The sequence below is a fragment of the Rhizobium sp. Leaf341 genome (assembly GCF_001424325.1).
In the GTDB taxonomy this organism is placed as follows: domain Bacteria; phylum Pseudomonadota; class Alphaproteobacteria; order Rhizobiales; family Rhizobiaceae; genus Ferranicluibacter.
The window spans coordinates 55,889-113,559 of record NZ_LMPE01000012.1 but is presented as its reverse complement, the minus strand read 5'-3'; the positions used below and the strand labels follow the sequence as shown (position 1 = coordinate 113,559).

General features: G+C 61.0%; 49 protein-coding genes and 2 pseudogenes (1 of these 51 cut by a window edge). 24 read left to right on the top strand and 27 right to left on the bottom strand.

Translation table 11 applies throughout. From position 1 onward, the window contains the following. The 4 genes from ASG03_RS13515 to ASG03_RS13500 all read right to left on the bottom strand — a co-directional run. Positions 1–162: the 5' portion of an ATP-binding protein gene (locus tag ASG03_RS13515; RefSeq protein ID WP_062693961.1), read on the bottom strand. The gene continues 2,055 nt to the left of window position 1, outside the view; only the first 162 of its 2,217 coding nucleotides appear in the window; the start codon lies at positions 160–162; its stop codon lies beyond the left edge, outside the window. After that, positions 159–668 (bottom strand): molybdopterin-dependent oxidoreductase, encoded by a 510-nt coding sequence (locus ASG03_RS13510; protein ID WP_244475254.1) that lies wholly within the window; start codon positions 666–668, stop codon positions 159–161. Before ASG03_RS13510 ends, ASG03_RS13515 begins: the two co-directional genes overlap by 4 nt. A 777-nt stretch (positions 669–1,445) precedes the next feature. Further along, the gene (locus ASG03_RS13505) at positions 1,446–3,038 is read right to left on the bottom strand and encodes a methyl-accepting chemotaxis protein (protein WP_082475754.1); all 1,593 of its coding nucleotides are present in this window, start codon (positions 3,036–3,038) and stop codon (positions 1,446–1,448) included. Positions 3,039–3,675: 637 nt separating this feature from the next. Then, complete coding sequence (locus ASG03_RS13500) at positions 3,676–4,662, bottom strand: LysR family transcriptional regulator (RefSeq protein ID WP_338012400.1); 987 nt, start codon at positions 4,660–4,662, stop codon at positions 3,676–3,678. Between the two features lie 64 nt (positions 4,663–4,726). Here ASG03_RS13500 and ASG03_RS13495 point away from each other — a divergent pair, with 64 nt between their 5' ends. Continuing rightward, the gene (locus tag ASG03_RS13495) at positions 4,727–5,449 is read left to right on the top strand and encodes an SDR family oxidoreductase (RefSeq protein WP_062693960.1); all 723 of its coding nucleotides are present in this window, start codon (positions 4,727–4,729) and stop codon (positions 5,447–5,449) included. A 123-nt stretch (positions 5,450–5,572) separates the two neighbouring features. Here ASG03_RS13495 and ASG03_RS13490 read toward each other — a convergent pair whose 3' ends face one another. From ASG03_RS13490 to ASG03_RS13455, 8 genes are all read right to left on the bottom strand, one after another. Further along, positions 5,573–6,520 (bottom strand): glycosyl hydrolase 53 family protein, encoded by a 948-nt coding sequence (locus ASG03_RS13490; protein ID WP_062693959.1) that lies wholly within the window; start codon positions 6,518–6,520, stop codon positions 5,573–5,575. A 305-nt stretch (positions 6,521–6,825) separates the two neighbouring features. Beyond that, on the bottom strand, positions 6,826–7,329 hold the full coding sequence (locus ASG03_RS13485; protein WP_062601278.1) for a YciE/YciF ferroxidase family protein: 504 nt from the start codon (positions 7,327–7,329) through the stop codon (positions 6,826–6,828). A gap of 435 nt (positions 7,330–7,764) precedes the next feature. Next, entirely contained in the window at positions 7,765–9,357 is a 1,593-nt protein-coding gene (locus ASG03_RS13480) for a hypothetical protein (RefSeq protein ID WP_156381830.1), read from the bottom strand. Positions 9,358–9,491: 134 nt separating this feature from the next. Beyond that, on the bottom strand, positions 9,492–11,696 hold the full coding sequence (locus tag ASG03_RS13475; RefSeq protein WP_082475753.1) for a bifunctional diguanylate cyclase/phosphodiesterase: 2,205 nt from the start codon (positions 11,694–11,696) through the stop codon (positions 9,492–9,494). Positions 11,697–11,998: 302 nt separating this feature from the next. Next, positions 11,999–12,787, bottom strand: coding sequence for a hypothetical protein (locus ASG03_RS13470; RefSeq protein WP_062693958.1), 789 nt, complete (start codon positions 12,785–12,787; stop codon positions 11,999–12,001). Between the two features lie 231 nt (positions 12,788–13,018). Beyond that, positions 13,019–13,597, bottom strand: coding sequence for a hypothetical protein (locus ASG03_RS13465; RefSeq protein ID WP_156381829.1), 579 nt, complete (start codon positions 13,595–13,597; stop codon positions 13,019–13,021). Continuing rightward, the gene (locus ASG03_RS13460; protein WP_062694046.1) at positions 13,594–14,796 is read right to left on the bottom strand and encodes a glycosyltransferase family 4 protein; all 1,203 of its coding nucleotides are present in this window, start codon (positions 14,794–14,796) and stop codon (positions 13,594–13,596) included. Before ASG03_RS13460 ends, ASG03_RS13465 begins: the two co-directional genes overlap by 4 nt. After that, a complete protein-coding gene (locus ASG03_RS13455) occupies positions 14,796–15,866 on the bottom strand; it encodes a glycosyltransferase family 4 protein (protein ID WP_062693956.1) in 1,071 nt (356 codons plus the stop codon). Before ASG03_RS13455 ends, ASG03_RS13460 begins: the two co-directional genes overlap by 1 nt. A gap of 30 nt (positions 15,867–15,896) precedes the next feature. Here ASG03_RS13455 and ASG03_RS13450 point away from each other — a divergent pair, with 30 nt between their 5' ends. Genes ASG03_RS13450 through ASG03_RS13435 form a run of 4 tightly spaced genes read left to right on the top strand, consistent with a single transcriptional unit; the run spans position 15,897 to position 20,662 of the window. Further along, complete coding sequence (locus ASG03_RS13450; protein ID WP_062693955.1) at positions 15,897–17,963, top strand: HAD-IIB family hydrolase; 2,067 nt, start codon at positions 15,897–15,899, stop codon at positions 17,961–17,963. Beyond that, positions 17,960–18,835 (top strand): glycosyltransferase family 2 protein, encoded by an 876-nt coding sequence (locus tag ASG03_RS13445; protein WP_062693954.1) that lies wholly within the window; start codon positions 17,960–17,962, stop codon positions 18,833–18,835. The genes ASG03_RS13450 and ASG03_RS13445 overlap by 4 nt, the downstream gene beginning before the upstream one ends. A gap of 13 nt (positions 18,836–18,848) precedes the next feature. Next, positions 18,849–19,982 (top strand): glycosyltransferase, encoded by a 1,134-nt coding sequence (locus tag ASG03_RS13440; protein ID WP_062693953.1) that lies wholly within the window; start codon positions 18,849–18,851, stop codon positions 19,980–19,982. Between the two features lie 5 nt (positions 19,983–19,987). Beyond that, entirely contained in the window at positions 19,988–20,662 is a 675-nt protein-coding gene (locus ASG03_RS13435; RefSeq protein ID WP_062693952.1) for a hypothetical protein, read from the top strand. Positions 20,663–20,959: 297 nt separating this feature from the next. On the opposite strand, the gene ASG03_RS13430 is transcribed toward ASG03_RS13435, so the two are convergent. Both ASG03_RS13430 and ASG03_RS13425 read right to left on the bottom strand, forming a co-directional pair. Further along, positions 20,960–21,739 carry an SDR family oxidoreductase gene (locus ASG03_RS13430; RefSeq protein ID WP_062693951.1) on the bottom strand — a complete coding sequence of 260 codons (780 nt, stop codon included), beginning with the start codon at positions 21,737–21,739 and terminating at the stop codon, positions 20,960–20,962. Continuing rightward, on the bottom strand, positions 21,736–22,059 hold the full coding sequence (locus ASG03_RS13425) for a nuclear transport factor 2 family protein (RefSeq protein WP_062693950.1): 324 nt from the start codon (positions 22,057–22,059) through the stop codon (positions 21,736–21,738). Before ASG03_RS13425 ends, ASG03_RS13430 begins: the two co-directional genes overlap by 4 nt. A gap of 102 nt (positions 22,060–22,161) precedes the next feature. Between ASG03_RS13425 and ASG03_RS13420 the strand changes: the two genes are divergently transcribed. The 6 genes and pseudogenes from ASG03_RS13420 to ASG03_RS13405 all read left to right on the top strand — a co-directional run bounded on the left by ASG03_RS13420 (position 22,162) and on the right by ASG03_RS13405 (position 27,723). After that, positions 22,162–23,061: a LysR family transcriptional regulator gene (locus ASG03_RS13420; protein WP_062693949.1), complete on the top strand. Its 900-nt coding sequence runs from the start codon at positions 22,162–22,164 to the stop codon at positions 23,059–23,061. 369 nt (positions 23,062–23,430) lie between these two features. Then, positions 23,431–23,754 (top strand): Imm53 family immunity protein, encoded by a 324-nt coding sequence (locus tag ASG03_RS21110; RefSeq protein ID WP_082475752.1) that lies wholly within the window; start codon positions 23,431–23,433, stop codon positions 23,752–23,754. A gap of 61 nt (positions 23,755–23,815) precedes the next feature. After that, a pseudogene (locus ASG03_RS21695) lies at positions 23,816–23,944 on the top strand (IS5/IS1182 family transposase); the annotation flags it as partial. Between the two features lie 237 nt (positions 23,945–24,181). Continuing rightward, the gene (locus ASG03_RS13415; RefSeq protein WP_062693948.1) at positions 24,182–25,993 is read left to right on the top strand and encodes a YbhB/YbcL family Raf kinase inhibitor-like protein; all 1,812 of its coding nucleotides are present in this window, start codon (positions 24,182–24,184) and stop codon (positions 25,991–25,993) included. A gap of 37 nt (positions 25,994–26,030) precedes the next feature. Next, entirely contained in the window at positions 26,031–27,146 is a 1,116-nt protein-coding gene (locus ASG03_RS13410; RefSeq protein WP_082475751.1) for an alpha/beta hydrolase fold domain-containing protein, read from the top strand. 19 nt (positions 27,147–27,165) lie between these two features. After that, positions 27,166–27,723, top strand: a complete 558-nt coding sequence (locus ASG03_RS13405) for a DUF4142 domain-containing protein (protein ID WP_062479394.1) — start codon at positions 27,166–27,168, stop codon at positions 27,721–27,723. 166 nt (positions 27,724–27,889) lie between these two features. Here the strand turns inward: ASG03_RS13405 and ASG03_RS13400 are convergent, their stop codons facing one another. Together ASG03_RS13400 and ASG03_RS13395 are read right to left on the bottom strand one after the other, a co-directional pair. Continuing rightward, complete coding sequence (locus tag ASG03_RS13400) at positions 27,890–29,755, bottom strand: ABC transporter ATP-binding protein (RefSeq protein ID WP_062694044.1); 1,866 nt, start codon at positions 29,753–29,755, stop codon at positions 27,890–27,892. A 47-nt stretch (positions 29,756–29,802) separates the two neighbouring features. Beyond that, complete coding sequence (locus ASG03_RS13395) at positions 29,803–30,999, bottom strand: aminotransferase class V-fold PLP-dependent enzyme (RefSeq protein WP_062693947.1); 1,197 nt, start codon at positions 30,997–30,999, stop codon at positions 29,803–29,805. A 130-nt stretch (positions 31,000–31,129) separates the two neighbouring features. On the opposite strand from ASG03_RS13395, the gene ASG03_RS13390 reads away from it, so the two are divergent. After that, positions 31,130–31,960: an IclR family transcriptional regulator gene (locus ASG03_RS13390; RefSeq protein ID WP_062694043.1), complete on the top strand. Its 831-nt coding sequence runs from the start codon at positions 31,130–31,132 to the stop codon at positions 31,958–31,960. Here the strand turns inward: ASG03_RS13390 and ASG03_RS13385 are convergent. The 5 genes from ASG03_RS13385 to ASG03_RS13365 form a co-directional block, all read right to left on the bottom strand. Beyond that, on the bottom strand, positions 31,950–32,495 hold the full coding sequence (locus tag ASG03_RS13385) for a RidA family protein (RefSeq protein ID WP_082475748.1): 546 nt from the start codon (positions 32,493–32,495) through the stop codon (positions 31,950–31,952). The two genes, ASG03_RS13390 and ASG03_RS13385, sit on opposite strands and share 11 nt — an antisense overlap. After that, positions 32,476–33,708 carry an amidohydrolase/deacetylase family metallohydrolase gene (locus tag ASG03_RS13380; protein ID WP_062693946.1) on the bottom strand — a complete coding sequence of 411 codons (1,233 nt, stop codon included), beginning with the start codon at positions 33,706–33,708 and terminating at the stop codon, positions 32,476–32,478. The genes ASG03_RS13385 and ASG03_RS13380 overlap by 20 nt, the downstream gene beginning before the upstream one ends. Position 33,709: 1 nt before the next feature. Continuing rightward, on the bottom strand, positions 33,710–34,582 hold the full coding sequence (locus ASG03_RS13375; protein WP_062693945.1) for an ABC transporter permease: 873 nt from the start codon (positions 34,580–34,582) through the stop codon (positions 33,710–33,712). Continuing rightward, positions 34,582–35,523, bottom strand: a complete 942-nt coding sequence (locus tag ASG03_RS13370) for an ABC transporter permease (protein WP_062693944.1) — start codon at positions 35,521–35,523, stop codon at positions 34,582–34,584. Before ASG03_RS13370 ends, ASG03_RS13375 begins: the two co-directional genes overlap by 1 nt. 149 nt (positions 35,524–35,672) lie before the next feature. Next, positions 35,673–37,199, bottom strand: coding sequence for an ABC transporter substrate-binding protein (locus ASG03_RS13365; protein ID WP_062693943.1), 1,527 nt, complete (start codon positions 37,197–37,199; stop codon positions 35,673–35,675). Between the two features lie 1,013 nt (positions 37,200–38,212). On the opposite strand from ASG03_RS13365, the gene ASG03_RS13355 reads away from it, so the two are divergent. The 11 genes from ASG03_RS13355 (at position 38,213) to eutC (ending at position 50,662) form a co-directional block, all read left to right on the top strand. After that, positions 38,213–39,796, top strand: a complete 1,584-nt coding sequence (locus tag ASG03_RS13355) for an ABC transporter substrate-binding protein (RefSeq protein WP_062693941.1) — start codon at positions 38,213–38,215, stop codon at positions 39,794–39,796. A gap of 73 nt (positions 39,797–39,869) precedes the next feature. After that, positions 39,870–40,850, top strand: coding sequence for an ABC transporter permease (locus ASG03_RS13350; RefSeq protein WP_062693940.1), 981 nt, complete (start codon positions 39,870–39,872; stop codon positions 40,848–40,850). Continuing rightward, positions 40,850–41,770, top strand: coding sequence for an ABC transporter permease (locus tag ASG03_RS13345; RefSeq protein ID WP_062693939.1), 921 nt, complete (start codon positions 40,850–40,852; stop codon positions 41,768–41,770). The genes ASG03_RS13350 and ASG03_RS13345 overlap by 1 nt, the downstream gene beginning before the upstream one ends. Then, positions 41,767–43,608 carry a dipeptide ABC transporter ATP-binding protein gene (locus ASG03_RS13340; RefSeq protein ID WP_062693938.1) on the top strand — a complete coding sequence of 614 codons (1,842 nt, stop codon included), beginning with the start codon at positions 41,767–41,769 and terminating at the stop codon, positions 43,606–43,608. The genes ASG03_RS13345 and ASG03_RS13340 overlap by 4 nt, the downstream gene beginning before the upstream one ends. Positions 43,609–43,662: 54 nt before the next feature. Continuing rightward, positions 43,663–44,424, top strand: a complete 762-nt coding sequence (locus ASG03_RS13335; RefSeq protein WP_062693937.1) for a DeoR/GlpR family DNA-binding transcription regulator — start codon at positions 43,663–43,665, stop codon at positions 44,422–44,424. Then, positions 44,417–45,706, top strand: a complete 1,290-nt coding sequence (locus ASG03_RS13330) for a Zn-dependent hydrolase (RefSeq protein ID WP_062693936.1) — start codon at positions 44,417–44,419, stop codon at positions 45,704–45,706. Before ASG03_RS13335 ends, ASG03_RS13330 begins: the two co-directional genes overlap by 8 nt. Beyond that, complete coding sequence (locus ASG03_RS13325; protein WP_062693935.1) at positions 45,703–46,668, top strand: phosphotransferase; 966 nt, start codon at positions 45,703–45,705, stop codon at positions 46,666–46,668. The genes ASG03_RS13330 and ASG03_RS13325 overlap by 4 nt, the downstream gene beginning before the upstream one ends. Before the next feature lie 23 nt (positions 46,669–46,691). Next, the gene (locus tag ASG03_RS13320; protein WP_062694042.1) at positions 46,692–47,627 is read left to right on the top strand and encodes a phosphotransferase; all 936 of its coding nucleotides are present in this window, start codon (positions 46,692–46,694) and stop codon (positions 47,625–47,627) included. After that, positions 47,627–48,415 carry a histidinol-phosphatase gene (gene hisN / locus ASG03_RS13315; RefSeq protein WP_062693934.1) on the top strand — a complete coding sequence of 263 codons (789 nt, stop codon included), beginning with the start codon at positions 47,627–47,629 and terminating at the stop codon, positions 48,413–48,415. The genes ASG03_RS13320 and hisN overlap by 1 nt, the downstream gene beginning before the upstream one ends. Before the next feature lie 8 nt (positions 48,416–48,423). Next, complete coding sequence (locus ASG03_RS13310; protein ID WP_062694041.1) at positions 48,424–49,833, top strand: ethanolamine ammonia-lyase subunit EutB; 1,410 nt, start codon at positions 48,424–48,426, stop codon at positions 49,831–49,833. Between the two features lie 16 nt (positions 49,834–49,849). After that, complete coding sequence (gene eutC, locus ASG03_RS13305) at positions 49,850–50,662, top strand: ethanolamine ammonia-lyase subunit EutC (RefSeq protein WP_062693933.1); 813 nt, start codon at positions 49,850–49,852, stop codon at positions 50,660–50,662. Between the two features lie 179 nt (positions 50,663–50,841). Here the strand turns inward: eutC and iolG are convergent, their stop codons facing one another. From iolG to ASG03_RS13280, 5 genes are all read right to left on the bottom strand, one after another. Further along, positions 50,842–51,840 carry an inositol 2-dehydrogenase gene (iolG, locus tag ASG03_RS13300; protein WP_062694040.1) on the bottom strand — a complete coding sequence of 333 codons (999 nt, stop codon included), beginning with the start codon at positions 51,838–51,840 and terminating at the stop codon, positions 50,842–50,844. A gap of 62 nt (positions 51,841–51,902) precedes the next feature. Beyond that, positions 51,903–52,703, bottom strand: coding sequence for a TIM barrel protein (locus tag ASG03_RS13295; RefSeq protein ID WP_062693932.1), 801 nt, complete (start codon positions 52,701–52,703; stop codon positions 51,903–51,905). Between the two features lie 28 nt (positions 52,704–52,731). Beyond that, positions 52,732–53,532, bottom strand: a complete 801-nt coding sequence (locus tag ASG03_RS13290) for an ATP-binding cassette domain-containing protein (RefSeq protein ID WP_062693931.1) — start codon at positions 53,530–53,532, stop codon at positions 52,732–52,734. 2 nt (positions 53,533–53,534) lie between these two features. Then, on the bottom strand, positions 53,535–54,656 hold the full coding sequence (locus ASG03_RS13285) for an ABC transporter permease (protein WP_062693930.1): 1,122 nt from the start codon (positions 54,654–54,656) through the stop codon (positions 53,535–53,537). Between the two features lie 113 nt (positions 54,657–54,769). Further along, complete coding sequence (locus ASG03_RS13280; protein WP_062693929.1) at positions 54,770–55,717, bottom strand: sugar ABC transporter substrate-binding protein; 948 nt, start codon at positions 55,715–55,717, stop codon at positions 54,770–54,772. Between the two features lie 212 nt (positions 55,718–55,929). On the opposite strand from ASG03_RS13280, the gene ASG03_RS13275 reads away from it, so the two are divergent. After that, positions 55,930–56,922, top strand: coding sequence for a LacI family DNA-binding transcriptional regulator (locus ASG03_RS13275; RefSeq protein WP_062693928.1), 993 nt, complete (start codon positions 55,930–55,932; stop codon positions 56,920–56,922). Positions 56,923–57,046: 124 nt separating this feature from the next. Here the strand turns inward: ASG03_RS13275 and ASG03_RS13270 are convergent. Further along, positions 57,047–57,671 (bottom strand): annotated as a pseudogene (locus ASG03_RS13270) (integrase core domain-containing protein); the annotation flags it as partial.

The window sequence follows — 57,671 nt, the reverse complement described above, 5'->3', positions numbered from 1 at the left end:
GTTCTCCCTTATGCCGTCGTGGAGTGCGGAGTACTTCTGCGACAAGTCGGTGAACAGCATGACGAGCCCCAGCAGGAGAGCGACGGCGAACGCCTGCAAGACCATCGTGGCCTTGCCGGCGCGCCGGATCACATCACCGCTCTGCTGGGACGACGGGATCACTCCGAAACCTCGATGTCCTTGATCTGCCAGACCGAGCGCGAGAAGTACTTTTCATTGAGGAGCGACGCATCCTTGTCGAAGGGGTAGACCAGGAAAAGAGGCCCCTTTTCACGGACCGACATGCGCTTGCCGTCCATCCGTGTCGCGAGCATCGTGTCGAGTTCGCTTGCGTCTTCGGCAGGCACGTCGGCTGCATAGTCGTTCAGCGCCGTGAGCTTGATCTTCTGGCCGTGCGCGCCTGCCGCATCGAGAACCGATCTCAGCAGGGGTCCGGAAAATTCGACCTTGCCCTTGGTCCAGGGTGTCTCCATCACGGCTTTCCGCCCGACGAGAGCTTCGAGCATGGGCAAGTCGAACTGGGCCGTTCCATCGACGTTGGCGTGGTCAAGCTTGGCCGCGCGAACCGTAAGCACGACTTCGCCCGTCGGATTGTCGAGCGCAAACGCAGGACACGACAAAAGAGTAGCGGCGACCGAAAGTGCCGCCACGAAACTGGACGTCTTCAACGCATTCTCCATAGATAACACATGCCGTTACGAGCGGCAGGACGGTGGGGCGGACAATGCCGCAAGCCAGTGTCCGGTGGCGTTCGGTCGCAAACGCGAGGCCGCGTAGCCTGGATCGGCATCATGCCGAATTGGTCGTTCGATACGGACACCGCAAATTATGGGGAGAGACTTTAACGAGGCCTTAATAGACTGTCCGGGGGACGCCAAAGGCGGGAACATATGTGAGCTAATGGTTACGAAGCAATTGACGAAACGATCGCAATGTCCGTCTTCTGACGGTTTACGTGCTGCCGCAAGGAGGTCGACGCTCGGTAAGCGCCGCCTGTCTTCCGTTTCAAACATGGCCATGAGGTCAAGCCGTCGGCAATGACCGGCGACGGAAAAACCCTTCCGCCCGCTGTGTGGTCTCGCCTGGTGTGGTGAAGCTCGGGGCTGGACCACGACGCCGAGACATGCGGCATCCGTCCGACAGGCTCGCCGAGGTCTCGATCGTCGACGGAATGCGGCTGGATGCGCATTTTCAAGCCGAATGCACGTTCCCGAAGGGGCGCTGCGACGCCCGTTCCCGTGCACGTGTCCACTGTTGGATCGCTCGAGCGTGACGATCCGTGCCGCGGAGAGGAAAGCGACATGGGCCATGAGGGCTAGGCACGCAGGTCAGCGCCGTCTGGCCTGACCCCGCCTCCGGTTCTGTTGGATGAGCTTCTCGATACGCCTGGGCATGGTCATGCCCATAGCCCCTCTCCAGGACTCCAGCGCGTGGCGAAGTTCCCGTCAGACGTCTTCCCAGCTTTCTTTCGTCCGCGCTCCGACGCCCGCGACACGACGTTTGATCGTGTCCTGCAACGCCCGTGCGGGAGACGCTACCGGCGTCCTGTTGGAGGAGGCCGGTCGGAGGAACCGATCCTTTTGAACCCTGAAGCTGCTGACGAGTTCGGAAAGGCTTACCGCCTCTGCCGAGAGCTTCTGCGTGGCGGCGGACGATTCTTCGGACATCGCTGCGTTCTGCTGGGTGATCTGGTCGAGACTCGTGACGGCAGCGTTGATTTCGGCAATCCCGGAAGCCTGTTCTTTCGAAGAGCTGGCGATCTGGGTCATGAAGTCATTGATCATGCGCACCTGATCTCCGATTTCCTTCAGAGCGCGCCCGGTGGAATTGACCAGGACGACGCCCCGGTTGACGTCTTCGGAAGACTTTCCGATGAGCAGCTTGATTTCCTTCGCGGCACCGGCAGACCGTTGCGCGAGTTCGCGGACTTCCTGGGCCACGACCGCGAACCCTTTGCCCTGGTCACCGGCTCTCGCGGCCTCGACGCCTGCGTTCAGCGCCAGGAGATTGGTTTGAAACGCAATCTCGTCGATCGTGCCGATGATCTGGGTCATTTGCTGCGACGAGATCTCGATTTCGCTCATCGCGTTTACCGCCTGTTCAACAACCTCGCCGGACTTTGCCGCACCGATTGCTGACTTGGCGATGATGTCCTGGATTTCCGCAGTTCGGGTCTGCGCCTGTTTCGATATCGTGCTGATCTGCTCGAGAGCCGCCGCAGTTTCCTCAAGCGCGGCCGCCTGCTGCTCGGTGCGCTTGGCCATCTCGTTCGTCGCATCGGCTATCTCGTGCGATTGCGCCGAAACGAGATTGACGGACTGACCGATCTGCCGCATCGCGCCGTTGAGGCTTGAAACCGAGGCGTTGAAGTCGGATTTCAGACCCTCGAACTCGGGCGCCAGCGTCCGTTCAAGCGCGACGGTAAGATCGCCTTCCGACAATTTGGCAAGAGATTCACCCAAGACGGACATCGCCGTGTCTTGGTCGTTCTTGATTGCGGTCCTCGCATTCTCGGCAGCTGTCCGTTGCTCGGCGAGAACCTCGAGATAAACGGAGATGGCGTAGTCCATGTCGACCAAGGCGGCTTTCACAACCACGCTGATGTCGTCTGCCAGTTTCTTCGCCTTGCCTCTTACGAAGTATCCCTTCAACTCCTCCGACACGACCGCCCGTATGATCCCCTCCAGCATCAGGGCGTAGCCCCCGATATACCAACGGGGTTCGAGGCCCAGTCGTGCATGAACGCGCCCGACCATGGTCACGCCATCGACATAGGCTTCGTCGAATTTCGCTGACGCTATCGTTTCCCAGTGCCGGACCTGCCGCCCTTTGGCATGGGCGACGTGAGCATCGCTGGAAAAGAACTTGGCGGTTTCCGGATGGGCTGTCGCCTTGGCATAGAAATCGTCCAGCGCACCGTCGAGAGAGAGGGCAATGGTCGGCGCGAGGGCCGCGAGCGAGCGCTTGTGAACCTCTTTAAGCTCGACGAAGTCGAGGCGTTCTTTCAGTTGGACTGCGGCATTTCCGTTGGCGCTCATAGCGGGTCTCTCTCAAATGGCCACCGACGCGACACGGATCGCATCGCGGATATGGGACGGTGATGCGTTCCGACCCACCCCCAATCATTGGAGACCCGTTACAACCGCAACTGAAGGATGCATAAGTTTTAGGGTTAACTTACTAATATCGCGTTAATTCTGATGCCGAGCGTCAGCGATTGCGAACTTAGCCTTTCGATGAAAGCTGAGGAGAGCACATTGCCTGGGCCAGCTTCCTCGAACAATTAAGTGCCCGACGAATCTTAATCCAACGATAATCGCGCACCCCTACACTTGGTATGAGCGTGGATGTTGGTGCTGTTCGAGGATCCTCGCAGCCATCGTGCCGGTTCGCCCCTTCAAGAAGGTGAGCGGCAAAAGCGATGAGATTGCCAAGGCGGCCGACATTTTCTGTCCGTCCGCTGGTACCAATACTGGACAGGCGCGCGTCTGCGGTCGCGCAACGCCAACGGGCAAAGATCGACCGTATCCGTGTGTCCACTGAGGAGAACGGAGAGACGTGAGTTGGGATCACGTATGCGGACCTTATCAAAGGCCCATTCATGGACGAGCTCGACCCAAGGTCTGCAAGCCTGTCTGGTTCATGCATCGCAGGTTCGACATCAACGCGACGGCGTCAGACCCTGTCGCTACGCCTCTCTTCACCCAACAGATCGACGAAGGCCCTGAGAGGAGCAGACATCAGCCTGCTGGAGAAGTAGAGCCGCGGCCCCTCGAACCGGGTCCACCATTCGGGCAAAACCGGTTTGAGAGCCCCGGCTTCAAGCGCTGGGCGAAGCCAGTTCTCGAAGGTGCAGATAATCCCGTGACCCGCGGATGCGAGCTCAATGGCAGCGGGTGCGGCATTCACGCCGATTGTCAGACGTGCAGGAGGATCGACCGTGACGGACTGCTCACCGCGTTCGAACTCCCATGCCGTCAGCGCGCCGCTTGAGAAGCGAAACCGGATGCAGTCATGGTTGAGCAAATCATTCGGATGCACAGGCGCCCCTCGCGCGTCGAGGTATCCTGGGGACGCCGCGAGGGCCAATCGCTGATATCGCGGCCCGATCGGGACAGCGATCATATCCTTGGCCAGATGTTCGCCGTAGCGGATCCCGGCGTCGCAACCAGCCGCAATGACGTCAACAAGCCTGTCCTCCACCACAAGCTCGAGCTTGACCTCCGGAAAGCGGTTGAGGAAGCGATCGATCAACGGCGGCAGGATGTCAACCATGACGGCGCCCGTGACATTCAGCTTCAGCTGGCCTCTGACCTGACCCTTCGAACTCGCAACATCCTGCAGCGCGGCCCGTGCTTCTCGCATCAATGGCGACAGCCGGGAAGCCAGCGTCTGCCCGGCCTCCGTCAGATTGACGCTGCGCGTGGTCCGGATGAGAAGCGGCACGGCCAGTCGCGTCTCCAGTGAGGCAATCCTCTCACTGACGGTCGACGGCGACAGGCCAAGCTGCTTCGCGGTTCTCCTGAACCCGCCGGTTTCGCAGACCGACAGAAAGACGGACAGGTCGTCCAAGGGCAGATCTTCATTGCTCGCCATGGCGATCACACTATGTGGATCTGGATCGCTTATCAAACATTCGCCGCGTGATAGGATCGTCCGCAACAGGAAATAGCCGGTCCGTTGGAGAACGAGACGAGAGCCGGATATGCGGAATGGGAAACATCATATGACAGGCAAGACTGTTCTGATCACCGGTGCGAACAAGAGCATCGGTTACGAGACCGCCCGCCAGCTGGGTCGGCTCGGATATCGCATCTGGCTCGGCAGCCGAGACGCCGGGCGAGGCACGCGCGCGGTGGAAACACTCTTGTCTGAGGGCATTGATGCGCGGCCGATTGCGATCGACGTGACGGATGACGACAGTATTCGGAACGCCGTCCGCACAGTCCAGGCTGCCGATGGCAAGCTCGACGTCTTGATCAACAATGCGGGCATTCCCGGCGGCTACGCCGCACCGAGCGAGCAGAGCGTGCGCGAGATAGAAACGGTCTACCAGACCAATGTTTTTGGCCCGATCCGGGTGACACAGGCGTTCCTGCCCCTGCTTCGGGCTTCCGGTCAGGCCAACGTGATCATGGTGAGTAGCGGCCTGGGCTCGCTCACATGGCTTTCCGATCCCGCGCATCCTTACCATGCCGTCAACATACTGGGGTACAACAGCTCGAAGACGGCGCTGAATGCAATCACCCTGTCCCTGGCCAAGGACCTTGAAGGAGATGGTATCAGGGTCAACGCGGCAGATCCCGGTTACACGAAGACCGACTTCAACAATCATTCCGGATATCGCACCGTCGAACAGGCCGCGGATACCATCGTCTGGCTTGCAGGGCAGGATGCTTCAGGGCCAACCGGTGGGTTCTTTTTCGAAAGAAGCCATGCTCCTTGGTAAGCGTGCAGATGTCATGCTTGATGTCCAGTAGGAGTTTGGCTTTGGTGTCGCCACATTCATTTGTCAGCCGAATGCGACTGCGCTTCCGCCGGCCGATCCGAGGCGTTGCGACGCGGGACGCACTCAATTGAGAGCGTCCTCATGCAGAGTCATCTGCCGAAGTTCCGCCGATAGCCATGGATCCACAGTTAGATCTTTCCGGATCAAACCGTGGCTCCAGCGGCTACGCGACTGAGGCGCGTGCCAGGGTGGACAATCGACGATCGGATACCAGCATACGCCAACGATATTGGCCCCGTGAAATCTGGCGACACGCACCTGCTCGATGACATGCCGCAACCATGTTCCCTTGTTCAGCCCGGGATACCGACGGTGATGCACCGGATGACCGTCGTGCCAACTGGTTTCCGAAACCATGATCGGCTTGCGATAGCGGCGCCACGTCGCCATCAGCACCTTGACGAGGGACGTTCTCGCCGTGTGCGGATAATAGTTGATCCCGATGACGTCGACATGGACGGCAGAGACGATTGCATCGGTCGCCTCGAACTGACGGTCGCCCACACCGGTAATCGGATCGTTCGTCAGGATGCCGACATCCGGATGATGATCCCGCGCGACGCGCGCCATCGTGATCGCCATTGCAACGGCCTCCTGTCGTGGCATTCCGGAAATCCTCGGATAGAGGGACGGTTCGTTGACGGGACAGAGCCACAGCCTGTCCGAACCATTGACGGCCCTGGATGCATCGGCCGCGATTTTAGCGCAGCGGACCGGGTCCTGGTTGCGGTGGAAATGCGACAGATCCCATATGGCTTGAACCGATGCCCGCTTTGCAGCGGCAAGTCGTTCGACGGCGTGGTGACCGGGCACGAGCCCGTCGCGGATGGTCGTCATCCGATGATCGCGAACGATCCGGTAATGCTCAAGCAGGCGAAACGGGGGGGTGTGCCGTGTCGTGACAAGGAGGTCGTGACGGCCACCGTGAACCAGACCGCACTCGAACCCGGCTATGGCGAAGCTCTGGAAGATCGACGTCGCCGGAAAAGGAAGGGGCTGCTGCAGTGGCATGGCGACGTTCGAGATCTCGTGTGTCGAAGGTTTGTTGATCTCGACAAAGGGCCGATCCGGAATTCCCTTCGAAAGATGCTACTGACGCCATTTCCTGCTGTCGGCAGCCTGAGGACGGCCATGCACTCCCAAGGTACATCGGCTGGCCGCCCGCATCCATCGCTTCACCCCGATGTGTTTCCGGCAGCGCGTCGCGAACACGCCTTGAAAATCAGCAATGGTGAAAACGTCTTGCAGGTCCGCACCTCAGCCGGGCGTGACAGACATGCAGAAAGCCGCCCGAAAGCGGCTTCCTGCAGGGTGGCTCAGACAGCTTTGAGCTTGGCGCCCTTGGGATTGGCCGAAGCCTCGCCGAGCTGCGTCAGCAGCTGGTCGGTTTCCAGCTCTTCCTGGAGATTGGCATCGATGAGTGCGGCGGCTTCGTCCATGCCCAGCTGGCCTGCCCAGCTCTTGAGCGTGCCGTAGCGGGCGATCTCGTAGTGCTCGACGGCCTGCGCTGAGGAAATCAATCCGGCATCGAGGGCAACGGACCCCTTGTACTCGTCCATGATCTCTTCGCCTTCGGCGATGATGCCCTGGATCGCTTCGCAGGTCTTGCCACGTGCCGGCTTGCCGATGAGTTCGAAGACCTGCTGGAGGCGTTCGATCTGACCTTCGGTCTGGTCCTTGTGCTTCAGGAACGCCTGCTTGCCTTCCTCCGAAGTGGCAGCCCGCGCCATCTTCGGCAAGGTCTTCAAAATTTGCCGTTCCGCGTAGTAAATGTCTTTCAGAGTGTCCAGAAACAGTGTCTCAAGGGTCTTCTCGGCCATGTAACGCTCCTTACAGTTGCGATTCGAGATGGCATCTAACAATGGCCTGCGGGTTATGTTCCCCATCTCAAGACGCCATTCTGACGAACTGCTGGACGACCCGTTAGCTTGCCGGCTCGTGGTGACAACAATCAGGAGGAAAACGGGATCTGGCTGACCATGCGTCGGTCGGCGGATCGCTGAGATCAAGCGCACCGACCTCTGGAGGCTGGCGTCCTACTGGAGACCCGTTTGAAGGACTGCCTGTCTGTCAGGAGAGCTGGAGCCCGCTGGACGCCAGATCCCCATGCAAGTACGCGCTCGTGGGCAACCGCTGTCGACCCTTCCAGCCTGCAGGAGGCAGCGGCATTCCCATGGCGGAAGCCGAGACGAACCCGCGCTTCCATTCCACATGGCAGCCAGGGTTCGGCAAAAGAACGCCGGGTGGTCTGCCTGTCAATTCGGCTCAGAGCCGCCGGAAGGTGCTGTCTCTCCCGATGGGCCTCCCTCGTCCGAAGGCGCGATCTGGTCCGTCGTGGGTGCGTCCGTCGTCGGTGCGTCAGGCCCCTTGATCTGTTGGCCGTTGACGCTCACCGAGCCGTCGCTGGCAACGGCCACGTCCCAGCGCTGTGCGCCGTCAGGGTCGGTTTTGGCAAAGCCCTTGATCATCATCAAGCCGAAGGACGCCTGGTTCAGCTCAGGATCGGCTTTTGCCAGCTCCTGCACGGCCGCGATTGTCTTGTCGTAGTCGCGTGCCAGGATCGAGGCGTTCACCTTGTAGCCCTTTTGCTGATCAAAAGAGCCTTCCATGTCACCGGACACGTCTATGTCGTAGACGCTGGACTTGGCGCTGATCTTCGGGAAATCCACGTTTAGGATACCGCCCGGGAAGAGTTCCTCGACAGCCTTCTGTCCTGCCATCTCGCTGTCGCCGGTCGACGTGGTGAAGTCCATCTTCATGAACGCGTCGCCAAGAGCGGCGAAATTCATGCCGCCAATGCCGAACTGTATGTCAAGCGCCTGCGGCAGAAAGGCGGTGTAAGCGGCGGGAACCATCGCGCTGTCGAGCGTCACGTCGGCAGCATTCATCGCCATGCCGATGCGCGTCGCGTTGCTCGGTCCATCCACCTTGAAGTGATAGCCGAGGGACTTGGCGCCCCCGCTGCCCACCGCGCTGGTGACGGCGACGTTGTTAAGCCCGACGGTTTCCTCGAGAGAGCTCAGGAGCGGAAAGGCCTTGCCGAGGATCTCCTTGAGCTTTCTCTCACTCTCCATCGTGAGCTGCTTCTCTTCGGAGCGATCGCGCACGAACACGACCATCTCCTTCAGTTCCCTGGCGGCAACGCCCGTGAGCTTCGCGGTGAAATCCAAGCTGTCTGCCGAGATCTGGATCGGCGGCATGTCCTTGCTGCTGACTTTCTCCACAAAGGTGCTCAACGTCCCGTTGGCCGCGAAATCCAGGCGACCGGCAGTGGCACTTTCCGCGGAGTTCAGCTTGTAGATGACGTTGCCGAAGCTGGCATCGATCACCTCGGTATCGGAGGACGATGTCAATCTCAGCCCTTTTGCGCTGAGATCACTCGAGCGGAAATAGCTGATTGCCGGGTCGAAGACAGCGTTGAACACCATGTCGGCGATGGAATAGGTGAAGTCCGTGCGCGTTTTGTCCGGCCCGAGAAAGTAGGCGGTGACATTGAGTTTGTGGTTACTTTCGAAATCCCAGAGTCCGCTGTCCAGCGGCTTGGCGAACATCGTGAATGGCGTGAGACCTTTGATATCAAAACTCTCTGTCTTGATCCGCGACATCAGTTGGGCGAAGTCATAGACGATCTTGTAGCGAGACCCTTCGGGCGTGACCGTGAAAGGTGCGCTCTTGGCGACATCCTCGGGCAGCATTCGATTGAGATTGTCGCGAATGACATGAGCGCCATCCTCGCTGATATCCGCGGCAAGTGCCCCTGTGGCCAAAGCCAAAACAATGCTGCTCGCCGCCGCCATAAGCCCGTGACGCATCTCGATAATCTCCCTCAACCGCACGAAGTCCTGCATGTGTGATTTCTGCAGCTGTCCTGTCAAGCTTGCGGAACCACCGGACTTTTATCGGCATCGGAAAACCACCCTCCGGACGTCCGTCGACGCCAGCTTACCTTGCGTAAGGGAGAACAGGTGCTTCCCCAGGATCGTCAGGAAGTACCGTTTCGATGAGCCGGACGCCGTTTTCCAACAGCGACCGCGTCATGTCCTGAACGGGTCTCGGGCCGTGTCGGGAGATGCCGGTCCAGCAGCGCGTCAATGTCCTCGCCCCGCATGGGTTTTCCATGCAGGTATCCTTGGAGTTGGTCGCAACCTGCGGCCCGCAGGATGTTTGCCTGATCCGTACTTTCGATGCCTTCTGCCGTGACAGGGATGTTGAGCGCCGTTGCCAGAAGGACGGTCGCTTCAAGGACATCCTTGCCGTTGGACTTCTCCCCGAGCGCCGTCACCAGCGACCGATCGATCTTGACGCGGTCGAAACCGAACGTTCGCAGCGCACCGATGCTTGCGTATCCGCAGCCGAAGTCATCAAGGGCAAACCTGACGCCAACGCGTTTCAACGACTCGATCGCCCGCCGTGCCTGATCAGGGTTCGCGATCAAAACACCTTCCGTGATCTCGAGCGTCAGACGGTGCGGATCAAAGCTCTCCCTTTCCACAATCGAAAGGACAGTCTTCGGGAAGTCCGGATTGCACAACTGGAGCGGCGAAACGTTGACCGAGAGATAAAGGTCCTTCCAACGCTTTGCGTGGATGATCGATGCGGAGAGCATCAGCGCTCCAAGGGCATCGATGAGGCCCGACCTTTCAGCAAGCGGAATGAAGGTCTCCGGGCTGACATTCCCCGTCGGGGCTTGCCAGCGCGCAAGTGCCTCGACGCCGCGGACCCTGCCGTCCCTCGCGGAGACCAGGGGCTGGAAGACCGGTGTGATGTCGCCGTTTGTTATCGCGAGGCGAAGGTCTGCCTCCAGCAGCGAGAGTTGTTCCCGTTCGACGTCGAGTGACGGATCATAATGCACGACCCGGCCCCGGCCATCTTCCTTGGCACGGTAGAGCGCCATATCCGCCCGTCTCAGGATCTCGAGCGGCTCGATGATCGCGGTCGCCGACGCAGTACCAAGGCTCGCTCCCACCTCGATCGTCCGACCGCCGATCACGAAGGGCGTACGGAAAATGGCGAGAACAGCCTTATCGATCACGGTCGAGAGATGACCCCTTTGAACCAATGCAAACTCGTCTCCGCCCAGCCGAGCCACGGCATCGACCGCTGGAGAAAGGTTGGAGAAGGCGTGAGCGACCTGCTTGATGAGCTCGTCCCCGACGGCGTGTCCCCACGAGTCGTTTACGGCCTTGAATCCATCCAGATCGATGAGATGAAGCGTGAGACTCCCGTCATCGACACGCAGGTTCTGGACCCGCCCCATCTCTTGGAGCAGGCCGCTGCGGTTCAACAGACCTGTCAGTCCATCGTGGGCAGCCTCATGCCGAGCCGTCTGCGCTAATGCCTTCAATCGGCGCGTCTCCGTTGCTCCGGAGACAAGGATGCCGATCAGGAACACGAGGAGAATGGCCAGAGCGACGATCAGTTTCGGCCGGACGACGTGGTAGAGCTCGCTGCCGGGATGCTTCTCCTCCCAGGCCAGGCGCCCCAGAGGATTCCCATCGATCGATAACAGGTCAATGGCGAGTTCGGTGTGCTCTGCTGCAGTGGCAACGCGCAGGCCGTTCAGGTCGTATGGGGTGGCCTGAGCGTCGAGCACCGCAGGGGTCAGTTCCTTCAGGAATGTCAGAACATGCCGCGGTTTCGGCAGGCCCACGGGTTCTGCGTAGGGCTGGATGGCATTGGACGCGATCAGAAACAGCTTTCCGCCTGCGGCAAAAAATTGAACCGTCGGTTCTCTTCCACCGAGAAGGGCCGCCTGAATCTGTTTCTGGAAAGAAGGTCCGAACACGGTGACCGGATCGAATACCAGGCCCTTCATGTAAGACGAGTAGATCCTTCCCGTCGGATCGGCGACGACCACACCGTCGTAAAGCGGATAGTCGGCGCTCGTCTTCGCCCAATTGGTGAAGGCCCATCCCACAGGATCGTCACCGACCGAGGCCGCGTATGCATCGTCCCAGACAGAATTGTCGCCCGTGACGGCCGCGAGCCGCCCCTCCAGCGCCGTGACGACCGAATGCGCCGCCCGTTCCGCACGGGCGTTATCGATGCGGTCGGCCGAGGCGACCATGGTGGTCACGACGTTCATCATCAGCCCGGTAAGAGTTACGCCGACGAGAAGGAAGAAGGCGGTTGCGCACGCGACGGTTACCGTCGAGCCGGTGCGGGGGGTGGTGTTTCGCGAGTCCATTGTGTTTCCGGGGTGCCGTGAAGCCTGCATCTGCGGATGTGCGTTCAGGCATCATGCCCCGCGTATCGGCGCGATCATACTGATCCTGTTCGGTACATCCGATGCTAACGGAAACGGTTAACGGCTCGTGACGGCATCCCTAGATCTAGCGATCCGATGATCGCCCGTCATGTTTTTCGCAGCGACGCTCGGCCGTCCCGGAGCGGCTTGTTCCCGCGCCCGGATAATTCGCCCCCCGAGGTTCCAAACGCGCCTGTCGCCCGTCCCAGACACGTAACGGCGCCGCCAATATGCGCCGAGACTTATAAAAGCGAGAAGGGGCGCTGAAGCGCATCCCTCTCGAACAGGCGTCCGCCACCGGGCTGGAGCGTCTCGTAGACGTTCGATCTCCTGGCAACATGCCGGGCCGTAAGGTTGTGCTCGATGGCGCCGGAAAGGGCAATGAAGCTGCTCTGCCAAGCGCGCTCAGGGCGCTCGTGCACGATCCCCTCATAGGAAACGTCGCATCGGTTGAGGCGATACTGGACGTCCGGGTAGAGGTCGGAGAGGTGTCCATCCACCAGATTCTTGCGCGGCAGACCGATCGAGACGACACCTTGCCGGTTGGCCAGCGTGGCGAGACGCGTGAGGCTATCTCCAAGTTCCGGCGAAACGTCCTCATCGGCATCCAGTTGGAAGATCCAGGAACTGCGACAGAGAGCTTGCAGCGCATTTCGCTGCCGTGCGAAATCGCCACTCAGCCGGCGTGAAAACACCCTCACCAAGCCGTTGTCGTCGTCCTGCCTTACCTCGGCAGGCGGTCCGACGCGATCGGCGAGGACGACGACCTCAGCCGCCCAGGAAGAGTGGCGCGCGGCCGTCTCCAGCACGGAACCCGCCTCCCGCTCGCTGCACAGGATGCCGACGGCAACAGCTGTCGGTGCGAGCGTTAGCAAGGATACGAGGTCGGCATCGGCCGCGAGCGTGCCATGCGGATTGCGCAATTGTTCGTCCTGCATCGCATTCACCGGCGTCGCCGCAAGACCGAAACGGGTTGCGATCGTCCGCATCGTATAGATGTCGCAACCAAAGGGATCATCGGCGTGAGCCATCGGAGGCTTTCGGGCGCAAATATCACGAAAGAACGCATCGCATTGCCGGGGATCCGGCATGGTGGCGGGCGCATCCAGCAGCAGCCCGCAGTGTGAGCAGGCATAGGGAAATGTCCGAACGACATCTCCGCTCCGCAGGGTTCGAGACGTCGGCGCAATGCCACGGGCCTGGCAAAGCGGACAGCGAGCGGTGATGGCGTCTGGCATTCTCTCTTCCCTGCCCGTCGTCGGTCAGCGTCTTGCCAAAGGGTGCAGGACAAGCCGGCCGGAATTGTGCGCGGCTTCAAACCAGGCGCGCTCGGCGCTCCAGGCATGCCCATCCCATCCGTCGAAACCGAAGCCGACGATGTCGAACGACGAGGATCCGGGCTCCTCGGCCTCCAACGTCCGGAATGTGTAGAGAAAGCCGGAGCTGAGAGCGGAGGTCGGGATTGCGCCGTGGGTCAGCAGCGCTGCACGCGCCCTGTCTTCTGTTGCCGCATCGATCCACCCGATCTCCTTACCCAGCGGACCAAGGCGCTGGCATAGGTCTTCAGCATGGCACTCGTCTTCCGGCTTTTCCGAGGGTGGAAAGACCAGCGTGATTCGCGCGGCATCCTGCACGGCCCGTCGCTGCGGGAACGTGGGATCGGCAAGCCATTCCGCCGGTTGTCCGCCACGGCTGACCAGCACGAGTTCGGACGTCTTGGTGCCGCTCGTGGAGCCGAGCCCGGCGGTGTTGTTGAACCTCACGACATGATCGTACCCGTCGATATCAAAGTCCCGACCGTCGAATTCTGGCGCGTTGCCGACAATGGCCGTCCGCTTCATCGCGCCCTCGCCCATCCGGTGTCGCGATGGCCGGCAACGGCTTGCTCGTAGACCTCGATCGTCTGGCGGCCGAGCGTCGCACGGGAGAAGGTTCCGGCCGCCTTCAACGCCTTCAGGCGGAGCTCTGCGCGCAGCGTGTCGGACGTCAGCATGTCCCGCAAGCACTCTGCGATCGCCCTGCCCGTCGTTGCCGATGCGAGCAAGCCTGCTCCGGTCTGGCCGACAAATTCGCGCGCGCTCGGGTCTTCCCCCGAGGCGAGGATCGGGCGGCCGAAGGCGATCGCCTCCTGATAGACCAGGCCGAAACTCTCGTAACGCGAGGGCGCCGCGACGATATGGGCAGCCTCGTAGAGATCAAACAGCATCGCGTCCGGCTGTCGGCCGAGGGCAAAAATGCGCCGGCGGGCGCTGGGAGACAGCGTCTCCGGCAGGTCTCTATCGGGTACACCCAGCAGGTCGACGCGAAAATTTGCGACCGACCCCGCATCGGCTTCCTGGGCGACCTGGACAATCGCATCCATGAGTTCGCGAAAGCCTTTCCTTGCCTCGGCCCGGCCGACGAAGAGAATGCGGAGCGGGTCCTGCGCGGGCGGATAGGTCGCCGCGCCCGCCCGCCTCAGCACAGCTTGCGAGAGCGAGAGGCCGATCGTTGCGTGCGGGCGGCGCGCGTCGAGGCGGTAGAGGTCGGCGATGCGGCGGCCATGCTCGGCCGTGTTGGAGATCAGCGCCGCGCTGCCGTGCGCCTGCCGGCGCTCCAGCCTATCCGCCGCCCAGGCATCCACCCGGTTGCGGGGAGAAAGCCGGCTGTCCCTCGACCAGGACGCAGGCGTGGAATTGCGCGTGACAAGCGGCAGGTCCCGCCGCCCGGCCAGAAGCGCGGCCGGCGCATACCAGTTGGTCGCCTCCACCACATCGAACGGCACTGCGGCATGCGCGGAGAGCACTGCATCGCGAAACCGCCGGGGTGCCGCAAGATGGCCGATGCCGGCATAGGTCCGCAAGCGCCCGAGTGCCGAGCGCTCCTCTATGGCGCAGCCGACAATGCGCACGCCGTCGCTCATGCTCGTGCCGGTCCTGTCTCCGGAAAACACCGTGACGTCGCAGCCTTGTTCCGCCAGACTTTCCGCGATCTCGCGGGCGGCCGTCGAAAGCCCGCTCGGCGATGGCGGATAATCCCATGCAATGAGAGCGGTGCGCATCATCGCTGGAGCAGCCTCCGATAGATATCGAGATAATCCTGCGCCATGCGCCGTGCCGTAAAACGCTGCTCAAAGCGCGCGCGGATCACGCGTCGGTCGAGTTGGCCGATCTGCCCGATGGCCGCCAGCGCATCCTCTTCGCTGTCGACGATAAAGCCGGTCACACCGTGTTCGACGACTTCGGGAACGGAGCCCCGGTTCCAGGCGATGACCGGCGTGCCGCAGGCCATGGCCTCGATCATCACAAGCCCGAACGGCTCCGGCCAGTCGATCGGAAAGAGCAGCGCGCTGGCGTTGCGCAGCAGGACATTCTTGGCCGCATCGTCCACAGGACCGATGTATTCCGCAGTCGGCGAGAGAAACGGGCGAACATGGGTGTCGAAGTAAAGCGGGTTGCCAACATCGACGGTCCCGGCTAGCCGGATCGGCCGACCCGCCGCCTTTGCCACGCGGATGGCGACATCCGGCCGTTTCTGGTCGGTCATGCGGCCGATGAAGGCGAGATAGGGTTCCGGCGTGTCGTTCGGCTCGAAGCGTGCCGGGTCGACGCCATGCAGCACGACACCTGCGCGGTTCGCCACAGGCAGCGCCTCTTCCTGCGACTGAGAAATGGCCGCGACAGGAAGATCAGGAAAAGCCGAAAAGAACAACTCCCGGTCGAGTTCATCGACGCGCCAGTGAATTGTCGTCAGCGACTGCTTACGTTTTTCGCCCAGCGTCACGGCATGGAAAAACTCGCCGTGGAAGTGCACGATGTCGAACGAGGACAGCGCGCGGCGGACCTCCTCCATCCGCACTGTTTCCAACACGGACGGGATCGACGGCGGCACGAGACCATGTTTGTTTTCAAGGAATTGCAGGCTCGGGAGGGCCCCGACCTGAGGCACCGGGCATGTGCTGTCAGAGGGGGCAAACAGCGTCACCTCGCAGCCCAGCGCCTGCAGCCCGACCGCCAGGTCGTGAATGACACGTTCGGTCCCGCCGTGGTTGAGAGGCGGAACGGGGAAAATACTTGGTGCAACCTGTGCAACTTTTATTGGCTCATTCAGTTCACGGTCGCGGTTCGGCATTTCTGGTCCTGACTGCACGGGAGATCATGTATGTTCGTTCTTCACGTCGCACTTCAAGGGTGCCTGCGCGGAAACAATGTCGAATATGGGCTGACGACGGATACGGGCGGGCATATCCGCTACCTCCTGGATCTGGTCGATGCTTGCAAACAGGAGCAGCAGGCCGAGCGCATTGTCATCGCCACGCGCGCCTTCGAAGGGTTCGGTGAAGCTTACCTCGAGCCTGTCGAAATCGTGGACGAGACCACCCGTATCGTCCGCTTGCGCACGACGCATCCCGGCTACCTCGCCAAAGAAGATCTGCATACCGAACTGGACAGCTTTTCGACCGCGCTGATCGAGCACATCGTGGCGGGCGGCCTTCGACCGGACATTCTTCACGCCCATTATGCCGATGCCGCAGTGGTGGCGGCCCGTGTCGAGGATGCGCTCGGCATCCCCTTCGTCTTCACCGGCCACTCGCTGGGCAAGGTCAAGCAGAAAGCCCTGCCCACCTGCGAGGCCGACCGCGGCTTTGCCGAGCGGATCGCAGCGGAAGAACTGGCGCTCGCCCGAGCCTCCCTCGTCATCGCATCCTCCCGCGACGAAGCGGAACTGCAATACAAGGCCTACCGTCATTACGACCCCGGCAAGATTCGCGTGCTGCCGCCCGGTAGCGACCTCAAAGCATTTCGTGGTGCGGCGGCCTCGCCCATCGTCGAGCGAGAAATGGCGCGGTTTCTGGTTGAGCCGGACAAGCCCGTCATCCTTGCCATTGCACGGCCGGTTGCCAAGAAGAACCTTGCCGGCCTGATCGAGGCCTATGGCCAGTCGGACGCCTTGCAGGCCGCGGCCAATCTGGTGATCGTCGCGGGTTCGCGGGACGACATCGACACGCTGGAGGCGGACATGGCCGCCAATCTTCGCGAGCTCCTGCGTCTCATCGACCGCTACGACCTCTACGGCAAGGTGGCCTACCCCAAGAGCCATCGTGGCGAGGATATACCCGGATATTATGCCTATGCCCGGGACCGGCGCGGCATATTCGTCAACCCGGCCTTCAACGAGCCGTTCGGTCTGACGCTTCTGGAAGCGGCCGCCGTCGGGCTGCCGCTCGTGGCGACCGACAGCGGTGGACCGAACGACATCATCGAGACCTGCGGCAACGGACTTTTGGTTGACCCGCGCGATGCGAATGGCATTGCTGATGCCTTGCTGCAGATCTTTCGCAATGACGAGATGTGGGATCGCTTTGCCGCGTGCGGCGACAGGGCGGTGAAGACCTATGACTGGGAGCGGCACGTCACGCGGTATCACGGGCTCGTCCATGACCTCGTCCGCCCACCGGAAATGGCCACGCAACGCGCCATCCAGCTTCTGATCAGCGACATCGACAACACGCTTGTCGGCTCCGTTCCGCATCTGCATGCTTTCGGCAACTGGCGCCGCGTGCAGGAGAATCTGGCCTTCGGCGTTGCGACCGGACGCTCCTTTCACAGTGCCATGGCAATCCTGGAACAACAGGACGTGCCGCGTCCGGAAGTGATGATTACGTCGGTCGGCTCGGAGATCTATACGCTCTCGGAGAACGGCGTATCCTACGAGCAGGACGAGGGCTGGCTGAAGACGATTGCCGCAAAATGGCAGCGCTCGGCCGTCGAGCGGGTCTTGCGTAGCGTATCCGGCATAACGCTGCAGGCCCCGCTGGAACAGCGGGACTTCAAGCTCAGCTATTTCAGCGACGGCAACCACGCGACCGTCGAGCGTGTGCGGACAGCCCTTCAGGAAGCGGGCGTGCTGGCGTCCGTCATCCACAGCCATAGGCGCTATCTGGATATCCTGCCGATCAAGGCTTCCAAGGGGACAGCCGTCGATCATGTGCGCCGTCGCTACGGCTTGCCGGAAAGCTCGGTTTTCGTTGCGGGCGACAGCGGCAACGACATCGAGATGTTGCAGGCCATTCCGCAGTCGATCATCGTTGCCAACTATTCCGACAATCTCGGCAAGCTGCCGGCATTGAAGCATGCCTACATCGCGTCCAGCACCCACGCCGCAGGCATCATCGAAGGGGTTCTCCACTTCCGCAACAAGGCCAAGGCCGCAGGTCTGGCATTATGACGGCAGCGGTCTCCACAAGCGTCCTGACGATCGTCCGCGGACGGGATGATCATCTGCGGGCGCTGATGATGGGGCTTTCGCAACAGAGCGTACCACCCGGCGAACTCGTGATCGCGTGGATGCAGGCCGAAAAGGCCGAAGCGCTGCCGGTCCTCTCCTTTCCGGTCTATCATGTCTTCGTTGACGGTGACGACCTCCCGCTTGCTGCAGCCCGGAACCGCGCGGCAGAGGCCGCGTCCGGTTTGCATCTCATCTTCCTTGATGTCGACTGCATTCCCTCGCCGACCACCGTTGAGGCCTATACCCGAGCGCTGACCCTGCACGATGGCGTCATGCTCGGTGAAGTCCACTATCTCCCGGGCGGCCTGCCAAGGTTTGACGGCGACGTCGCCGTGTTGGAGAGCCACGGCCTCGCCCACCCCTCCAAGCCCGTATTTCCTCCCATCGGCGTTGCCGAAGAGCCGGATTCGGGACAACTCTGGGGCCTGTCCTTTGCCTTGCGCAAGGCGACCTGGGCTTCGCTGGGCGGCATGGACGAGGACTTCTATGGCTATGGCGGCGAAGAAACGGACCTTGCGCGCAGAGCCTCGAAAGCGGGCCTCCGAACCTACCGCGTCGGTGGCGCACGCGCTTACCACCAGCATCATGCCGTCCATATTCCGCCGCTTCAGCACTTCGACCACATCCTGCGCAATGCCAGCCTGTACCACGCGAAGCACGGGGTCTGGTGCATGGACTATTGGCTGACGCAGTTCGCAGAACGCGGGCTGATCGACTGGACGAGCACGGCCCCCGAAATCCGCCTGCTGCGCCGCCCCCTTGACCGCGAAACAGACGCTGCACGCCAGCCCGACCACGTACTCTTTTCCTGATGGGACCATTTTTATGAAAAAACCGATCGCGTTCTTCGTCCACCATCAGGGCCGCGGCCACGCCAATCGTACGATGGCGATGGCCGAGCATTTCAGCAAGGACCGTCCTGTTTCCGTGCTCACCGCGGGCCCTGAGCATTTTGCCAAGGCCGACCCTCGCATCGAGGTCATCGCGCTTCCGAACATGATCGGCGAAACCGTGCCGACACCGCGGCTCTTTGCCGAACCCACGCCGTCCGTCATGCATTGCGTGCCGCTCGGCCTTCCCTCCATGCGCCGCACCATGCGGACCATCGTCGATCATCTGGATGACCGCGATGTCGGTCTCTTCGTGGTCGATGTCTCCGCGGAGATCGGCATGCTGGGCCGCATCGTCAGCACGCCGACGGTGCAGATCCGCATGCATGGCGATCGCAGCGATGTGGGCCATATCGGCTCCTACGAGGCCTGCGTCGGCATGATCGCGCCATTCGACGCCCGTCTGGAGCAGGACGATTATCCGCAGGCTCTCCGCGCCAAGACGATCTACACCGGCGGGCTGTGCACGACGCGCGACGCGGTGCCCACACGACAGGCGGCCCGGACCAGGCTCGGCCTTGCAGACGATCGCAAGGTCATTCTGGTCCTGACGGGCGGTGGCGGCAGCGGGACACCGCTGGCACCGCTGACGATTGCCGCGCGTGCGGTGCCGGATGCGCTCTGGCTGGTTGCCGGCCCCGTTCACCGGGAAGGACACGAGACGGATTTCGCCAACCTCAAGGAGCTCGGTTGGGTAGAGAACGTCACCGACCATATTGCCGCGGCCGACATCGTCGTCGCCTCCGCCGGCGATAACACTGTCCACGAGATCGCCCGTGCAGGCGCCAAATTCGTCGTCATGCCGGAATGGCGTTACTTCGCCGAGCAGCACCGAAAGGCGGAAGCCCTGGTCGCACTGGGCGCTGCCGTGACCGCACCGGCATGGCCGGGCGATTATCGTGGGTGGCAGCAGCTTCTGGATGCCGCAGAGGCGATCGACCCGGCCATTCTTCACGCGCTGCACGATCCGGATGCCGCGCGCAAGGCTGCCGACTGGCTCGAGACGCTGTGCGACGACCTCTGGCAGGGCACCGCTGTCAACGAAACGCCGCGGCTGAAGGTGGTGTAACCCGCATGGTCACCTTCACGACGGTTCTGAAAAGTGGTGGCCGCTACGATGCAGGATGGGTCGAGCGCCTGGACGCGGGCGCCCGCCGGTCGATCTCCGGGCTCGACCGTGTCGTCTGCCTTACGGATCTTGACCTTGAGGTGGCGGGGGTCGAGACCTTGCCGCTTCGCCACGGCTGGCCGGCATGGTGGTCGAAGTTCGAGGCCTTTCGCGCAGATCTCGCCGACGATCTTACGATCCTCTGCGATCTCGATACCGTCTTTTCCGGAGACGCAAGCGGTCTCGTCGATAACAGCATGGCCGCCATGGAAGATTATTTCCTGAAAGGCCGTCTCTCCACCGCGCTCATGCGCTGGCGCGGGAACGAGCTCGACCATCTCTACGAAACGTTCAGGGCGGACCCCGACCGCTGGATGCAGCCCGGCTCGTGCGGCGCGGTACCCAACTCCGTTCATGGCGATCAGGTCGTGGTGGATCACCTGCTGCGCCGCGGCGTCGGCATGCCCGCGTTCCTGCAGGAGCGCCATCCCGACCTGCTCGACTTTTATGATCCCCTTCACACGGAACAGGGTCCGATCATCATCTTCATCGGTGATTCAAAGCCGGATACAGCCATTCAGGCGGTCCAGGATGTTTGGCGGGATACCCATATGCAGATCGCGTGGAAAACAGCATCCTGACTGGCGTCGCTCATAGCGGTTCCGACCCGTTGCCCCTGCGACGGCTCGGCCACGCCTCCAAGGCTCAGCGCGATGGCGATGATGCCGCTCCGGCATCACGGTCTCAATACGGCGCCCCTGGAGGTCATCCCCCGGAGAGGGAAGCGATCCGGACGAAACGGGAGGCGCTCTCCCGCATCGGCCGCTCAATCGCCAAAATGCGCGCAATGCCCGACGGTAGACGGAGCGTGGACCACGCCGGTGGATCGCGCGCCTGAGACAGAAGAGGAGCCGACAGAATCCTTCTGCTCGAAAGCCTTAAACTGTCGGAACGGTGCCCCCGTCGATGACATACTCCGTGCCGGTGATGGATGCCGCCCGATCCGAAGCGAGGAAGGCGATGAGATTGGCAACCTCTTCGGGCTTCGCGGGCCGGCCGAGTGGTATCCCGCCAAGGCTGTCCATAATGATCTTCTTGCCACCTTCGTAATCTGTTCCGGCTTGAGCGGCCAACCGTTCAGCCAGACGCACGGATGCCTGAGTTTCGATCCAGCCGGGAGAGACGCGGACGACACTGACGCCGTGCGGCGCGACCTCCTTCGACAGGGACTTGCTGTAGGTGGACAGTGCCGCCTTGGCAGCAGCATAGGCCGTCGTCGATTCCGGCAGGGGCAGAAGACGTTGGATCGAGGTTACATGGATAACGACACCGCGCCCCTGAGCCAGCATCCCGGGCACCAGCTTTCTATCCAGCCGAACGGCAGGATAGAGGTTCGTGTTCAGCTCGCCTGTCCAATCCTCTTCACGCAGTGCCGCAAATCCTCCTCCGGGCGCCGACGAGCCGCCGAGCATGTGGACGATGATGTCGACACCTCCAAGTCGCTCACGCACGGCGTCAGAGACGGTCGCGCATCCTTCCGCAGTCGTCAGATCGGCTGCAACAAACAAATCCTCCGGCAGGCTTTCGGGTCGCGAACGCGCCGTCGTAAGCACATGTGCACCAAGGCTGCGAAACAGGACTGCCGTCGCCTCGCCAGCGCCTTTCGTGCCCGCCGTAATGAGGGCGCGTTTTCCTTCAAGGTCAAGAAACCCGGTCATGCACCAATCTCCAGTTCAAGGATTTTGCCAGTCTCGAGGACAAAGCGGAAATGCAGCCGAACGGGGCTGTTTGGAAAATCTCCGTGGACGGTGGACAGCACGCAGCGCGCGTCGCCATCGTCTTCGACGCTGATGGGCCGAGCCGTGTGACCGTACTTTTGCTTGGCGTCGAGCCACCAGCGGCGAACCTGCTCGCGACCGCGATGGGTTGCGCCTTCGTCTCTTACTGTCGCGTTGTCGCAAAACGCGCTGGTAAGCACGTCAATATCGCCAGACTGTTCCGCTTCAAAAAAGCGGGTCAGGGCATCTGGTAGAACCATGGCTGAATTCCTTCTTGTTCAGGCAATAAGAAATATCTATCCCTTGACGATTGTATTTATTAGCGGGACAAAGCGGGATGCGGAATTGTTAAAGGCGGGACAATGGAACGGGCTGCTTTGGATGAGCTGGCAGCGGTCATGGCGATCGCGCGGAAGGGGACGTTTCGCGCTGCCGCTGTCGAACTCGACATGTCGACGACGGCGCTCAGCCATACGATCGCACGGTTGGAGGCGGGCCTGGGCGTGCGCTTGTTCAACCGCACGACGCGAAGCCTGTCCCTGACGAGTGCGGGGCGAGTCTTCGTCGCGCAAGTCGGCCCAGCCCTTCAGGAGGTTCATAGCGCGCTGGAGGCGGTCCGTTCCGAGCGCGACACGCCTTCCGGAACCTTGCGCATCAATGCCGCGCCATTTGCCGCACAGGCCATCATGTCGCCCATCGTTTTCGAGTATCTTCGTCGTTTCCCCGATATGACGGTGGATCTGGTGACCGAAGGGCGACTGGTTGACATCGTCGCAGAAGGCTTCGATTTCGGGATTCGCGTGGCCGGGCTGGTCCCGAGTGACATGATTGCTGTATCGCTTGGCCGCCCGCAACGCTTCGCCATCGTCGCCTCTCCCGAATACTTCGAGAGACATATGAAGCCGATCGTTCCTCCCGATCTTCTCGGCCATCAATGCATCCGGGTCCGCCTTCCCGACGGCGGGCTTTTTCGATGGCGGTTCCAGAAGGACGGGGAGACGCTGCAGCTCGATGTCCAGGGTCGCATCATACTCGACGAGGCCAACCTGGCGCGCGCTGCTGTCATGGAAAATTTCGGCATCGGCTACTTCATGGAGCAGAACGTGATCGGGGATATCGAGGCGGGCCGGCTGGTGCGGGTTCTAGATGATTGGACGCCACCCTTTCCCGGGCTCTGCCTTTACTATCCTAACCGGCGAAATCTGTCGGTTGGCGTGAGGGAGTTTCTTGCTCTCGTCCGCCACTACGCAGGCAATGCATAGCCCCTGGGATTGTAGACGCCTTCTTTCCCAATCCTAAGGCAGGAAGAGCATCATGCGCAAATCGAGTTTCAGCGAAGAGTTTAAGCGTGACGCCATGCGTTAGATCACGGAGCGAGGCGATCCGGCTGCGGAGATTTCGCAGCGGCTGGGGTGAGCCCACATTCTCGTACGACTGGAAGAAGAACTTTGCTGCGTCGAACGCCAGGGGCAACGACAGGTCTGGGGGAGATAAAGCAGCTGAAAAGGGAACTGGCTCGCGTGACCGAGGAGCGAGACGTCCTAGGTCGCAAACTCATAAACTTGGGATTCTAAGCTGACAGTCCGTGGTCGCTTCCTCTCAGTTGGATGCTGTTCAGGTAGCGTGGTCAAATGGATGTTTTGGACTGGTTTTCGAGCTGGTACGAAGCGCAATGCGACGGGGAATGGGAACACGGCTTCGGTCCGTCGATCAGCACGGTTGACAATCCTGGTCGGTCGCTAAAGATCGGTGTCGCAGGGACAGACTGTGATGGTCGGACACTCGAACGGATCACGCACAAATACGAACACGAAGCTAGCTGGTGGACATGCTGGACGGAGAATAACGTGTTTCATAGCGCTGCCGGTCCGCTTCACGATCGATCGGTTCTTAAGGCATTTCGAGACTGGACAACGATTGTCTCGCCATCCCTACCGGACGAGACGCACGCTTAGAGAAGGGGTTCACATACAGGTACGTCTTTGATTCACTGAAGCCTTGATTTAAAGGCCTTCCATGACCCGTCGTCGGTTTGATCTCACAGATTTCGCGTGGACAGGTATTCAATCCTTGTTGCCGACTAAGTCGCACGGCGTGGCCCGCGTTGACGACCGGCGGGTGATCGACGACATCTTGTCGCGGCTCTGAACAGGCTCGCCCTGGGCGGACGTTCCGGATCGATATGGTCCGTATAAGGCAAAGACCCGATGAGCTTTCTCGCCGCCCTCTAAATTGGCAGCAGCAAGAATTTAGATCAGATCGTTAGGAGTCTACTGCCTAGGGCGCTCGGCTTCGAGAACAGGAAGACTTGCCCGACGTCTCTTGCTTCCATGGAACCTCATGAGCCTCCCGTAATTCCTTTGGTCAACGGAGGTGGATTTCATGACATATGGACGTTTCGGCGCTGTGGCGCTGTGTGCTCTCATCGCGCCGCTGGGAGCTGCTGTGGCGCAGCAGGGCGACGGTACCGAGGTTCAGATCACGACGAACGTCTTCAAGCCGAACAAGGTGGCGCCCACCAGCGAGCGGATCGGGCAGATCAAGCTGCCGGACGGATTTGCGGTCGCTCCCTTTGCGCAGGGGCTCGGGAACGCCCGCATCGTCGCCGTGTCGGAGGAGGGCTTCATCTATGTCAGTCGCCGCGAGGAAGGCGACGTGCTGCTTCTCAAGGACGAGGATGGCGACGGGAGGGCGGACGGCGCACCGGTACAGGTTGCCGCTCGGGCACAGGCACACGGCTTGGCAATCCGGGACGGCAAGTTTTACCTTGCGACCGTCAAGGAAGTCTTCGTTGCGGACATCCACAAGGACGGCACGCTCGGGCCGCTGCAGATGATCATCGGCGATCTGCCGGACGCCGGTCAACATCCCAACAGGGTCATGGCATTCGGCCCGGATGGCATGCTTTACATCAGCGTTGGATCGACGTGCAACGCCTGCAACGAGAGCAATCCCGAGAATGCGACCATGCTGCGCGCGACACCGGACGGCAAGAGCCGCACGATTTTCGCATCTGGATTGCGCAACACGATCGGTTTCGACTGGAATCCGAAAACCGGGGACCTCTGGGGCCTTGATCATGGCATCGATCTTCTCGGTGACGAGGTCCAGCCGGAAGAATTGAACAAGCTGGAGCAGGGCAAGCAGTATGGCTGGCCCCACATCTACGGCAAAGGCGACATCTACCCGCAATCGACACCGGTGGGCGGGGTCACCAAGCAGCAGTGGCGCGACCAGAGCATGCCGATGGTCCTCGGGTACACGGCGCATGCCGCACCGATGCAGATGGTGTTCTACAAGGGCAGCGCTTTCCCAGCGGAGTTTGCCGGAGATGCCTTCGCTACGATGCGCGGGTCCTGGAACCGCAACCCGGCCTCGGGCTATGAGATCGTCCGCATCCACTTCGAGGATGGGCAGCCGAAAACCATCGAGCCGTTCCTGACCGGTTTCCTGAGCGACGGCGGCAAGGCGCATTTCGCACGACCGGTCGGGCTGGCTGTCGCCAAGGACGGATCGCTGCTGATGGCCGACGACGCCAACGGTGTTCTGTATCGCATTGCCTACTCCGGAACGGAAACAAAGGCGGCGGCCCCCGCAGCAACACCAGCCGGACCCATGGAAGCCCAGGCCGCAGAAGGCCTGAATGTCCCGATCGCGCGCGATCGGTCGGAAACTCAGACACGGCAGGGGACGGGAACAAGCCAGGCGATCGCCGTGTCGTCATCCGCATTCAAGTCCGGTGCCGACATGCCGGCAGAACACAGCGAATATGCCGATGGCGTTTCGCCACCGCTTGCCTGGCATGCTGTAAAGGATGCTGTTTCCTTTGCGATCATCATGGAAGACCCGGATGCAGAGCCGGTCAAACCGTTCGTCCACTGGCTCGCCTGGAATATCCCCGCCACGGTTACAAGTCTTCCAGAAGGACTGCAGGAGCAGCTGCGTCTTGTCGAGCCGGAAGGCGTTTTGCAGGGACGCAATACATCGGGCACCCACGGCTATTACGGTCCGAAACCGCCGGTCGGCGATGCCGCGCATGCCTACCATATCCAGGTTCTGGCGCTGGACACGATGCTAAACCTCCCGCCGACGGCCGACCGTGATGCGCTTCTTGCGCGTATCTCAGGCCACGTCATCGCCAAGGGCGAGCTCGTTGGTCGCTACGCGCAAACTGTGGCGCCACCGAAAAAGTGACGGTTGGCTCCCTGCAATTCCTCAAGAAGGATAGATCATGATCGTCAGACTTTCCGCACTCCGCGCCGCAGGCTTCGTCGTGACCCTCGCGGCCGCGCCCGTCGCCTTGGCTCAGCAGCCCGCCACCCCCGAGCAGACCGATCCGCAACGGGCACCCCAGCAACCCGCCACGCAGCAGGCGGAAGCGAAACAGGCGCAGCCCGATGCCCAGATGCAGACCGTGCTGGAGGCCCTGAAGGCATTGCAGGCAAAGCCCTTCCACACGATCGGCGTACCGGAGGCCCGCACGCAGGCCAGTGCGGCTGACGCTGCCAGGACTGTGCAGCGGGACGCCAAGATTTCTCCGTTTCCGGAAGCGAAGGTGGCTACCAAGGACATCGCCATTCCCACCGCAAACGGCGGCTTGCCCGCTCGGGTCTACACGCCGGAAGGCAAGGGCCCCTTCCCTGTCGTGCTCTACTTCCATGGCGGCGGCTGGGTCGTTGCCGACATCAACACCTATGACGCAACGCCCCGGGCACTGGCGCTCGGCGCCAAGGCGATCGTCGTATCCGCGGACTATCGCCATGCGCCCGAGAGCAGGTTCCCAGCACAGCACGAAGATGCCTGGGCGGCCTATGAGTGGACTGTCGAGAACGTCCATACGCTCAACGGCGACGCAAAGCGCATCGCCGTCGCCGGTGAAAGTGCCGGCGGCAATCTAGCGGCAAACGTCGCGCTGATGGCCAAGGCGAAGAAGACCACACAGCCGGTGCACCAGCTCCTGGTCTACCCCATCGCCGGCAATGATCTCGACACGCCGTCCTACCGGGAGAACGCGAATGCGCTTCCGCTGGGGAAAGCCGACATGGAGTGGTTCATCTCTCACGTCTTTACCTCCAAGGATCAGACGGCCGATACGCGCATCAATCTCGTCGGCCGCGACGACCTTGGTGGGCTGCCTCCGGCGACCATAGTGACCGCACAGATCGATCCGCTTCGGTCGGAAGGCCAGGCGCTCGCAGAGAAGATGAAAGCCGCCGGGGTCAGCGTCAATCTGATCAACACCGAGGGGACAACGCATGAGTTCTTCGGCATGGGCAAAGTCGTGGACAAGGCAAAGGCAGCGGTGGATGCGGCCAATGCAGATCTCGTCAAGGCATTCACGAAATAAGCTCGGGAGACTCACGACAATGGAAAACAATCGTTGGACGACAACGGCCTTCGCGCTGCTGCTCGCCATCCACCCCCTTTCTGCAAGCGTGTCGATGGCCAAAGAGCAGACGGCAAAGCCTGCAGGCGACGCTGCGGCAATGATGACGATCGACCGCGCGACCTTCGTGCCGGTGGTCGCCAGCGCCAACACATTCGAGATCGAGTCGAGCAAGCTCGCGCTCGACCGCGCGAGCGACGCTGGGATCAAGGACGCCGCCAAGATGATTATTGCCGATCATGAAAAAGCCGGCGAGAAGCTGAAGGCGACACTCCAGGGGAAAGACGCGCCGCCGCCAGAGGCAAAGCTCGCGCCAAAGCATCAGAAGATGATCGACCAGCTGCAGGCCGCTCGGGGCAAGGATTTCGACACGCTCTATCTCGACATGCAGGCTCAGGCGCACATGGAGGCCATCGCCCTCTTCCGCACGTATGCCGGCTCGGGTGACGACCAGGCGCTGGTGGGCTTTGCCAAGGAAACACTTCCGAGCCTGGAAACGCATATGGCCCACGTCAAGACGCTCATCGCGGCGGAATGACGGTGTTCAAAGGATGGCGGACAATGGACGCTGACAATCCGCGTCCCTGCGGAGACGGAAGGTCGCGTCTATGATGTCCGGATAGAGTGGGTCTTCTCATTCATGGCTGCATCACGGTGTTGTCAGATCCGGATGTTGTTCGACGCAGGACAGTCCCTCCATCGCGCTAAGCCTGCGCATCGTCCTGCACCGCCACGAGATGGCCCTCGGACACGACGCGGAACGTCCGTTGTTGGGGCACATAAGAGGCGGAGCGGATCTGGCTCTTGAGCTCGTCGGCTGTAGCGATCGGCGTGTCCCGCTTCCGATCAGGATCCGGCACCGGTACGGCAGCCATCAATTTTTTCGTGTAGGCATGCTGTGGATTGCCGAAGACGGCGCTTCGGGGGCCGATTTCCACGATCTCCCCCAGATACATGACGGCAACGCGATGGCTGACGCGCTCGACGACAGCCATGTCGTGGCTGATGAAGAGGAAGGCGAGGTCGAGGCTCTGCTGGAGGTCGAGCATCAGGTTGACGACCTGCGCCTTGATCGACACGTCGAGCGCCGAAACGCTCTCGTCCGCCACGATGATCTTGGGCGACAAAGCGAGCGCCCGTGCGATCGAAATGCGCTGACGCTGGCCGCCGGAAAATTCATGCGGATAGCGCGACGCCATGTCAGGGGTGAGGCCGACCTTGACAAGGAGATCGGCAACAACCGCGCGCGCCTGCTGCCGACTGCCCATCCGGTGTTCAAGATAGGGCTCTTCAATCGCGGCGCCTACGGTCATGCGTGGATTGAGCGAGGCAAAGGGGTCCTGGAAAATCATCTGCACGGACTTGCGCATCTCGCGCAGGTCGCGCTTGGGAAGCGTCAGCACCTCGCGACCCTCGACAAGAACAGAGCCACCGGTCGGCTCGATCAGGCGCATGATCGCCCGACCCGTTGTGGACTTGCCGCACCCGGATTCACCGACGAGAGACAGCGTCTCGCCCGCGCGCAGGTCAAAGGACACGTTCTCGACGGCATGCACGCGTCCTCTGATCCTGCCGAGCAGCCCAGCATGGATATCGAAACGCTTGGTGAGATTGCGAACCTGCAGGATGGGAGCGCCCGACGCAACGACCGTATCGGCGACTTCGGCCGGGGCTTCAAGCTGGCCCGTCGCTGGATCAACCGTCGGGAACCGCAACGGTCTGCGATAGGCCTGCATGGTGCCGAGCACGGGCACGGCGGAGAGAAGAGCGCGCGTGTAGGGATGCTGCCCCCGATGAAAGATGTCGCTGGTCCGCCCGGTTTCCACCTGCTCGCCGCGATACATGACGACGGTGCGATCGGCGACTTCCGCGACCACGCCCATGTCGTGCGTGATGAACAGGACCGAGGTCCCCTCTTCCTCCTGCAGCATACGGATCAGGTCGAGGATCTGCCCCTGGATCGTCACGTCGAGGGCCGTGGTGGGTTCGTCGGCGATCAAAAGCTTCGGCTTGGTCGCGAGCGCCATCGCGATCATGACACGCTGGCGCATGCCGCCGGAAAAGCGGTGCGGATATTCGTCGAAGCGCGAGGCTGCCGAGGGGATACGCACCTGTTCAAGAATGCGCACGGTCTCTGCGCGCGCCTCGGCCTTGCTCATAGGTGTATGGCACAGGATCGCTTCGGAAATCTGGTCGCCAATCGTGAACAGCGGGTTGAGGCTGGTCATCGGCTCCTGAAAGATCATCGCAATCTCGTTGCCGCGCACCTTCCGCATCTCGGGTTCCGGCAGCGAGAGGAGTTCGCGACCGCCCAGCATCACGCGGCCCTCGATCCGGCTCGTGTCCGGCTGCAGCAACCGCATGATCGACAGCGACGTGACGCTCTTGCCGGAGCCGGACTCGCCCACGATTGCGACGGTTTCCGCCGGCGCGACGGTAAAGGAGATGTCTCGGACCACCGGCTTCCACGCGCCGTCGACGCGGAACGACGTGCGCAGCGCCTCGACCGACAGCACCGGCTCTACCGTCGTCGGCGTCGTTTCAAGCGAGCGGTCCTGTGGTCTCGTCATGATCATTCCCTTCGTTTCACTCTCGCGATCAAAGCATCCTGACGCGGTCAGTCCGGCCAACGCAGCATGCCGTCGAAGCGGTGGCGGCTGAGATCCTCGATCGGGGTCGCGATGATCTCGTTGGAGGCACGGGCCCTGTCGAGCTCCTGCGCAAGGCGGGCGGCGACGATCTCAGCCTCACCAGGATGCAGGTTGCAGGGATCGAGGTAGAAGTAGCGGTGCTCGACCTCGTGGTCGCGGACAATGATAGGCCGCTCGCCCGACCGGAGCGCTGCAGTCAGATCCCAAGCGGTGATATGCGCCTCCTGCGGATCGATGATCACCCGCATGCGGTCGAGAGGATTGCCCGTTGGATCGGGCTCGATGAGCGCCGTGACGCCGGGGCGGCCATCGAGCGTTTCCTTCCAGAGCGCGAGGGCGCCGGTCTCCCGCGCGCGGATGCCGGCATGGTCCCGCGTCTCCCAGGCTTCGAGCGCAGCCATCGCGCCGTAGATGCTTTCCTTGCCGACCTTCATGCCTCGACCGATGCCCATGTTCTGGAGAAAGGCGTTGCGGACAAGGTCTTTGCGGCCGGCGACGATGCCCGAGGTAGGGCCACCAAGGAACTTGTGCCCCGAATAGAGCGCAATATCGGCGCCCTGCGCGAGGAAGATCCTCAGGTCATATTCGGATGCGGCATCCACGATGACCGGCACGCCACGAGCATGGGCGATCTCAACAAATTCCCTGAGGTTGAGCAGGCCGTAATCCACGACATGGTGCGACACGACGTAGACGGCGGCAGCCGTCCGTTCTGTGATGGCATTTTCCATGTGGTAGCGATGCGTGGAGGTCGCCTGCCCGATCATGACGACCTTGCCGCCGGCGAGACGAATGGCCTGATCCACCGGGGCGCCGTAACTGACGACATGCCCCATCTGCAGCAGCACCTCGTTCTTGTCGGTGCTCGTCTCGGGCAGCCGCTCGATCGCCAGGAGGTCCGGCCCGGTGATGGTTCCGGCCACCGCAAGGCTTACGCCGGCCGAGCAGGACGCCGTGATGAAGCCCGCCTCACCGCCCGTGAGCCGAGCAATGACGGCGCTCGCCTGACGTTGCAGCGCGTTGACCTCCACGAAATGCGGCAGGATGGCCGTCATGGCGGCAATGGCCTCGGGCACGACGATCGATGCGCCGAGGCTCGTCATCGTGCCGGAAACGTTGATGACGGGGCGAAGGCCAAGGGTGGTGCGGATATCATCGGACATGTGTTTTCTCCAGGCTGCGCGACGCCGAGGCGACGCGGGCATCTCTTGCTCTTTCAGAGCCTATGCCATAATAGTGCAATACGCGGGACGCTATGACGGCGAGCGAATGTGCAGGGTGAGCGGGATGGGCATGGATGCATCGAACGGGATTTCCGACGGGGCTGAAAGAACAGCGCGTCGCTCTCGCGTCAGCGGCATCGACAGGGCGCTTCAGGTCATCGATCATCTCTACGAGACCGGCGCGCCGGCGGGGTCCTATGCGATAGCGAAAGCCGTGGGCGCTCCGCTGTCGACGGTCTACGTCATCATCGACGATCTCGTGGAGAAGAACATGCTGGCGCGGAATGGCGACGGAACGTTGTGGCTGGGCTCTCGACTGTATCATTACGGCCTGGCTTATGCCCGCTCGCTCGACTTCATGAGCGTCGCCACGCAGGAGATGCATGACCTTTGCCGGGAGGCCGGCGAGACGGTGCAGGTCTGCGGCCGCGATGCCGACCACATGCTCGTTCTCGCCATGGCCGATGGCCCAAGTCACTTTCAGGTCGCTTCCCGTGTCGGCACCCGCGTGCCCCTCAACTGGACCGCCTCCGGCCGCCTTCTCGTCGGACATCTGCCGGAGCCGGAGCGGGTTGACCTCTTCCGGCGTGGCGCCCGCATGTCGCCGACAGGGCGGGCCGAGATCGATGCCGAAACCCTGTCGGACGCCGCGCGGGCGGCATTCGAGGAGCGGCTGTCGATCCAGGCAGGTGAGTCCGACTATTCGGTAGCCTGCATCGCCTCGCCGATCGTCGATCGCAGCGGCAATTGCGTTGCGACGATTTCGATCGTTCTTCCCGAACAAAAAGCGTTCGCCGACAAATCCGGCTATGCCGACCGCGTGAAGGCCTCTGCGGCGCGGATCGAGACGGTGATGGGCTGGCGACAGCATGAAAGCGCTTCTCACAGCGTCACTCCCTGAGAGCCACGATGGCTTCGATTTCGACAGTGATGTTGCCGGGTAACGAGCCGAACCCGACCGCCGAGCGCGCATGGCGACCGGCGTCTCCGAAGACCGCATTGATCAAATCCGAACATCCGTTGATGACCTTCGGGTGATCGCGGAATTCCGGTGCGGCGTTGACCATGCCGAGCAGCTTCACCACCTGTTTGACCCGAGAGAGGTCGCCGAGCGCCTCGTGCATCACGGCAATGAGGTTGATGCCGACAAGCCGCGCATCGTCATAAGCGGCTTCCGCGCTGATCTCGGCACCGACTTTGCCGGTACGCATCTGGCCGTCTGCCTCCCGGGTGCCCTGTCCCGAGAGATAGAGCATGTTGCCCTCGATGACGTGGGTGACGAAATTGGCGATCGGCTCGGGCGCTGGCGGAAGCTCGATACCGAGATCGGCCAGCCGCTCATAGGGCGTGGCCGTCTTCGGACCGGCGAAGGGATGGGGATGTGTCACGAAAACTCCTGTGTCGTGCAATGTCGCCTCAGCGATAGGCGTAGCCATGGCTGTGCCGCACGAGCCGGCGGGCTCGGGGAATGTAGCGGCTGGCGGCGATCGCCTCGGCGCCGATGACCGCGAAGCGCGGCTCGAACAGGCGGGTAAGACGCGAAACGTCGCCATTGCTGTCCGTCGCCTCCAGATCGGCATCGACGAGGTCGAAAATGGTGAAATCCGCCCGCGCACCGACGGATAGCCGATCCTCCATCGATAGCTTGATCACCTCGGCTGGAGCATGGGTGACCGCATTGACCACCTTGTCGAACGGCATGCCGACGGACAGCAGCTTCGACATGGTGGTGGCCAGATCCCAGACAGGAAAGTTCAGCGAATGTCCGTGCAGGTCGGTCGAGATCGAATGCGGCAGGAGCCCGCGGGCGATCGCTGCTTCAGCCACCTTAAACGAGAAGGACGCACCGCCATGGCCGATGTCGAGCCGCACGCCTTCGGCGGCGCAGCGCTCGGCAAGGTCAAAGAGGTCCTCGTCCTCCATGATGCTCGATCCCGCCTTGCCGTTAAAGCAGTGCGTGACCACATCGCCAGGCCCGAGAATTTCCAGCACCTCGTCGTAGAGGGCCGGCGGCTCACCGACATGCACCATCATCGGGATCTTCAGGATCTTCGCAATCTTCTTGCCGAGCTTGACAGGCGTCACGCCCCAGGATCCGGTAATGACATGGCTCGCCCGCACCTTGATGCCGACGATGTGCTCGCTGTTTTCGGCATAACACTCGATGATCCGGTCAAGGTCGATGTCGCGGATATCGCGCAGTTCGGCGACGCGGTTGCAGGCCACGAGCCCGATCGAGCCGAGATTGAGGAACGCCTTGATGCGCTCCCTCGATGGCTCGATGATGTATTCCCGGAATCCGTGGAAGTTCGCCTCTCCGGCCGAGCCCGCGTCGACCAGCGTCGTAACGCCGCGCTCCGCGCCGCATTCCGATGGGCGCAGCGAGATATCGGTTCCGCCATGCCAGATATGGACGTGAAGATCGACCCAGCCCGGCGAAATCCATGCGCCTTTGCCATCGATGCGCGCGGCATCCGAAGGAGCGGCAATCTCCGCACCGATCGCCGCAATCCGTCCGTCCGCTCCAACGAGAATATTGGTTGAAGCTTCAGGCTGCGCACCGGCGGTCTGGACAGCTTGTCCAGCCTGGCCGAAGGCCATCGGCCTCACATTCGCGAGAAGAAGCGGCTTTTGCGTTTCGCCGGTCATGTCATACGTCCTTTTGAAGTCTTGGGTCGAGCATGTCCCGCAATCCGTCGCCGACCATCTGCAGCGACAGGACAGAGAGAATGATTGCAAAGCCGGGGAAGTAGGTCATCCAGCCGGCCTGGCCGATATATTGCCGTCCGGCGGCGATCATCGTGCCCCACGTCGCCACATCCGGGCTGACGCCCAGCCCAAGGAACGACAAACCGGCTTCGGCCAGCATGGCGCTCGCAAACAGGAAGGTCCCCTGCACCAGGATCGGCGACAGGAGATTGCGCAGCACATGGCGCGTCATGATGTGGAACGTCGAAATGCCCAATGCCTGTGCCGCCTCCACATAGGGCAGCTCGCGAATGACGAGGGTCGAGGCGCGGACGATGCGGGCAAGCCGCGGCGCGTAGACGATCGACAGCGCGACGATGACGGTGGTCAGCGACGGTCCGAGCGCGGCCACCAGAGCGATGGCCAGGAGAATGTCCGGAAACGCCATCATTGCGTCGATCAGGCGGGCGATCGGCGTGTCCAGCCGCTGGAAGAATCCGGCGAGGAGCCCCAGCGTGACCCCGATGACGGCGGATAGGACGACCACAGCGGCACCGACGAGCAGGGACAGCCGGGCAGCATAAAGTGTGCGCGAGAAGACATCGCGGCCGAATTCGTCCGTGCCGAACCAGAAGACGTCACTCGGCGGCTTCAGCCGGTTGACGATCGACAGCTTCGAGGGCGAATAGGGCGCGATGACAGGTGCGAGCACTGCGATCAGGACAAAGAGAACAAGGATGGCAAGACCGACGGCGACCGTCTTGCGTCGAAGGAAGCTGCGGATGAACCGTGCGGTGTCACTGGAAGGCTTCGCTGCAATCGAGATGTCTGTCATCAGTAACGCACCCTCGGGTCGATCAGCAGGTAGAGCATGTCGATCGCAAAATTGATGAGGACATAGAGGGCGGCGATGACCAGCAACGCTCCCTGGATGACCGGATAGTCTCGGCGAAGCACGGCGGACACGACGAGACTGCCGACGCCCGGCAGGCCGAACACCGTCTCGGTAACGACGGCACCGGAGATGAGGACCGCGGCCGTTAGTCCGATCACCGTCAGGATCGGGATCAGCGCGTTTTTGAGCGCGTGTTTGAGAATAACCTGCCGTTCCACCAGGCCCTTCGCGCGGGCGGTGCGGATATAGTCGTCGCCGAGCACGTCGAGCATGGAAGCACGGGTGAAGCGCAGGATGAGCGCGGAAGAAACGAGCCCGAGCGCAAAGGCCGGCAACGTCAGATGATACATGCGCTCCAGAAACGTCGAGCCGGGCCCGCCATAGCCCGACACGGGGAAGATGTTGAGATTGACGGCGAAGACCTGCATCAGGATTAGGCCCAGCCAGAAGCTCGGAATGCTGGCGGCGAGCATTGCGACGGTCGTCGCTGCCTGGTCAACGAAGGAGCCTCGGCGATAGGCGGCGTAGATCCCGATCGGCAACGCGATCACCGAAGCGATCGCCAGCGAGAAGAGGGTGAGAAAGAAGGTCGGTTCGGCACGATCCAGAAGGGCCGAGGTGACGGGCATATTGAGGAAGATGGACTGGCCGAGATCCCCCTTTGCCATCTGCCCGAGATAAAAGACGTACTGCACGAGAAGCGATTGATCGAGCCCGAGCCGCGTGCGCAGATCCGCAATATCCTGCGCCGAGGCATCGGGCCCGAGCATGACCGCTGCCGGGTCTCCCGGCGTGACGCGGACAATGACGAACACGATGGTCACGACCAGGAACATGACGACGATCATGCCGGCAAGTCGCTGGAGGATGTAACGGATCATGTCTTCGACTTTCCGGTCCCGCTGGGGGACGCGAGGGTGACAGCAGAAAGGCACGGATGCTGCGGCAGCGGATACCGCCGCAAGCGGCGCCCAGATATCATATCGACGGTTTGACGCCGGCGGTTACGGCCAGCGGCTCTTTTGCGGGATCACTTCTTGATCGACGCGTTCCAGAAATACGGCCACGGTGCCGGCTCGATGCCCTCGACTTTCGTGCTCTTGGCCGCCAGCGCGTTGAAGTCGCCGATCTTCATGTAGGGAAGCTCCGCATACATGGCTTTCTGCACCTCGGCCCACAGCGCAAGACGCTTGGTTTCGTCGGCTTCGGCTGAAAAGGCCTCGACGGTCTGTTTGCGCAGCGGCGTGTCCCACCAGCCGGGGGATGTCGGCGCCAGGGATCCGATGAGCGCCGGTTCCGGCAGGAAGGGGCTGTGGGTGATGTAGATGTCCCAAAGGCCCTTGTCGGCGCGGCGCTGGGTGAGCGTGGCCCAGTCCACGACCTGGAGATCGACCGTGAAGCCGGCAAGCTTGAGATATTCGGCGGCGACCTGCGCCATCTTGTAGTGGAACTCGTACTGACGGCTCGTGAGGATGCGGATCGGCTTTCCGTCATAGCCGGCAGCCTTGGCCGCCGTGGCTGCCCCTTCTGGATCAGCGAGATTGTAGTTGCCCTCAACGCCGGCATTCGTGTTCCAGACGAAGGTCTTCGGGTAGATATCGCCGTCGAGCGCGTAGAAGTCGGTGCTGCCGAAGGCGGCGGCCATCATGTCTTCCATGCTCAACGCCTGGCGGATCGCCTTGCGGATCGCCACGTCTTTCGCAACGCCCTCGGCCGTGTTGAACACGAAGACGGGATAGCCGAACGGCTTGAGCACAAGCGGCTCCGACGCCGACGAGCCCTTCAGCCTGCCGAAGGATTCGACCGGAAGGCTGTCAATGTAATCATACTGGCCCGAGATCGCGGCTTCCACACGGGTGTTCGCATCGGGAACGGGCACGAAGCGGATCTCGTCGAGATATTGGTGACGCGCGCCGCCGTACCCGTCTGCCTCGCCGTCGCGCGGCTTGTAGCCGTCGAAACGGGCGAGTTGGATGTACTGGTCGGCCTTGCGCTCCTTCAGCATGTAGGGACCGGTGCCGACGACATCGGTCATGGGTTCGCCCTGCTTTTCGCTCGGCAGGATGATGGCTGCGGAATTGTTGAAGGCGAGAAGCGAGACGAGCGGCGCGTAGGGCTGCTTCAGCGTGATCGTGACGGTCTGCGGGTCCGTCGCCACGATGGTGTCGAGGAAGGCCGCCGCCTGTTTGCCGCGCGAGGCAACCTTCACCCAGCGCTCGAGAGAAGCAACGACGTCGTCGGAAGCCATGGCGGAACCATCGTGGAACGTGATGCCGCTGCGCAGGCGGATCGTATAGATTTTGCCATCCGCGCTGATCTCGGGAAGGGCTTCGGCCAGAAGCGGCGTCGGCTTCCACGCCTTGTCGAAGGTGTAGAGCGTCTCGAAGATGTGCTGCGTGACGATGCCCACGAGATCGGCGGTGGAGGCCATGGGGTCAAGTGTCGGAGGCTCGCCGATCGTCGCGACGTTAAGGACACCGCCCTTTTCCTGGGCTGCAGCGAATGAAGGAACGGCAATCAGGGCCGTCGCGAGAAGGAATGCCAGTTTCAGACGCATCACATAGTCCTCCAGTTTGTTCCATTATTATGTTATTAGAGCTTTTATAACAGAATAACGGACAGCGAGAGTCTGTCAATGGGTGTACTGGATGTTGGAGGCCGCAGTTCTGGGACGCGGAGGGACACCTCTTGGTGCGAGAGTGCCGCGGAGGTGGGCAGCGGCCCGGTTCCCACGGTGCAAGCAGCGGGTTCGTCCTCTATTAAAGGAAATGCTCTCCGGTAAACTCGGTGCGGTTTGATGCTTGAGCATCCGTCGATCGACAGCCAGACCCAATGCATCCTCTCCAGATGGCCAGGATCGATTTTCTGACACGGCCGCAACTGAGGTTGATCTTTCTGCGATCAATTTCGACGACGCTTCCGCGTTGCGAAAGATTGGCTTGAGCGGGATTGCAACGAAAGCCAGCGCCGTCTTGAAGGTTCCCGTCATCCCGCGTCGACGGCGGTTCGCTCTATATAGTCACACGCTCCCATCCAGATTTTCCCAGATTGCGCATCGCGATCGCTGACGTCTCCCTCAACGATGAGCTCACGCGTATAAAAAACGAAGGCGACCTCGAAGTTCGAGGCCTTCCCGGGATGCGGGTTAGCATTTGGTCGGGTCCCGTTGCTCATCTCCGCCGACCGGTCTTATCAGCCGAGATGGCAAGCGCGCAGGTCGGGGTACTGAACCACGAGCAGGATCTCATGACTTGTCTGCGCGCCAATCCCAGCATGCGCTGCTGGTGGGATCGCGCGACGTCGAAAGGACAATGGACGCGTTCTACGAAGCGCTGGGTCATCGCGATCTGTCCTACGACGCAGCATGCCCGTGCCTTCTGGGTGTACGAGGCTGATCTGCTGCGCCGCTCAAAAAAACGCCAGCTGGCCGTTTAAGCAGTCAAAACCCACAGTCGTTACCTAAGAGAAGATCCAGAATGTCTTAAATTTCTCAATTGGCATGTCGTTTGCTTTGACTGTTTTGACCGTTTCGACTGCTATGACGGTTTTCAAGAGCGAAAGGGGAACTCAATGGGTTCGGAATTCAATCGTCGTCGCTTCCTACAAGGCTCCGCAGGTGCAGCCGCCGTTGCAGGCTACATGCAAATCAATCCTGACTTCTTCATTTCGTCGGCCTTCGCACAGACCCGCAAGACCATGACTTTCCTGTCTGCCGAAAACATCACGGGTAATTGGGATCCCACGGCCCATACAACGCTTTCACAGAAGAACATCGAAGGCTTCGTCATGGGTTTTCTCACCCGAACCCCGATGAAGCTCGGTTCTCCCGGCGAAGTCGTCTACGAGCTGGCGACCGAGATCAAGCTACTGGACCCGCATCGCCTGGAGATCAAGCTGCGCAAGGGCATCGTGTTTCACGATGGAAAGCCGTTCAAGGCCGAGGACGTCAAGGCGACGTTCGAATACGGTTCGCGCACCGACCGGCCGGCCCAGTGGTATCCAGGCCCGAGCGAAACGCTGACTGTGGAGACCCCCGACGATTATACTGTCATTGTCGATACCTCCAAGGGGGGCTATCCGGCGCATCTTTTCATCTTCCTCGCATCCTTCCTGCCGATCATGTCCGCCAAGGATGTGGCCGACGGGCCTGGCGGCCCGCTTTCGCAGCACCTCAACGGCACCGGCCCGTTCAAGTTCGTGGCCCAGCGCGGCAACGACACGGTGATGGAAGCCTTCGACGGCTATTTTAAAGGCAAGCCGGCCATCCCCGGCATCAACTTCACCTTCACGGGCGATTCCACCACGCGCATGCTCTCGCTGATGAACGGTCAGGCCTCTATTGTAGAGCGTCTGGAGCCGGAACAGGTGGATTCGATCAAGGACAATCCGGCGATCTACATCAACAAGGTCGTATCGGTCGAAAACAAGTATCTGTGGTTCCGCTGCTCGAAGCCTCCTTTCGACGATCCGCGCATTCGCCTCGCCGCCTGCCATTCGATCGACCGCAAGATGATCATGGAACTGATGGGCTCAGCCGGTCACGCCTCGTCCAACTTCGTCTCCCCGGTGAAGTTCGGCTATATCGACCTCCCGGACTACCCGAAATTCGATCCAGAAAAGGCGCAGGCACTGCTGGCCGAAGCGGGCTTTCCCAACGGCAAGGGCTTGCCGGCGCTCGAATACATCACCTCCGTCGGCTTCTATCCGAAGACCAAGGAATATGGTGAGCTCATCGCATCCATGCTTCAGGAGCAGGGCTTCAACGTCAGCCTGACAGTGCTTGAACCGGCAGCGTGGAACGAGCAGCTATACCATCGCCCAGGCGGGGGTCCTGGCCACATGGTCGATTGCGGCTGGTCTACCGCCTCTCCGGAACCGGACCTCGTCCTGCGTACGCATTTCCATTCCTCCTCGCACCGCATTTGCGGCATCGAAGACAAGGAACTCGACGCCAGCCTCGACAAAGAGCGCAATGCGCCGACGCTTGAAGCGCGAAAGAAGGTTCTTGAGGAAGAGACGATGCCACTTATCGCCGCCAAGATGCCGTGCCTGTCGCTGTTCACCTCCGTCATGATTCACGCCATGCAGAAGGATTTCCAGGGCATGTACATTTACCCGGACGGTTCGATTGACGCCTCCAAGACCGCGGCCTGAGACATTTCTCGCCCGCACGCCGCGCGTTCGCGGCGTGCGGTCTTTCCCGTGAAGCCTCGAGGGGAACGACATAATGTTCACCGTGAATTTCCTGCTGCGGCGCCTTCTTCAGGGCACCATCATCATCTTCCTCGTCTCCCTGCTGATCTTCACGCTGCTGAGGGTCGTGCCGGGAGATCCGGTACGCCTGATGGCGGGCGGCATGGCGCCGGAAGCTCTGATCGAAAAGATTGCCACCGACATGGGCCTGCGTGACCCGATCCTTGTGCAATTCGGCCGCTATATGGGTGGCGTGGTCCACGGTGACCTCGGGCAGTCCTTCGTGCGTCCCGCCAACGGTGCATCGACCGGCGGAGCGACGTTCAACGATACAACCCGCGGCGAACGAGCTGAGGTGTTCGAATTGATCTTCGACGCCCTGCCGATGACCCTTCAACTGGCCGCCGTCACGCTGGTGATTGCGCTGGTTTTTTCCGCAATCATCGGCATTGCGGGGGGACTTTCCATCGGTCGCTGGCCCGACAAGCTGGCCTTCTACATATCCTCGATCTTCATTTCACTGCCGAATTTCTGGCTCGGCATCGTGCTGGCGCTGCTGTTCTCGGTCAAGCTCGGCTGGCTGCCTGCCATCGGCTACCAGAGCTTTGCCTATACGATCTTGCCCGCCATCGTTCTGGCGGCCGAACTGTCGCCGGTGTTGATCCGCACGCTGGTCAGTTCGGTATCCGGGCAGATGATGGAGCCGTATGTTTTGGTCGGGCGTGTGCGCGGCTTGTCCCGTTCGCGCATCATCGTCAACCATGCGCTGCGCAACGCATCGGTGCCGCTCCTCAACCTGCTCGGCGTGCAGTTTTCAAGCCTGCTCGGGGGCGTGATCATCGTTGAATATATCTTCGACTATCCGGGTCTGGGGCTTTTGACCATCAATGCCGTGCTCCAGCGCGATTTCCCGCTCATCCAGGGCATCGCTATCGTCACGAGCGCCATCTTCGTGCTCATCAACGTTGCCGTCGATCTCGTCGCAACCACCATTGATCCGAGGCTTGAGTATTGATGCCCATCACATCCGCACTGGAAACTCCTGTCTTGACCAAGGTCGCCAGCCGCTCCATTGCGCGGCGTATCCTTGATCGGGCCGTCTCGGCTCCCGGCTTCCGCGTCGGCCTTGCGATCTTTCTCATTCTGGCTCTCGCCGCTGCGCTTTATCCAGAAATTAGCGGCATCGACCCGACGAAGATGGATGTCCGCGCCCGCTTGCTTCCGCCGCTCCTTCTTGGCGACAAATGGAGCTGGCTCCACCCGCTCGGCACAGACCAGATCGGCCGCGATATGCTGGTTCGCTCACTGGTCGGGCTCCGCTACTCCTTCCTGATCGGCATTTCGTCTGTTGCCGTCACGCTGCTCATCGGCTGCGCACTGGGCATGATCGCCGGCTATTTCGGCGGACGGATCGATATGCTGATCATGCGCCTCACCGATGCGCAGCTGTCGATCCCGATGATTATCCTTGCCATCGCCGTGCTTGGAGTATCGCGGCCAACCATTCCTGCCATCATCCTGGTTCTCGGGCTGTCGAGCTGGCCTGTCTATGCGCGCATCATGCGCAGTATCGTTATGACTGAAAGACAGCGAGAATATGTGCGCGCCGCAAAGCTCGGGGGTTCGACGGATACTCGCATCATCCTCGCCCTCTTGGTGCCGCTGCTGCTGCCGCCGGTCATATTCACCTCGGTCCTGGATGTTGCCCGTATGATGATCTTTGAATCGATCCTCGGCTTCCTCGGTCTTGGCGTTCAGCCGCCCACGCCCACCTTCGGCAACATCATCGCCGATGGCCGAAAATACCTTCTCAATGCCTGGTGGATTGCAACCATGCCCGGCGTTTTCCTCGGCCTGACGCTTACCAGCATCAACCTTGTCGGCGCGTCACTGGAACGGGCCCGCAACACCATTCACGGAGGGTCCGGCCAATGAGCCAGCCGCTTCTCGAATTGAAGAACCTGTCCGTTTCCGCCGGCCGAGACGGCAAGACGAGAACCATTCTCGATACGATTTCTTTCACGCTTGCCCCCCGCGAAATCGTCGGCGTGGTCGGCGCCAGCGGTTCGGGCAAGACCGTGCTCTCGAAGGCGGTTGTCAACTGGCTCGAAGCGCCACTTGTTCGTTCGTCCGGCACCGTGCTGTTTGAGGGCAAGGACATATACGGCCTTTCAGAGACGGAGATGCGTACCTTGCGCCGGCGCGTCGCCTATGTCGGGGCAAATCCCATGGGGGCGCTTGACCCGACCTTACCCGTCGGCGCGCAGATCGTCGAAAAGATTCGTGCGGTGGTGCCGGGCACGTCCCGGCAGGAGGCACGGCGGCGCACAATAGAACTTCTGGACGCGGTGCGCATACCCTCTGCTGCAAGCCGCTTTGGCGATTATCCGTCGCAGTTTTCCGGCGGCATGATGCAGCGAGCCCTTATCGTCGATGCGCTGGCAACCAATCCTGCGCTGCTGATTGCCGACAATGTCACCCAGCCGCTCGATGTCACCGTGGCGGCCCAGGTCATCCGGCTGATGAAGGAGCTTTCTAAAAACTTCGATACGGCCGTGCTGTTCGTGTCATCCTCTCTGCCCGTCGCACGCGAAGCCTGCAACCGCATCCTCGTGATGGAGGAAGGCCGCATTGTTGAGGAGCAGGAAACCGAGCAGCTCATTGCTGCTCCCCTCTATCTCTACACCCGGAAACTTGTCGAACAGACGCCGAAGATTTGGAGCGGCAAGACAGAGATGCCGCGCCTTGACGAGAAGTGTGATGTGGTCTTGAGCCTGCGCGACGTCTCGCAGGTCTACAAGGTCCGGAAGCGAACCGGCTTCGGCGGCTTCAACCACGTGCGCGCCGTACGCAACGTGACTTTCGATATCCGCCGCGGAGACAGTTTTGCAATCGTGGGCGAATCCGGCTGCGGCAAGTCAACGCTGATGCGGCTTCTGAGCCGGCTTGAAGTGCCAAGTGCCGGCCAGATTCTCTGCGGCGGCGTTGATATCGCAGGGCTTGGCAGCAAGGATCTTCTGGCCTTTCGCAAGAGACTTCAGATGGTGCTTCAGGATCCGTTCGGTTCGCTGCCCCCGCGTACCTCTGTCGGAAAAATGCTGGAGGGACCACTGCGTACCCATGGCTGGAAAGATGGCAAAAAGATCCGCGAGCGTGTCCTAAAGGTAATGGGCGAGGTCGGGCTGTCAGCCGATCTCTATGAGGAATTGCCGCTCGGCCTCAGCGCCGGGCAACGCCAGCGCATTAACGTCGCCCGTGCGTTGGTTCTGGAGCCTGAAATCCTCATTATGGATGAGACGCTCTCGGCACTCGACCAGACGGAGCAGTTCAAGCTGCTCGACCTTTTTCAGAAACTGCAGACGGAATACAACCTTACCTACATTTTCATTTCGCACGATCTCGCGATGGTTCGGAAGGTCTGCAACCGTGTTGCTGTGATGTATCTGGGCGAAGTGTTCGAACTCGCGGACAACGAGCGCCTGTTCTTCGACCCCGGCCACCCTTACACGATGGCCCTGCTGAGTGCGATGCCGACGCTGGAAGAGCGCCGCTACCAGCCGGATGATTGCCTGCTGGAAGGTGAACCTCCAAGCCCAATCAACATTCCCGACGGTTGCAGCTTCAAGTCTCGCTGTCCGCATGCGATGGAGAAATGCGCCAGCCTGCAGCCTGTCCTGACCGTTCGCGGCGGCCAGGATTTTGCCGCCTGTCACCTCGTTCCAGCCGCAGGCGCCCGGGACGGGCCAACCGTTCCGAACCTGGTTTCGGCCTAAAACCGCCGCGGTCCGGTTTGTCGGCACCGCCACACTGCTCATCCAAGGTACATCATGCGTTTTACGGAAAATCGCCTCAAGATCATTCTGGACATGCTGAAGCAGAAGCAGCGTGTCCATGTGAATGAGCTTGCCGGACATCTGCACGTCAGCCAGGAATCGATCCGGCGCGACCTCAAAGAGCTTGAAGCGCGCGGCTATGCTCGGCGGGTCTACGGCGGGGCGGTCCTTGAACAGCAGGAAAGCGACCAACCCTTCTCGGACCGTCTGCGCCTCGGCGCGCGGGAAAAAGCACGGATCGGCGAAGCCGCCGCCGCCCTGGTCGAGGACGGCATGAAAGTGTTCATCGACACCGGAACGACCACGCTTACCTGCCTGAAGCATCTGGAAGCGCGCAAGGACATCACCATCGTCAGCAATTCTCTGGCGGTGGCCGCCCATTTCTTCCACATGCCGCAAGCCAGCATCCGCGTGCTCGGCGGTAGAATGCGCCCCGAATACCAAGCGACCTACGGACACGAGACAGTGACCGCGCTGAAGGAGCATTTTTTCGATCTCGCCATCATCGCCATCAGCACCATTCACAGCGAGCGGGGCTTCATGGATTTCGGTGAGGACGAGGCGATCCTGCGGCGTGTCGCCAAGGCACAGGCGAAGCGTTCCGTCGTGGTGGCCGACAGCTCCAAGTTCGGACGGCTCGGTTCCATCCATACGTTTGGCCTTACCGACATCGACGCCGTGGTGACGAGCGGCGTGATGGCGCGGGAATTTTCCGACCAGTTCAATCAATCCAATGTGGAAATCATACATGTCTGACGTCCCCGCCTCGCCGACCCCGATCAACGCCGAACGGCTTCAGTCACTCATGGAAACCGTCTTTACGTTCGGTGGTGGACCGGACGGCTCCATGAACCGCCAGACGCTTTCCCGCGAGGATGGCTTGGCGCGGGACTGGCTTGGCCGCTGGTTTGCCGAAAATGGCTTCGAACAGACCATCGACCCCATCGGCAACCAGTTCGGCAAGCTGACGCTCGCCGGGCAAAACGCGCCGGTCATCATGGTTGGATCGCATCTCGACAGCCAGCCGAACGGCGGTCGCTTCGACGGCGCACTCGGCGTCGTCGCTGCCTGTGAGGCCGTGCTGTCCGTTCAGGAACGGCTAAAGACCGAAGGCCGCCTCTCCGCCTGCAACTTCCAAATCGTAAACTGGACCAATGAGGAAGGCGCACGCTTTCAGCCGAGTCTTCTCGGCAGCAGCGTCTTTGCCGGTGAGGCCGATCTGGAATGGGCGCTGGATCGCGCCGATGGCGATGGCATATCTGTGCGCGAGGGGCTGAAAGAAACCGGCTATGCCGGAACCGACAAAGTGGAGCGTCCGAAGGCGCTGATCGAACTGCATATCGAAGGCGACACGACGCTCTGCAATGCTGGAGAGCGGTTCGGCATCTTCACGCGCTTCTGGGGGGCGACGAAATATCGCCTCGCCTTCCTCGGCCGCCAGGCCCATACCGGCGCTACCCCAATGGCAGACCGGAAAGATGCCCTACTGGCCGCTGCCTATCTGATTGGCGATCTCAAACAGATCTCCACCGAACATGGCCTTGATCTGCATACCTCGGTTGGCCGCCTTGAGGTTTTTCCTAACTCTCCGAATGTGGTCCCCGCGGAAGCTGTGCTCTTCATCGAGCTGCGCTCAGCTGCACCTGATATTCTGGCAGAGGCCGAACGCAAGATGCTGATCCGGATCGAGGAGGCGGCGCTGAAGGCGGGAGTGACGTCGCAGGTACGGTCGATCGATCGGCGCAAGGCGGGCTCGTTTTCACAAGGGTTGATTGCCTTGGCGGAAGATTCAGCGGCCCGGCTAGGCCAGACGGCTCGCCATCTCGATACCATCGGCGGTCATGATGCGGTGGCCATGTCCGGCGCATGCCCAGCCGTGGTGCTTGCCGTTCAGAGCCGAGGCGGCGTCATCCATCATCCGACCGAATTCACCTCGCCAGAAGATCAGGCATTGGGAACACAAATCCTGGCCGACATGCTCTATAAAATTGCCTCCGAGGGCCTTCAGGTTGCGCACGTCAGCGAGGCGGCCGAATGACGAAAGCCGGATCTGCGCAAATCCCCGTGGCAAACCGGCTCGAAAAGGCGCTTTGCGCCTTCGCCGATATTCTGGGAGGCGCACCCTCCTGCATACCCGCAATGGCGGCTGTCGCATCGCCGTCCTATCACGCCGTGGAATCGCAAAGCTTCCTCATCGTGGCGAAGGATGGCGATACGCCTTTCTTCTTGCGGCTTGGGCTGGATGAAGTTGCCGATCTCGTGGATGGCGAGGCAGCCTTTGCCGCAGCGGTACGCTTCCATCAGCTGGGCGCTGCTCCTCAGCCGCTTGGATACGACGCCGTCAGCCGCACCACGCTTTTCACCGCACTCGGGAACGATTGGAAAGCGGCGAATATCGATGACCTGATGCAGCCGGAAACCATCATGCGGCTCGTCGGTATCCAAAAAGAGATTGCCGCAGGTGCCCCGCTCGGCCGCAGCTGGTCCGTTTTCGACGGGATCACACATCTCTGTGAAATCGTTACTGCGGGCGCGATGGATCTACCCGGAGATGCAGAGTGGATGCTGTCCTGGATGGCACCGATCCGCCAAGCCATCGAAGCGTCCGGCATCGATGTGAAACCCGCCCATGGCGACCCCCACTCATCAAACGTCATGCTAGGCCCGAACGGCGCGATCCAGCTTGTCGACTTCGACTTGGCGGCAGACATCGACCCCTACTACCAGCTGGGTGTGCAGATGAACGAACTTTACCAGTTCGAAAGCCAGATGAAGCCCCTGCTGGAAATGCACGACGGAACCTTCAGCGAGCGCGCCTTCAACCGGTGCCGCGCCTATGCCGCCGCCGACGATCTCTACTGGGCCCTGCGAAGCCTGGTGCTTGAACTGCGCTCGCCACCGCGTGGCATCGAATTCCTCAAATATGCCGGCTGGCGGTTTCTCCGATGCCGGATGCTGCTTGGCCATCCAAATTTCGAGGCAAAACTGCGGGATCTCTGAAAAACAAAAAAGGGAACATGCCGATGAAGGAACTGGGAATGGCGCGCTCCGATGCCGAACGGGCGGTGGAGGCGGCCATCGTGCAGGTGGGGGCATGGAAAGGGCAACGCCTTAGCTACCGCGCTGTATCCGGCGGGATCAGCAACACGAATTTCCGAATCGATGTCGAGGGACAAGACCTTGGCTACTTTCTGAAGATACCCGGTCGCGGGACAGAAATGTTCATCGACCGCAAGGCGGCAGCGGCGGCAAGCAAGCAGGCGGAAGCCATTGGCGTCGGTCCAAGGACGTTCGACTATCTCAGTCATCTGGAAATCGAAATCGCCGAGTTCATCGAGGGAAGGCGACCGTCCACCCATCGCGATTTCGCAGATCCGGCAATCCGCAATGAAGCCGTGCGGGTCTATCGTCATTTTCATGAGGCCCCGGCCCTGCCGCTAACCAAGACCGTGTTCGACATGATCGAGGAGCATTTCGGCCAGGTGCGTCAACTCGGCGGCTACTGGCCGCTGGATCACGACTGGCTTTATCGCTCCTACAAACAAGCACGCGTCGCGCTGGAAGCCTCAGGCCTCGATCTCGTTGCCTGCTTTAATGACCCCATGCCGGGCAATTTCCTCATAGGCGACGACAAGTCGATCAAGCTGATCGACTTCGAATATGCATCGAACAACGAGCGTCTCTACGATCTGGCAATCTGGAGCGGCGAGATGTTCTTCCCCGAAGACATCGACTGCGCCATTATCGAGGAGTATTTCGGGCATTACGACAAGAGGCAGCATGCCCGCTTCATCGTGCACAAGGCGCTTGCGGATATAAAGTGGAGCACCTGGGCCATGGTGCAGAACCGGGTATCGACGCTCGACTTCGACTTCTACAAATACGGGATCTGGAAGCACATGCGGGCCCGCTCCATCATCCAGGACCCCCGCTGGCCAATTTTCCTGAAAGCTCTCTGATGCAAATCGATACAATCAGTCCGGCGGACACCGCACGGTACCTGGCCTTTGCCATTGAGCTGGCGGATGCCGCGCGCCCCCTCGCCCTTTCCTATTTCCGCACACCGCTTGACGTGATCTCAAAGCTCGATGAAAGCCCCGTCACCGTGGCTGACCGTGCAATCGAAAAGCGGCTTCGCGACATGATCGAAGAGCGTTTCCCGACCCATGGCATCCATGGCGAAGAAATGGGCATCAAACCGGGTGACACCTTTACCTGGGTACTGGACCCGATCGACGGTACCAAGAGCTTCATCACCGGCTTTCCGCTGTTCGGCACGCTGATTTCGCTCGCCCTTGACGGAAAGCCCTTCTGTGGGCTGATCGATGTTCCTGCAACGGCGGAGCGTTGGATCGGTTCACCAGGCGGGACGCTGTTTTCCGGAAGCATCGCCCGAAGCAGCCACTGTGGAAGCCTGGCGGAGGCCCGCTTCTACACCACCTCGCCCGACATGTTTACCGGTGCCGATGCCGATCTCTTCGAGCGGCTTTCACGGGCGACAAAGCTGCGGCGCTTTGGCGGCGACTGCTACATCTACGGCCTCATCGCCTCCGGGCATTGCGAACTCGTGCTGGAGACCGGGCTGCAACCCTATGATTACATGGCCCTTGTGCCTGTGGTGCAGGGTGCGGGAGGCTGCATGACCGACTGGGATGGAAAGGCTCTTTCGGTCCATTCAGGTGGTCGGGTTCTTGCGTCGGCCAACTCGAAACTGCACGACGAAGCGCTGGCGCTGATCAACGGGTGAACCTTAACGTGACCTACAAAACCACGATCGAGCAAACGGTTTTCCGCTTCGATGACCTGAAGACGTTGCTGGCCAAGGCAACGCCGGAACGTTCCGGAGACCAACTGGCCGGCATTGCCGCCGATGGACCTGTGGAACGGTTGGCAGCACAAATGGCGCTCGCAGACCTTCCACTAAAGGCATTCCTGAACGATGAGCTCATTCCAGCCGATGATGACGAGGTCTCCCGCCTGATCCTTGATCAGCATGACCCGCGGGCGTTTGACGCGATTTCGACTTTGACCGTCGGAGAACTCCGCGAATGGATGCTGAGACCGGAGACGACGCAGGATCGCCTGGAAGCGGTCTGCTGGGGGCTGACGCCGGAAATGGTGGCGGCCGTCTCAAAGATCATGCGGCTGCAGGATATGATCGCGGTTTCAGCAAAGCGCCGCGTCGTCACCCGCTTTCGCAATACTGTCGGGCTTGGCGGGCGCCTTTCGACCCGCAACCAGCCGAACCACCCGATCGATGACAGCCGCGGGATTATCGCATCGGCAATCGATGGCTTGCTGATGGGCTCGGGAGATGCCGTGATCGGCGTTAACCCGGCAACAGACAGCACCGAGGATTATATCCGCATCGTATCCCTGCTCGACGAACTGCGCGAAAAGCTTGCGATTCCAACCCAGACCTGTTGCCTCGGCCATGTCACGACGGCGATCGCGGCGATGGAAAGACATGCACCCGTCGATCTGGTTTTCCAGTCGGTGGCAGGATCGGAAAAGGCCAACAGGGGCTTTGGTGTGGATCTCGCCCTGCTGAGGCAAGCGCATGATGCAGGTCGGTCGCTGAACCGCGGCATGCCGGGCGCGAATATCATGTATTTCGAGACCGGCCAGGGTGCAGCGCTTTCGGCGGATGCACATTTTGGCATCGACCAGCAGACTATGGAAGCGCGCGCCTATGCGGTGGCTCGCGAGTTCAATCCGATGCTGGTCAACACGGTCGTCGGCTTCATCGGCCCCGAATATCTGTTCAACGGCAAGCAGATCATTCGCGCTGGGATCGAGGACCATTTCTGCGGCAAGATGCTGGGCCTGCCGATGGGTGTCGATGTCTGTTACACGAACCATGCCGATGCCGACCAGGAAGACATGGACACACTGTTGACGCTGCTCTGTGCGGCCAATGTGAACTTCGTCATCACCGTGCCCGGCGCCGATGACATCATGTTGAATTATCAATCGCTTTCCCATCACGATGCCGTCTATTGCCGAGAGACATTGAAGCGGCAGCCGGCGCCGGAATTCCAGACATGGCTTGCCGAGATCGGGCTCACGGATTGCGATGGCACATTGGTTGGCGAGCCGGCCGTACTCTCAAACTATATGCGCAGCAGCGCATTGATCGGGGCGTATGATGACAAAGGCAATTGAATCAGCACCAACCCTCATGGGGGAGACCGACGCGCAAGACGGCAGGCGGAGACCAGACCTGCGCAGCATGACGGATGCGCGCGTCTCGCTTGGCCGCCATGGCGGGGGGCTCCCGACGCAGGCGCAACTCTCCTTTCTGCTCGACCATGCAAGAGCCCGCGAAGCGGTCTGGGCAAACGTCGACTGGACCGTGCTGACCGAACGGCTGGAACAGGCGGGGCTCGCCGTCGTTCAGGTCGAGAGTCTGGCAGAGAACCGCAGCATCTACGTGCGCCGTCCTGATCTCGGGCGGCTCCTGTCGGAGGGCGCCGAAAAGCGCCTGAGAGAAATTGCGGCGTGGGGAGCTTATGATATTGCCATCGTCGTGGCCGATGGCTTGTCGTCGATCGCCGTCGATATCAATGCCGTGCCCCTGATCGCGGCCTTGATTCCAAAGCTGGCGGGCCTCGGGCTGCAGTCGGCACCGGTGGTTTTGGCAAGCCAAGCGCGGGTCGCCATCGGTGATCCGGTCGGCAGAGCCATTGGCGCAAAACTGTCGATCGTTCTGGTGGGCGAACGCCCCGGTCTTTCCGCCGCAGACAGCCTCGGCGCCTATGTGACCCTCGATCCGAACCCCGGAACTCGCGATTCAAGCCGCAACTGCGTTTCCAACATCCGCGACGGCGGGCTCCCAATCCACCAAGCCGCCGACACGATCGCATCACTCGTCCATGACATCGTTCGCACGAACATCGGCGGCGTCGGGCTCAAGGCGGCGGTATCAAAGCGGATTTCGCCGGCTATGGGTGCCTTTCGCGACATTTCTGACGCAGCACCTAAAAAGCCCTGAGCTACGACATCAGAAGCCTTTTTACGCGTACTCGACGGCATGGCTTGGAGCGCGGAAAGCAATGATGTCCGCACGCAGCTACGTCGCGGGGCCTGATGATTTAAATCCCGACCATGTCCCTCCCCCAAACTTTCTTCTCGCATGCCACGTCGAAGCCACTGAGCTTCAGGACATGCGCTCTAGAAGATATCGGCGAGACGGACCGTCTGCCCCGATTTCAGGGATCGTGTCGCTGCTTCAGCGAGCGCAAGAGCATTGACGCCGTCAGCGAGGGAAACCGGCAAAGCCGATCCCGCCGTGAGGGCCTCTACGAAAGCGCTCCACTCAATCGAATAGGCGCGCATATAGCGCTCGAGGAAGAAGAATTCCGGCTTTGCCCCCGTGACGCCATCCTTGGTCGACTTGGTAACGGTGTTCTCGAGAATGTTGCCAGCGGACAGTAGGCCCTCGGAGCCAAGAAGCTCGATGCGCTGGTCATAACCGTAAACGGCACGCCGACTGTTCTTGATGACGGCGATGCGACCATCTGCGAACTTCAACGTCACAACCGCGGTATCGACATCGCCCGCAGCCCCGATTTCGGGATCGACGATGGAGCTGCCGGTCGCCGTCACGGTTTCGGGCGCGCTGCCGAAGATCCAGCATGCCATGTCAAAATCATGGATCATCATGTCCCGGAACAGGCCGCCCGAGACCTTGATGTATGACACCGGTGGCGGCGCGGGATCAAAGGAAGTGATCGACAACAGTTCTGTCTTGCCGATGTCACCCCGGTCGGCGGCCACCTTCAAGGCGGCAAAATTCGGGTCAAACCGGCGGTTGAAGCCGATCATCACCGGTTTGCCGGTGTTCGCGACAATGACCTGACAAGCGCGGGCGCGTTCCAGGCTGAGATCCACTGGCTTCTCGCAAAGTACCGCCTTTCCCGCGTTTGTCGCAGCTTCCATCAGATCCGAATGCGTATCCGTCGATGTCGCGATGAGCACGGCATCGATCGCGGGATCGTTAATGATGGCGTCGCTGGAGCGTGCCTCGGTGCCATATTGCGCTGCCAGCTTGGCCGCCGCGTCAATGTTCACGTCGGACACCGCGACCAGAATGCTGCCGGGGTTGGACGTGATCGCTCTCGCGTGGACATTGCCGATCCGTCCGGCGCCGAGAAGACCGATGTTGAGCATTTCCATTCCTTTGATCATGATCGCAAGGTCCGAACGCAGGATCTTGCGGAAGCGGGGGGTGTTTACAGTGTGAATGCTTCGCGGAAGCGGCGCAGAGCCAGCTCGTCGTCTTCTGACGGCCAGGCCTCAAGCCCGATGACGCCGGCATAACCCATCGCGTGGAGGGCACGAGCGATTGCGGGATAGTTGATCTCGCCTGTGCCCGGCTCTTTGCGCCCTGGCACGTCCGCCACTTGGATTTCGCCGATAAAGGGAAGCGCCTGACGGCAGAGTTCAATGAGGTTACCCTCCCCGATCTGCGCATGGTAGAGATCGAGGTTGAGTTTAAGCGCAGGCCTGTTGACGCTCGATACGAGGTTGATCGTGTCCGCGGCCTTTGCGAAGGGCGTCTTCGGATGATCGACGGCCTCGTTAAGGTTCTCCAGAACGAAGGTGACACCTTCTTCCTCGCCAAGATCGGCGATGCGTTCGAGGGTGTCGCGCGCCTTCAGCCACATCGCCGGTGTCACGATATGCGCCTTGACGACCGGCAGGCCCTCACCGTCCAAGCCCGTGCCATGGAGGTTCAGCCGCGGACAACCGATCTCCTTTGCGACGGGAATGGAAAGGCGGGCCGTGCGAAGCAGCTCGTCGGCGCCGTCCGCATCTGCAAGCGTTCCCGTGACATAGCCCGTCATCGACGAGAAGATCGCTCCTGAACGGGTAAGGGCCGGGATATCGTGCTTTGTCCAGTCCCAGATCTCGGCAGCAAATCCGAGCTCGGTAATTCTCTTGAGCCGCTCCGTCATCGGCATGGAGCGGAAAACCATTTCCGCGCAAACCGCTAGAGTAAATGCTCCTGCCGAAGCTGGTTTTTCCGCCATTTCGTTTATCCTGTTCGTTCGTGAAGGGTCAGATCGTGCCACCAAGCTCGTTCGACAGCGCCTGCAGCTCCTTGCCGCCGGCCATCATGTTCTGCAGCTCCTCGATGGAGATCTCGCTCTTGGTATAGGTCCCGAGCGTTTTGCCGCGGTTCAGTATCGTAAAGCGGTTTCCCACAGCGAAAGCATGGCGCACATTGTGGGTGATGAAGATCACGCCAAGGCCCTTCTGCTGGACATGGTTGATGTATTTGAGCACCATGGATGTCTGCGCCACGCCCAGCGCCGATGTCGGCTCATCGAGGATGAGGACCTTCGCGCCGAAATAGACGGCGCGCGCAATGGCTACGCATTGGCGCTCGCCGCCCGAAAGTGTGCCGACGGCCTGGTTCGGATCGCGCACGTCGATCCCGATCCTGTGCATCTCCTCGCGCGTCACGGCATCACAATGCTTGAAGTCGATGTAACGGAACGGCGGAATGCCCTTGCGCGGCTCACGGCCCATGAAGAAATTGCGCGTCACGGACATCAGCGGGATCATCGCGAGGTCTTGGTAGACCGTCGCGATACCGGCGTCGAGGGCATCGCGGGGGCTGGAAAAAGCGACGGGCGTCCCATTAACGAGGAGTTCCCCGCCCGACGGTTTGACGACGCCCGAGAGTGTCTTGATGAGCGTGGACTTGCCGGCGCCATTGTCACCGAGGAGGCAAAGGACTTCGCCCTTGAGAACCTTCATCGAGATGCCGGAGAGAGCAATCACCGAGCCGTAATGCTTGACGATATCCTTGGCTTCGATGATCGGCGCTGCCGCTTGGTTTGTGCTGTCAGCCATGTTCAACGCTCCCCTGTGACCTTGCGGCGGATGAAATTGTTGAAAAGGACGGCAAGGAGCAGCATCGAGCCGAGAAAGACCTGAAACCAGTCGGAGTCGAACTTGGTGTAGGTGAGGCCGATCGAGACGAGGCCGAAGATGATGGCGCCGAAGAAGGCGCCGATCGCCGAACCGTAACCGCCCGTCAGCAGACTTCCGCCGATGACGGCTGCGATGATCGCCTCGAACTCCTTCTGGAAGCCGCGGCGGGCATCGGTGGAACCGGCGTCGAGCACGGTGATGATGGCAACGAGGGCTGCGGCGCAGGCCGTGAGGGCGAAGAGGCCGGTCTTAACGCGGTCGACGGGGACACCGGAATTGCGGGCAGCATTCGGGTCGCCGCCGACGGCGAAGATCCAGTTGCCGATGCGTGTGCGCAGCAGCACCCATGTCGCGAGAAGGGCAAGCGCCACGAACCAGACGACCGAGACGGGCACGCCTGCGACCTTGGGAACGCCGTTATCGAATTTATCGATGAGATTGTTCTCAGCCAACCAAGCGAAGAACGATTGGAAGGCGAGACCTGAGAACAGGTTTGCGATGGACGCATCGCCAACGGCTTCGCCGATGCCGCGCAGCTGTGTCGATCCGCCGGTTGCCCATTTCAAGCCGACCAGGGTCAGACCTCGAAGGATGAATAGGAAGGCCAGCGTCACGATGAACGAAGGCAAGCGCGTCCGGATGACGATTTGTCCGTTGACGGCACCGAGTACGGCAGCAAACAGCAAGGTGAAGAGGATGGCGATCCAAAGCGGCTGGACAAAATTGACCAGCAGACCGCCGAAGATCAGGCCTGCAAACGCGACCATGGATCCGATCGAAAGGTCGAATTCGCCCCCGATCATCAGAAGAGAAGCGGCTATGGCGAGGATGCCCAACTGAGAAGCCGGTGCCAGGACAGTCATCAGACCGGCCAGCGAGAACATCGACGCATCGGCTGTGAAGAAGAAAAAGATGATAACCATCAAGAGGCCTGCGACGGCACCAAGCTCCGGGCGCCGCATCAGGCGTGTCAGGACGCTGGCGTTCTTGATGCGTTCGTCATGCTTTAACGGCGGAGCTGAAATCGTGGAGTGTTCGGTCATGGTTCCCCCCTGCGAGCCTTTCGGCCACAGCCATGCAGGATTAAGCGAATGGTTGACCGGCAGCCGCTCGAAAACGGGCGGCTGCCGGTCGCGCGAAAGCGAGCGGCGCTGGATTAGCGAATGCCCTTCGCCGAGAGATCAACGACCTGTGCCGCCTTCTCCTTCGTGATAAGGTTCGGGCCCGAGGGAACGTTGCCGCCAGGAATGAGGCCGTACTTCGCATCATTGGCCAGGAATACCGTAGAGAGGTATCCCTGCAAGAACTGCTGCTGGTCGATCGCGAAAGCCGCTTCGCCAGCGGCCACCGCCTTTAGGAAGTCGGCCGACAGGTCGAATGTTGCCACATTGACCTTACCGCTCCTCCCGGCATCCTTGACGGCGGCAAGGGCCGGTTCGCCCGCCGTGCTGGCACCGAGCGCCATGACGGTATCGATCGCATCATTCGAGCTGAGCGCGGCCTTTACCTTGGCTTTTACTTCCGACGGGTCGTTAGACACGGGAAGCACGGTCACCGCGCCACCGAAGCCATCAGAAAAACCCTTGCAACGCAGGTCGAGCGACACGTTGCCGACTTCCTGGTTGACGCAGATGCCCGTCTTGCCGCCCATCTGGTGCAGTTTCTCGCCGGCAGCCTTGCCGGCACCGTATTCGTCCTGACCGACATGCAGCAACGCGCCGAGTTTCTTGGAGACGTCAGAGCCCGAGTTGATGGAAATGACGGGAATACCGGCGGCAACCGCTTTTTCAATCGACGGGCCGAGGGCGGACGCATCCGGGATGGAGACGATCAGGCCATCGGGCTTCTGATTGACCGCAGCATCTATCAGCTGGCTCATCGCCACCATGTCGAAGGTTTCCGGTGCGCGGTAGTCAACCTTCACGCCGGCATCCTTAGCGCCGGCCGTGACCCCGTTCTTGACGACCGACCAGAATGGATCGTTCGCCTGACCGTGCGTGACGGCAATGATCTTGATGTCCTTGGCGAAAGCAGCGCTTCCGCAACCCGTGACCGCCGCAACGACCGATACGCCAAGCACAAGCGTTTTGATAAGCGATTTCATGCTCGTTCCTCCCAAGGCGCGGCTTCGCCTGCGCAACTGCTCCCGGACGACGCGGACCTCCCTCCGTCGTCGTTCCACCACCACCGAAAGTCACTTTGCTACCGGTAGCAATGATGCAATTCATATCGTTTGCGGGTAATATGTCAACCAGAAATTCCGTTTCAAAGAAGAATGGAATTTCTATTCCATTATGGTAGTCGAGGAAGATCTGGGTGACAAAAAAAGCAACGGCGGAAGACGTCGCGCAGGCTGCAGGGGTTTCAAAGTGGACTGTCATCCGTGCCTTCACGCCCGGCGCCTCGATCTCGGAGAAAAGCCGGAAGAGGGTCATGGAGGCTGCGGAACACCATAATTACCGCCCAAACCTCTTGGCACGAAGCCTGGCAACGAATTTGACGCGCCAAATCGCCGTTCTCGTGGACGACTTCAAAAACCCGCACAAGCTGCCTGTTCTCGAAGAGTTAACGTGGCAGTTTCAGTCAGAAGGACGGCTTGTTGTTCTCATTAACATCAACGAACATTTTGACCATGTGCAGGCGCTGCTTGATGCCGGACAACGTCAGGTCGATGCCATTATTCTGTTTGGTACGGGCTTCAGACCGGAGATGCTGGAGGATGTCCGCCTGAAAGGCGGGGCGCCAATGTATGTTTTGGCTCGCGACAGCCAGATACCTGACATTCCTGCCGTGACGTGTGACACGCCTCTTGCGATGCAAGAGCTCGGCGAGCACTTTCGCGCGAAAGGATACGAACGCCCCGCCTTCCTGTCCGGAGCTAAAACGCTCTCGACCGCCTTGGGCCGCCAACGCGCCTTCCATACGTTCTGGCAATCCCAGGGAACCGCCAGGGTGCTTGATCTTTCTGCGGCATCCTACAGTTCGGAACATGGGTTTGCGGCGGTAAGGCAGGCGTTGGAAGTGATGCCGCGCGAACAATGGCCAGACCTTCTAATGTGCGAGAACGATGCACTGGCATTCGGTGCTATCGACTACGTTCGAAGCATCCTCAACCTTCGTATTCCCGACGACATTGCGATAGCCGGCTTCGACAACACGCCCTTATCGGCCTCCCCGGCTTATGACCTAACAACATACGAGCAGCCCATGGCGGAGATGGTCGCGACTCTGATCTCGATGATCCTCGGCGACGCTCCGCAGGAGAGCAAAGTTTCCAAGGGTCGGCTTATTCTTCGTTCAACCGCATGAAATCGGGGCGTCACTAGCGCTACTCTGGCAGAAGTCTGATTTATTTAACTCTGCGAGAGGGAAATGCCGGATGCATGGGGAGGTAACGCCTTTTCGTCGAGAAGTCCTGACTGCCACTGAACTTTCATCCGGCTGCGATGAGAGCGTCGGCGGTTTTGATGTGCCAAATGTCGTGGTGTGAGCAACCGGCGGAAACGCGAAGCGTCCATATTGCGTAGCGTTGGAGCCGGTTGCGGCGATGGTCTCGACATAGGCTGCCGGGGTCTGGTATTCGAGCAATGAGTGGGGCCGGACATTGTTGTAATCGTCCGCCCATTCCGCAATGGCGTTGCGGGCCTGGTCGAGGCCGAAGAACAGGCTTTCATTCAGTAACTTGTCGCGCATGCGGCCGATGAAGCTCTCGACGTAGCCATTTTGCATCGGTCTTCCCTGCGCGATGTAGTGTCACTCGACCTTATGATCCTTCGACCAGGCAAGGATGGCATTCGAGGTGAGTTCGGTCCCATTGTCGGAAACGATTATGCCGGGCTTGCCTCGCTGTTTGATCAATGTCGTCAGCTCGCGAGCAACACGACGGCCAGAGATCGATGTGTCCGGGATCGCCGCCAGGCATTCGCAGGTGACGTCGTCGACCACATTCAGCACGCGAAGACGTCTGCCGCAGGCGAACTGGTCGTGGACGAAATCGAGCGACCAGCGTGCATTTGCCTTTGCTTCGACGAGGATCGGCGCACGGGTGCCGTGAGCAC

What these genes read in the sequence shown, in the direction of transcription:
- ASG03_RS13425 (WP_062693950.1), bottom strand. Translation starts at nt 22,059, where the DNA reads ATGGTTCTACCAGATGCCCTGACCCGCTTTTTTGAAGCGGAACAGTCT.
- ASG03_RS13375 (WP_062693945.1), bottom strand. Translation starts at nt 34,582, where the DNA reads ATGACAGACATCTCGATTGCAGCGAAGCCTTCCAGTGACACCGCACGG.
- ASG03_RS13405 (WP_062479394.1), top strand. Translation starts at nt 27,166, where the DNA reads ATGGAAAACAATCGTTGGACGACAACGGCCTTCGCGCTGCTGCTCGCC.
- ASG03_RS13485 (WP_062601278.1), bottom strand. Translation starts at nt 7,329, where the DNA reads ATGGCCGAGAAGACCCTTGAGACACTGTTTCTGGACACTCTGAAAGAC.
- ASG03_RS13380 (WP_062693946.1), bottom strand. Translation starts at nt 33,708, where the DNA reads ATGACCGGCGAAACGCAAAAGCCGCTTCTTCTCGCGAATGTGAGGCCG.
- ASG03_RS13385 (WP_082475748.1), bottom strand. Translation starts at nt 32,495, where the DNA reads ATGGCTACGCCTATCGCTGAGGCGACATTGCACGACACAGGAGTTTTC.
- ASG03_RS13350 (WP_062693940.1), top strand. Translation starts at nt 39,870, where the DNA reads ATGTTCACCGTGAATTTCCTGCTGCGGCGCCTTCTTCAGGGCACCATC.
- ASG03_RS13445 (WP_062693954.1), top strand. Translation starts at nt 17,960, where the DNA reads ATGACGGCAGCGGTCTCCACAAGCGTCCTGACGATCGTCCGCGGACGG.
- ASG03_RS13370 (WP_062693944.1), bottom strand. Translation starts at nt 35,523, where the DNA reads ATGATCCGTTACATCCTCCAGCGACTTGCCGGCATGATCGTCGTCATG.
- ASG03_RS13430 (WP_062693951.1), bottom strand. Translation starts at nt 21,739, where the DNA reads ATGACCGGGTTTCTTGACCTTGAAGGAAAACGCGCCCTCATTACGGCG.
- ASG03_RS13495 (WP_062693960.1), top strand. Translation starts at nt 4,727, where the DNA reads ATGACAGGCAAGACTGTTCTGATCACCGGTGCGAACAAGAGCATCGGT.
- ASG03_RS13420 (WP_062693949.1), top strand. Translation starts at nt 22,162, where the DNA reads ATGGAACGGGCTGCTTTGGATGAGCTGGCAGCGGTCATGGCGATCGCG.
- ASG03_RS13320 (WP_062694042.1), top strand. Translation starts at nt 46,692, where the DNA reads ATGAAGGAACTGGGAATGGCGCGCTCCGATGCCGAACGGGCGGTGGAG.
- ASG03_RS13475 (WP_082475753.1), bottom strand. Translation starts at nt 11,696, where the DNA reads ATGGACTCGCGAAACACCACCCCCCGCACCGGCTCGACGGTAACCGTC.
- ASG03_RS13285 (WP_062693930.1), bottom strand. Translation starts at nt 54,656, where the DNA reads ATGACCGAACACTCCACGATTTCAGCTCCGCCGTTAAAGCATGACGAA.
- ASG03_RS13355 (WP_062693941.1), top strand. Translation starts at nt 38,213, where the DNA reads ATGGGTTCGGAATTCAATCGTCGTCGCTTCCTACAAGGCTCCGCAGGT.
- ASG03_RS13470 (WP_062693958.1), bottom strand. Translation starts at nt 12,787, where the DNA reads ATGGCTCACGCCGATGATCCCTTTGGTTGCGACATCTATACGATGCGG.
- ASG03_RS13435 (WP_062693952.1), top strand. Translation starts at nt 19,988, where the DNA reads ATGGTCACCTTCACGACGGTTCTGAAAAGTGGTGGCCGCTACGATGCA.
- ASG03_RS13400 (WP_062694044.1), bottom strand. Translation starts at nt 29,755, where the DNA reads ATGACGAGACCACAGGACCGCTCGCTTGAAACGACGCCGACGACGGTA.
- ASG03_RS13390 (WP_062694043.1), top strand. Translation starts at nt 31,130, where the DNA reads ATGGATGCATCGAACGGGATTTCCGACGGGGCTGAAAGAACAGCGCGT.
- ASG03_RS13330 (WP_062693936.1), top strand. Translation starts at nt 44,417, where the DNA reads ATGTCTGACGTCCCCGCCTCGCCGACCCCGATCAACGCCGAACGGCTT.
- hisN (WP_062693934.1), top strand. Translation starts at nt 47,627, where the DNA reads ATGCAAATCGATACAATCAGTCCGGCGGACACCGCACGGTACCTGGCC.
- ASG03_RS13480 (WP_156381830.1), bottom strand. Translation starts at nt 9,357, where the DNA reads ATGCAGGACTTCGTGCGGTTGAGGGAGATTATCGAGATGCGTCACGGG.
- ASG03_RS13295 (WP_062693932.1), bottom strand. Translation starts at nt 52,703, where the DNA reads ATGGCGGAAAAACCAGCTTCGGCAGGAGCATTTACTCTAGCGGTTTGC.
- ASG03_RS13395 (WP_062693947.1), bottom strand. Translation starts at nt 30,999, where the DNA reads ATGTCCGATGATATCCGCACCACCCTTGGCCTTCGCCCCGTCATCAAC.
- ASG03_RS21110 (WP_082475752.1), top strand. Translation starts at nt 23,431, where the DNA reads ATGGATGTTTTGGACTGGTTTTCGAGCTGGTACGAAGCGCAATGCGAC.
- ASG03_RS13460 (WP_062694046.1), bottom strand. Translation starts at nt 14,796, where the DNA reads ATGCGCACCGCTCTCATTGCATGGGATTATCCGCCATCGCCGAGCGGG.
- ASG03_RS13325 (WP_062693935.1), top strand. Translation starts at nt 45,703, where the DNA reads ATGACGAAAGCCGGATCTGCGCAAATCCCCGTGGCAAACCGGCTCGAA.
- ASG03_RS13280 (WP_062693929.1), bottom strand. Translation starts at nt 55,717, where the DNA reads ATGAAATCGCTTATCAAAACGCTTGTGCTTGGCGTATCGGTCGTTGCG.
- ASG03_RS13440 (WP_062693953.1), top strand. Translation starts at nt 18,849, where the DNA reads ATGAAAAAACCGATCGCGTTCTTCGTCCACCATCAGGGCCGCGGCCAC.
- ASG03_RS13505 (WP_082475754.1), bottom strand. Translation starts at nt 3,038, where the DNA reads ATGAGCGCCAACGGAAATGCCGCAGTCCAACTGAAAGAACGCCTCGAC.
- ASG03_RS13365 (WP_062693943.1), bottom strand. Translation starts at nt 37,199, where the DNA reads ATGCGTCTGAAACTGGCATTCCTTCTCGCGACGGCCCTGATTGCCGTT.
- ASG03_RS13340 (WP_062693938.1), top strand. Translation starts at nt 41,767, where the DNA reads ATGAGCCAGCCGCTTCTCGAATTGAAGAACCTGTCCGTTTCCGCCGGC.
- ASG03_RS13465 (WP_156381829.1), bottom strand. Translation starts at nt 13,597, where the DNA reads ATGAAGCGGACGGCCATTGTCGGCAACGCGCCAGAATTCGACGGTCGG.
- ASG03_RS13455 (WP_062693956.1), bottom strand. Translation starts at nt 15,866, where the DNA reads ATGCCGAACCGCGACCGTGAACTGAATGAGCCAATAAAAGTTGCACAG.
- ASG03_RS13410 (WP_082475751.1), top strand. Translation starts at nt 26,031, where the DNA reads ATGATCGTCAGACTTTCCGCACTCCGCGCCGCAGGCTTCGTCGTGACC.
- ASG03_RS13415 (WP_062693948.1), top strand. Translation starts at nt 24,182, where the DNA reads ATGACATATGGACGTTTCGGCGCTGTGGCGCTGTGTGCTCTCATCGCG.
- ASG03_RS13450 (WP_062693955.1), top strand. Translation starts at nt 15,897, where the DNA reads ATGTTCGTTCTTCACGTCGCACTTCAAGGGTGCCTGCGCGGAAACAAT.
- ASG03_RS13290 (WP_062693931.1), bottom strand. Translation starts at nt 53,532, where the DNA reads ATGGCTGACAGCACAAACCAAGCGGCAGCGCCGATCATCGAAGCCAAG.
- iolG (WP_062694040.1), bottom strand. Translation starts at nt 51,840, where the DNA reads ATGCTCAACATCGGTCTTCTCGGCGCCGGACGGATCGGCAATGTCCAC.
- ASG03_RS13490 (WP_062693959.1), bottom strand. Translation starts at nt 6,520, where the DNA reads ATGCCACTGCAGCAGCCCCTTCCTTTTCCGGCGACGTCGATCTTCCAG.
- ASG03_RS13345 (WP_062693939.1), top strand. Translation starts at nt 40,850, where the DNA reads ATGCCCATCACATCCGCACTGGAAACTCCTGTCTTGACCAAGGTCGCC.
- eutC (WP_062693933.1), top strand. Translation starts at nt 49,850, where the DNA reads ATGGGGGAGACCGACGCGCAAGACGGCAGGCGGAGACCAGACCTGCGC.
- ASG03_RS13335 (WP_062693937.1), top strand. Translation starts at nt 43,663, where the DNA reads ATGCGTTTTACGGAAAATCGCCTCAAGATCATTCTGGACATGCTGAAG.